55 protein-coding genes (1 of these 55 only partly in view) are annotated in these 56,571 nt (G+C 69.0%); 18 read left to right on the top strand and 37 right to left on the bottom strand.

The genetic code is table 11. The features are described 5' to 3' along the window. Positions 1 to 135, top strand: the 3' portion of a protein-coding gene (locus WU80_RS07475; protein WP_055405482.1) for a sensor domain-containing protein. Its footprint begins 870 nt before the window's first position; only the last 135 of its 1,005 coding nucleotides appear in the window; the start codon falls outside the window, past its left edge; the stop codon is at positions 133 to 135. A 10-nt stretch (positions 136 to 145) separates the two neighbouring features. Further along, the gene (locus WU80_RS07470) at positions 146 to 1,114 is read left to right on the top strand and encodes an aldo/keto reductase (protein ID WP_055405743.1); all 969 of its coding nucleotides are present in this window, start codon (positions 146 to 148) and stop codon (positions 1,112 to 1,114) included. 112 nt (positions 1,115 to 1,226) lie between these two features. Here the strand turns inward: WU80_RS07470 and WU80_RS07465 are convergent, their stop codons facing one another. From WU80_RS07465 to WU80_RS07445, 5 genes are all read right to left on the bottom strand, one after another. After that, complete coding sequence (locus tag WU80_RS07465; RefSeq protein ID WP_082460019.1) at positions 1,227 to 1,994, bottom strand: SDR family oxidoreductase; 768 nt, start codon at positions 1,992 to 1,994, stop codon at positions 1,227 to 1,229. A 91-nt stretch (positions 1,995 to 2,085) separates the two neighbouring features. Continuing rightward, positions 2,086 to 3,840, bottom strand: a complete 1,755-nt coding sequence (locus WU80_RS07460) for a sensor domain-containing diguanylate cyclase (protein ID WP_055405620.1) — start codon at positions 3,838 to 3,840, stop codon at positions 2,086 to 2,088. Between the two features lie 125 nt (positions 3,841 to 3,965). Further along, positions 3,966 to 6,116, bottom strand: coding sequence for a glycogen debranching protein GlgX (glgX, locus tag WU80_RS07455; RefSeq protein WP_055405742.1), 2,151 nt, complete (start codon positions 6,114 to 6,116; stop codon positions 3,966 to 3,968). Between the two features lie 69 nt (positions 6,117 to 6,185). Next, positions 6,186 to 7,367: a zinc-dependent alcohol dehydrogenase gene (locus tag WU80_RS07450; protein WP_055402118.1), complete on the bottom strand. Its 1,182-nt coding sequence runs from the start codon at positions 7,365 to 7,367 to the stop codon at positions 6,186 to 6,188. Positions 7,368 to 7,407: 40 nt separating this feature from the next. Beyond that, positions 7,408 to 8,145 (bottom strand): GAF and ANTAR domain-containing protein, encoded by a 738-nt coding sequence (locus WU80_RS07445; protein WP_369808501.1) that lies wholly within the window; start codon positions 8,143 to 8,145, stop codon positions 7,408 to 7,410. Positions 8,146 to 8,387: 242 nt separating this feature from the next. Here WU80_RS07445 and WU80_RS07440 point away from each other — a divergent pair, with 242 nt between their 5' ends. Next, on the top strand, positions 8,388 to 9,698 hold the full coding sequence (locus WU80_RS07440; RefSeq protein WP_055402113.1) for an NAD(P)/FAD-dependent oxidoreductase: 1,311 nt from the start codon (positions 8,388 to 8,390) through the stop codon (positions 9,696 to 9,698). 7 nt (positions 9,699 to 9,705) lie between these two features. Here the strand turns inward: WU80_RS07440 and WU80_RS07435 are convergent, their stop codons facing one another. Together WU80_RS07435 and WU80_RS07430 are read right to left on the bottom strand one after the other, a co-directional pair. Next, positions 9,706 to 10,242: a DUF1360 domain-containing protein gene (locus tag WU80_RS07435; RefSeq protein ID WP_055402111.1), complete on the bottom strand. Its 537-nt coding sequence runs from the start codon at positions 10,240 to 10,242 to the stop codon at positions 9,706 to 9,708. A 71-nt stretch (positions 10,243 to 10,313) separates the two neighbouring features. Beyond that, complete coding sequence (locus tag WU80_RS07430) at positions 10,314 to 10,685, bottom strand: helix-turn-helix transcriptional regulator (RefSeq protein WP_055402108.1); 372 nt, start codon at positions 10,683 to 10,685, stop codon at positions 10,314 to 10,316. Positions 10,686 to 10,832: 147 nt separating this feature from the next. Between WU80_RS07430 and WU80_RS07425 the strand changes: the two genes are divergently transcribed. Together WU80_RS07425 and WU80_RS07420 are read left to right on the top strand one after the other, a co-directional pair. Beyond that, entirely contained in the window at positions 10,833 to 11,282 is a 450-nt protein-coding gene (locus tag WU80_RS07425; RefSeq protein WP_055402137.1) for an Hsp20/alpha crystallin family protein, read from the top strand. Positions 11,283 to 11,345: 63 nt separating this feature from the next. Next, the gene (locus tag WU80_RS07420) at positions 11,346 to 12,020 is read left to right on the top strand and encodes a PAS and ANTAR domain-containing protein (RefSeq protein ID WP_055402107.1); all 675 of its coding nucleotides are present in this window, start codon (positions 11,346 to 11,348) and stop codon (positions 12,018 to 12,020) included. Here WU80_RS07420 and WU80_RS07415 read toward each other — a convergent pair. After that, on the bottom strand, positions 12,015 to 13,397 hold the full coding sequence (locus WU80_RS07415; protein WP_055402105.1) for a wax ester/triacylglycerol synthase family O-acyltransferase: 1,383 nt from the start codon (positions 13,395 to 13,397) through the stop codon (positions 12,015 to 12,017). The two genes, WU80_RS07420 and WU80_RS07415, sit on opposite strands and share 6 nt — an antisense overlap. Positions 13,398 to 13,642: 245 nt before the next feature. Here WU80_RS07415 and ppsA point away from each other — a divergent pair, with 245 nt between their 5' ends. Next, positions 13,643 to 16,048, top strand: a complete 2,406-nt coding sequence (ppsA, locus tag WU80_RS07410) for a phosphoenolpyruvate synthase (RefSeq protein ID WP_055402103.1) — start codon at positions 13,643 to 13,645, stop codon at positions 16,046 to 16,048. Positions 16,049 to 16,145: 97 nt separating this feature from the next. Here the strand turns inward: ppsA and WU80_RS07405 are convergent, their stop codons facing one another. The 5 genes from WU80_RS07405 to WU80_RS07385 form a co-directional block, all read right to left on the bottom strand. Continuing rightward, a complete protein-coding gene (locus WU80_RS07405) occupies positions 16,146 to 17,033 on the bottom strand; it encodes a 3-oxoacyl-ACP synthase (RefSeq protein ID WP_055402101.1) in 888 nt (295 codons plus the stop codon). Then, positions 17,017 to 18,120: a 3-oxoacyl-ACP synthase III family protein gene (locus WU80_RS07400; RefSeq protein WP_055402135.1), complete on the bottom strand. Its 1,104-nt coding sequence runs from the start codon at positions 18,118 to 18,120 to the stop codon at positions 17,017 to 17,019. Before WU80_RS07400 ends, WU80_RS07405 begins: the two co-directional genes overlap by 17 nt. A 25-nt stretch (positions 18,121 to 18,145) precedes the next feature. Further along, a complete protein-coding gene (locus tag WU80_RS07395; protein WP_055402133.1) occupies positions 18,146 to 19,135 on the bottom strand; it encodes a hypothetical protein in 990 nt (329 codons plus the stop codon). Positions 19,136 to 19,240: 105 nt separating this feature from the next. After that, a complete protein-coding gene (locus WU80_RS07390) occupies positions 19,241 to 20,701 on the bottom strand; it encodes a bifunctional aminoglycoside phosphotransferase/ATP-binding protein (protein WP_156349495.1) in 1,461 nt (486 codons plus the stop codon). Between the two features lie 14 nt (positions 20,702 to 20,715). Continuing rightward, positions 20,716 to 21,603 (bottom strand): universal stress protein, encoded by an 888-nt coding sequence (locus tag WU80_RS07385; RefSeq protein WP_055402099.1) that lies wholly within the window; start codon positions 21,601 to 21,603, stop codon positions 20,716 to 20,718. Positions 21,604 to 21,746: 143 nt separating this feature from the next. Here WU80_RS07385 and otsB point away from each other — a divergent pair, with 143 nt between their 5' ends. Beyond that, positions 21,747 to 25,421 (top strand): trehalose-phosphatase, encoded by a 3,675-nt coding sequence (gene otsB, locus WU80_RS07380; protein ID WP_055402096.1) that lies wholly within the window; start codon positions 21,747 to 21,749, stop codon positions 25,419 to 25,421. Positions 25,422 to 25,497: 76 nt separating this feature from the next. Beyond that, complete coding sequence (locus WU80_RS07375; protein WP_231633767.1) at positions 25,498 to 26,349, top strand: universal stress protein; 852 nt, start codon at positions 25,498 to 25,500, stop codon at positions 26,347 to 26,349. A 7-nt stretch (positions 26,350 to 26,356) separates the two neighbouring features. Here WU80_RS07375 and WU80_RS07370 read toward each other — a convergent pair whose 3' ends face one another. The 12 genes from WU80_RS07370 to WU80_RS07315 all read right to left on the bottom strand — a co-directional run bounded on the left by WU80_RS07370 (position 26,357) and on the right by WU80_RS07315 (position 37,206). After that, positions 26,357 to 26,725, bottom strand: coding sequence for an STAS/SEC14 domain-containing protein (locus WU80_RS07370; RefSeq protein WP_055402094.1), 369 nt, complete (start codon positions 26,723 to 26,725; stop codon positions 26,357 to 26,359). 16 nt (positions 26,726 to 26,741) lie between these two features. Continuing rightward, entirely contained in the window at positions 26,742 to 27,614 is an 873-nt protein-coding gene (locus WU80_RS07365; protein WP_055402092.1) for a universal stress protein, read from the bottom strand. An 11-nt stretch (positions 27,615 to 27,625) separates the two neighbouring features. After that, positions 27,626 to 28,159, bottom strand: coding sequence for a GNAT family N-acetyltransferase (locus WU80_RS07360; RefSeq protein ID WP_197281185.1), 534 nt, complete (start codon positions 28,157 to 28,159; stop codon positions 27,626 to 27,628). Between the two features lie 88 nt (positions 28,160 to 28,247). Then, positions 28,248 to 29,897 carry a GAF domain-containing sensor histidine kinase gene (locus WU80_RS07355; RefSeq protein ID WP_197281187.1) on the bottom strand — a complete coding sequence of 550 codons (1,650 nt, stop codon included), beginning with the start codon at positions 29,895 to 29,897 and terminating at the stop codon, positions 28,248 to 28,250. Positions 29,898 to 30,069: 172 nt separating this feature from the next. Next, entirely contained in the window at positions 30,070 to 30,741 is a 672-nt protein-coding gene (locus tag WU80_RS07350; RefSeq protein ID WP_055402088.1) for a response regulator transcription factor, read from the bottom strand. A 53-nt stretch (positions 30,742 to 30,794) separates the two neighbouring features. Next, on the bottom strand, positions 30,795 to 31,616 hold the full coding sequence (locus WU80_RS07345; protein WP_055402086.1) for a universal stress protein: 822 nt from the start codon (positions 31,614 to 31,616) through the stop codon (positions 30,795 to 30,797). 5 nt (positions 31,617 to 31,621) lie between these two features. Then, positions 31,622 to 32,392: a universal stress protein gene (locus WU80_RS07340; RefSeq protein ID WP_055402085.1), complete on the bottom strand. Its 771-nt coding sequence runs from the start codon at positions 32,390 to 32,392 to the stop codon at positions 31,622 to 31,624. 64 nt (positions 32,393 to 32,456) lie between these two features. Then, the gene (locus tag WU80_RS07335; RefSeq protein ID WP_055402083.1) at positions 32,457 to 33,449 is read right to left on the bottom strand and encodes a 1-phosphofructokinase family hexose kinase; all 993 of its coding nucleotides are present in this window, start codon (positions 33,447 to 33,449) and stop codon (positions 32,457 to 32,459) included. Positions 33,450 to 33,460: 11 nt separating this feature from the next. Continuing rightward, the gene (locus tag WU80_RS07330) at positions 33,461 to 35,500 is read right to left on the bottom strand and encodes an erythromycin esterase family protein (protein ID WP_156349494.1); all 2,040 of its coding nucleotides are present in this window, start codon (positions 35,498 to 35,500) and stop codon (positions 33,461 to 33,463) included. 158 nt (positions 35,501 to 35,658) lie between these two features. After that, positions 35,659 to 35,898: a hypothetical protein gene (locus WU80_RS07325; RefSeq protein WP_055402079.1), complete on the bottom strand. Its 240-nt coding sequence runs from the start codon at positions 35,896 to 35,898 to the stop codon at positions 35,659 to 35,661. A gap of 8 nt (positions 35,899 to 35,906) precedes the next feature. After that, on the bottom strand, positions 35,907 to 36,176 hold the full coding sequence (locus WU80_RS07320; protein WP_055402077.1) for a DUF1918 domain-containing protein: 270 nt from the start codon (positions 36,174 to 36,176) through the stop codon (positions 35,907 to 35,909). 43 nt (positions 36,177 to 36,219) lie between these two features. Beyond that, positions 36,220 to 37,206 carry a hypothetical protein gene (locus WU80_RS07315; protein ID WP_055402075.1) on the bottom strand — a complete coding sequence of 329 codons (987 nt, stop codon included), beginning with the start codon at positions 37,204 to 37,206 and terminating at the stop codon, positions 36,220 to 36,222. A gap of 177 nt (positions 37,207 to 37,383) precedes the next feature. Here WU80_RS07315 and acsA point away from each other — a divergent pair, with 177 nt between their 5' ends. The 7 genes from acsA (at position 37,384) to WU80_RS07280 (ending at position 44,112) form a co-directional block, all read left to right on the top strand. Further along, entirely contained in the window at positions 37,384 to 39,183 is a 1,800-nt protein-coding gene (acsA, locus tag WU80_RS07310) for an acetate--CoA ligase (RefSeq protein WP_055402073.1), read from the top strand. Then, complete coding sequence (gene pdhA / locus WU80_RS07305; protein ID WP_055402071.1) at positions 39,180 to 40,151, top strand: pyruvate dehydrogenase (acetyl-transferring) E1 component subunit alpha; 972 nt, start codon at positions 39,180 to 39,182, stop codon at positions 40,149 to 40,151. Before acsA ends, pdhA begins: the two co-directional genes overlap by 4 nt. After that, positions 40,148 to 41,125 carry an alpha-ketoacid dehydrogenase subunit beta gene (locus WU80_RS07300; protein WP_055402069.1) on the top strand — a complete coding sequence of 326 codons (978 nt, stop codon included), beginning with the start codon at positions 40,148 to 40,150 and terminating at the stop codon, positions 41,123 to 41,125. The genes pdhA and WU80_RS07300 overlap by 4 nt, the downstream gene beginning before the upstream one ends. After that, entirely contained in the window at positions 41,122 to 42,330 is a 1,209-nt protein-coding gene (locus WU80_RS07295; protein WP_055402067.1) for a dihydrolipoamide acetyltransferase family protein, read from the top strand. Before WU80_RS07300 ends, WU80_RS07295 begins: the two co-directional genes overlap by 4 nt. A 6-nt stretch (positions 42,331 to 42,336) precedes the next feature. Further along, positions 42,337 to 42,588, top strand: coding sequence for an acyl carrier protein (locus WU80_RS07290; RefSeq protein WP_055402065.1), 252 nt, complete (start codon positions 42,337 to 42,339; stop codon positions 42,586 to 42,588). A 25-nt stretch (positions 42,589 to 42,613) separates the two neighbouring features. Beyond that, complete coding sequence (locus WU80_RS07285) at positions 42,614 to 43,594, top strand: NAD(P)H nitroreductase (protein ID WP_082459808.1); 981 nt, start codon at positions 42,614 to 42,616, stop codon at positions 43,592 to 43,594. Between the two features lie 101 nt (positions 43,595 to 43,695). Further along, a complete protein-coding gene (locus WU80_RS07280; RefSeq protein ID WP_055402063.1) occupies positions 43,696 to 44,112 on the top strand; it encodes a pyridoxamine 5'-phosphate oxidase family protein in 417 nt (138 codons plus the stop codon). Positions 44,113 to 44,119: 7 nt separating this feature from the next. Here the strand turns inward: WU80_RS07280 and WU80_RS07275 are convergent, their stop codons facing one another. The 3 genes from WU80_RS07275 to WU80_RS07265 form a co-directional block, all read right to left on the bottom strand. Further along, positions 44,120 to 44,911 carry a universal stress protein gene (locus WU80_RS07275; protein WP_055402124.1) on the bottom strand — a complete coding sequence of 264 codons (792 nt, stop codon included), beginning with the start codon at positions 44,909 to 44,911 and terminating at the stop codon, positions 44,120 to 44,122. 67 nt (positions 44,912 to 44,978) lie between these two features. Continuing rightward, positions 44,979 to 45,623, bottom strand: coding sequence for a hypothetical protein (locus WU80_RS07270; RefSeq protein ID WP_055402061.1), 645 nt, complete (start codon positions 45,621 to 45,623; stop codon positions 44,979 to 44,981). Between the two features lie 77 nt (positions 45,624 to 45,700). Continuing rightward, positions 45,701 to 46,504 (bottom strand): HPF/RaiA family ribosome-associated protein, encoded by an 804-nt coding sequence (locus tag WU80_RS07265; RefSeq protein ID WP_055402059.1) that lies wholly within the window; start codon positions 46,502 to 46,504, stop codon positions 45,701 to 45,703. Between the two features lie 157 nt (positions 46,505 to 46,661). Here WU80_RS07265 and WU80_RS25785 point away from each other — a divergent pair, with 157 nt between their 5' ends. The 3 genes from WU80_RS25785 to WU80_RS07255 are packed head-to-tail and all read left to right on the top strand — an operon-like array spanning position 46,662 to position 48,641. After that, entirely contained in the window at positions 46,662 to 46,826 is a 165-nt protein-coding gene (locus WU80_RS25785; RefSeq protein ID WP_156349493.1) for a hypothetical protein, read from the top strand. Then, positions 46,823 to 48,220 (top strand): trypsin-like peptidase domain-containing protein, encoded by a 1,398-nt coding sequence (locus WU80_RS07260; RefSeq protein ID WP_055402056.1) that lies wholly within the window; start codon positions 46,823 to 46,825, stop codon positions 48,218 to 48,220. Before WU80_RS25785 ends, WU80_RS07260 begins: the two co-directional genes overlap by 4 nt. A 16-nt stretch (positions 48,221 to 48,236) precedes the next feature. Then, on the top strand, positions 48,237 to 48,641 hold the full coding sequence (locus WU80_RS07255; RefSeq protein ID WP_055402054.1) for a DUF302 domain-containing protein: 405 nt from the start codon (positions 48,237 to 48,239) through the stop codon (positions 48,639 to 48,641). On the opposite strand, the gene WU80_RS07250 is transcribed toward WU80_RS07255, so the two are convergent. From WU80_RS07250 to WU80_RS07210, 9 genes are all read right to left on the bottom strand, one after another. After that, positions 48,592 to 49,092: a hydrogenase maturation protease gene (locus WU80_RS07250; RefSeq protein WP_055402052.1), complete on the bottom strand. Its 501-nt coding sequence runs from the start codon at positions 49,090 to 49,092 to the stop codon at positions 48,592 to 48,594. The genes WU80_RS07255 and WU80_RS07250 overlap by 50 nt on opposite strands. After that, the gene (locus WU80_RS07245) at positions 49,089 to 50,381 is read right to left on the bottom strand and encodes a Ni/Fe hydrogenase subunit alpha (RefSeq protein WP_055402050.1); all 1,293 of its coding nucleotides are present in this window, start codon (positions 50,379 to 50,381) and stop codon (positions 49,089 to 49,091) included. The genes WU80_RS07250 and WU80_RS07245 overlap by 4 nt, the downstream gene beginning before the upstream one ends. Beyond that, positions 50,378 to 51,136, bottom strand: a complete 759-nt coding sequence (locus tag WU80_RS07240; protein WP_055402122.1) for an oxidoreductase — start codon at positions 51,134 to 51,136, stop codon at positions 50,378 to 50,380. The genes WU80_RS07245 and WU80_RS07240 overlap by 4 nt, the downstream gene beginning before the upstream one ends. After that, positions 51,136 to 51,951, bottom strand: a complete 816-nt coding sequence (locus WU80_RS07235) for an FAD/NAD(P)-binding protein (protein ID WP_082459810.1) — start codon at positions 51,949 to 51,951, stop codon at positions 51,136 to 51,138. Before WU80_RS07235 ends, WU80_RS07240 begins: the two co-directional genes overlap by 1 nt. 19 nt (positions 51,952 to 51,970) lie before the next feature. Further along, positions 51,971 to 53,095 (bottom strand): 4Fe-4S dicluster domain-containing protein, encoded by a 1,125-nt coding sequence (locus tag WU80_RS07230; protein WP_055402046.1) that lies wholly within the window; start codon positions 53,093 to 53,095, stop codon positions 51,971 to 51,973. 3 nt (positions 53,096 to 53,098) lie between these two features. Then, a complete protein-coding gene (locus tag WU80_RS07225) occupies positions 53,099 to 53,674 on the bottom strand; it encodes a hypothetical protein (protein ID WP_055402044.1) in 576 nt (191 codons plus the stop codon). Between the two features lie 29 nt (positions 53,675 to 53,703). Continuing rightward, on the bottom strand, positions 53,704 to 54,702 hold the full coding sequence (locus WU80_RS07220) for an NAD(P)H nitroreductase (RefSeq protein WP_055402120.1): 999 nt from the start codon (positions 54,700 to 54,702) through the stop codon (positions 53,704 to 53,706). A gap of 117 nt (positions 54,703 to 54,819) precedes the next feature. Then, on the bottom strand, positions 54,820 to 56,004 hold the full coding sequence (locus WU80_RS07215; protein ID WP_231633765.1) for a cation:proton antiporter: 1,185 nt from the start codon (positions 56,002 to 56,004) through the stop codon (positions 54,820 to 54,822). Between the two features lie 56 nt (positions 56,005 to 56,060). Beyond that, positions 56,061 to 56,571, bottom strand: a 511-nt coding sequence (locus tag WU80_RS07210; RefSeq protein ID WP_197285985.1) for an MCE family protein, incomplete at its 5' end; no start/stop codon positions are given.

Genomic DNA, 56,571 nt, shown 5'->3' with positions numbered 1-56,571 from the left:
GCGCGGGCGGTCGCGGCCAAGGCCAACGTCATCGTCGACGTGCTGGTCTCCTGCAGCGGCACCACCGACGGCGACCAACCGCGGGTGGCGGGCGTGGGCATCGCCAGCTACGTGCTGGGCAAGCTTCCTGGTTAGGGTTGGGCGCATGAAGTATCTCGACGTCGACGGCGTGGGACGTGTCAGCCGGATCGGCCTGGGCACCTGGCAATTCGGGTCTCGTGAGTGGGGCTACGGGGAGGGGTACGCGTCGGGCGCCGCCGGTGACATCGTGCGCCGCGCCCTCGCCATGGGGGTCACGCTGTTCGACACCGCCGAGGTGTACGGGCTGGGCAAGAGCGAGCGGATTCTGGGCGAGGCGCTGGGCGACGAGCGCGCCAACGTCGCGGTGGCCAGCAAGATCATGCCGGTCGCGCCCTTCCCGGCTGTGATCAAGCAGCACGAACGGGCCAGCGCGCGGCGGTTGGGCCTGGACCGCATCCCGCTCTACCAGATCCATCAGTCCAACCCGGTGGTTCCCGACACGGTGATCATGCCGGGCATGCGCGACCTGCTCGAGAGCGGCAAGATCGGCGCGGCCGGCGTCTCCAACTACTCGCTGGCGCGCTGGCAGAAGGCCGACGCCGCGCTCGGGCGGCCCGTCGTCAGCAACCAGGTCCACTTTTCGCTGGCCCATGCCCGGGCGCTGGAGGATTTGGTGCTCTTCGCCGAACGGGAGAACCGCATCGTGATCGCCTACAGCCCGCTCGAGCAGGGGCTGCTGGGCGGCAAGTACGGCCTGGATAACCGCCCCGGCGGCATCAGGGCGCTGAACTCGCTGTTCGGCACCGAGAACCTGCGCCGCGTCGAACCGCTCCTGCAGACGCTGCGCGACGTCGCGACCACCGTCGGCGCCAAGCCCGCCCAGGTCGCGCTGGCCTGGCTGATCAGCCATCCGGGCGTGGTCGCCATTCCCGGCGCCTCCAGCGTCGAACAGCTGGAGTTCAACGTCGCCGCCGCCGACATCGACCTGCCCCCGGACGCCCGCGAGGCGCTCACCGGCGCGGCCCGTGCGTTCCGGCCGGTCTCGGCCGGGCGTTTCCTGACCGACCTGGTCCGCGAGAAGCTCGGGCGCTGAGGCTACGGCGGCGACCCGCAGCGCCCGGCTTCGCCGCGCTCGCGATCGCCGCTGAGGCTACGGCGGCGACCCGCAGCGCCCGGCTTCGCTGCGCTCGCGATCGCCGCTGAGGCTAGGACTGCGCGGAATCTGCGAACGCGGCCGGACTGGCCGGCGCGCCCCGCGCCACGACCACCGGCATCGAGGTCGCGGCGTTCGTCCGCAGGATCGTGTGCACCACGTCGATGAGGTCCTCGACCGGCATCAGCTTGCCGGGCATGCAGCCGCGCGATGCCCACAGCGGCACGGCCTTCATCGCGAGGTCCATGTCCCAGTCGACGTTCATTCCGGTCTGCCCGTCGCCCTCGCCTCCCGCGCATTCCCCGACGATCAGGGTGGTGAAGCCGATGTCGGGGTGCTCGGCGCGCCACGCGTCGACCATTCGCTCGAGCGCCGCCTTGCTGACGCCGTACGCCCCGAGGCCCGGCCATGGCGGCCCGAACGTGCCCGCATCGGAGGACAGATAGACCGACTTGCCCGCGGAGGCCGTCAGGTGCGGCACCGCGGCAGCCGTCACCAGCGCCGCGCCGATGACGTTGGTGTCGAAGATGCGCCGCCAGGTGGCGGCGTCGGTCTCGACCATGCGCACCAAGGGCCCGACGGCGGGCGTGTAGACGACGTTGTCGATGCCGCCCAGCGCGTTCGCGGCGTTCTCGATCGCCGACCGGCACGAGGCCTCGTCGGTGACGTCGCATTCGACGGCGACCGCGCCCGGGCCCGCCTCCTGCGCGGCGGCCTCGATGCGCTCGCGGCGCCGCGCCAACAGCGCTACCTGATCGCCGCGCTGCGCCAGGCCGACACCGATGCAACGACCGAGCCCGCTCGAGGCGCCCACTACCACTGTCCTTGACATATTTGCCCTCTCTTGTAACGAGCTGCCGTCGGCAAGAACCTACCGGATATCACCCGGCGCATGTCGATGGCTGGGCTGGCTAATTCCGGACGACGGTGTTCCGGTCCCCCAGTTTTGCCCGGTACATGGCCTCATCCGCCCGGGCCGTGATCGTGTCAACCGAATCCCCGGGTAGGGCAAGGGTGGCGCCAATGCTCAGGGTGGCCGAGACCGTCGTGCCGGCGGCGTGGATGGGTTCGGCGGCCTGCCTGCGGATCTCTTCGGCGATCTGCGCGAGCTCGTCGGCGCTGCGGACACCGGGCAGCAGGACGAGGATTTCGTCGCCTCCGGTTCGTCCGACGGTGTCGCCGCGCCGAACGCTTCCTTCGATCCGCGCCGCCAGGGTCGCGAGCACCGAGTCGCCGACGCCGTGCCCCCAGGTGTCGTTGATCTCCTTGAAATGGTCGACGTCGCAAAACAACACGCCGACATAGGCCCCTACCGGTTGCGGTTCCTCGAGCGCGGCGGCGAGCCGGCCGAGGGCCTCGGCCCGGTTGGCCAGCCCGGTCAGGGTGTCGAACCGGGCGAGCCGCTCCAGGCGCTGCTCCGCCTTCACCTGATCGTCGACGACGCGCACCGCCGCGATCATGCCGTCGATGTTGCCGTCGGCGTCGACGTACGGTTTGCCGTGGCTCTCGACCCAGTGGTATTCACCGTCGGCAGAGCGGATCCGGAACCGTTGCACGACCGATTCGCCGGCGGCGACCCTGCCCACAGCGGCGGCGACCGTCTCGATGTCCTGCGGGTGGATGTGGCGGTTGAAACCTGGGCCGATCCACTCGTCCGGCGGCCGGCCCAGCGCGGCCTCCACGGACGGCGACACCCATACGACCTCGTCACCGCGGAGGAGCACGACGATGTCCACCGCGTTGTCGGCCAGGATGCGGTATCGCGCCTCGGCCTCGGCACGCTCGGTGCTGACCAACTCCTTCTCGATCAGCAGTTTCTGCTCGTTCTGAATGAACAAGAAAGTGATCACCCCGACGACGAGGGTGCCCAGCAGAATCGAGAAGGTCCACTCGGCGTGCGGTCCGACCCCGAGCCCCGAAAAGATCGGCCGCGATATCGCGACGACGACCGGAAGCGCGGCGAGCAGGCCGGCTAACCGAAGCAGCGACTTCCGGTCGGGGCGGGCGAGCAGCCAGGCGACCGGGAACCGATCCGGGCGCGCCAGCGCCGTCGCCGCGGCGACCAGCAACAGCGCCGACGCCGTCATCAGTGCCTGGCCGGTCGAAGACGAAGTGCCCACCAGCGCCAGCGCGTCGAAGAGGTAGGCACCGACGGTGACGAACGGAATGGCCCCGCCGGCGGCGGTGCACGCGGGCCGGACCACGCGGGTCCCACGATCCACTCGTATCAGGCCGGTGGCCGCCGCCAGGAACAGCGCCGACACGCCTGTCTGCGGGCTCGGCCGCCCCGGCCAGCTCCATCGTGACGCACGGACCGCGTCACCGAACCACACCTCGTCGAATCCGGACGATGGCCTGCCGGTGGCGTACTCCGCAAGCACGATCGCGGCGAGGACGCCCACGACCAGTGCCAGTCCTCGCCCGGCCCACACGCGCCCCCGCGAGGGGCGCCCCGACTGGAGCAGAATCGCCGCGTCCAGCGCGACCAGCCACGCCCCGGTCCACGGCATCATCTCCGGCCAGGTCGGATGGATGCGGGTCAGTCGGTCAATACCCGTCGCCCAGCCCACCCAGGTCAGTGTCGCGATGGCGAACACCACCAGCAGGGCGATCCGCCGGCACCAGGCCACGTCGTTGAGGCACGCGTCGGGGCTCGGCCTCTCCATCGGCGGCCCCTTCCTCCCCCACCGCGCGCGCCCGTCAGTGTGCGCGGATCGACGACCGCGCCGGAGGGCAAAAGGTAATCAATCCGTGGGCGAAAGGTCCTCGATGGCGGGCGATCCCGGGATGGTCAGCCGCCGTCGGCGGCTTGCAACACCACGGCGGTGTGCGCGTCCACGGTGAGCATGCCCCCGCCGGGCACCTCCTCCGCGGGCGTCTCCTCGTCGGGACCGGTGAAGACAACGAGTTGCCAGGCCGCGCCGAATTCCTTTGGCGGCAAGGTGAATTCGATCGGCTCGTAGTGGGCATTGAAGCACAGCAGGAACGAGTCATCGAGGACCCGCTGGCCCCGGGCGTCCCGGTCGGGGATGCCGTGCCCGTTGAGGAACACCGCGAGGGATTTCGCGAAACCCGCGCCCCAGTCCTCCTCGGTCATCTCCGCGCCCTCAGGGGTGAACCAGGCGATGTCCGGTAGCCCGTCCTGACCGCGGCGGCCCAACGGCTTGCCGGAGAAGAACCGGCGCCTGCGGAATACCGGGTGGTTGGCGCGCAGCGCCGACACGGCCCGGGTGAACTCCAGCAGGCCGTTGTCAACTTTCGACCAGTCGATCCAGGTGAGTTCGTTGTCCTGGCAGTAGCCGTTGTTGTTGCCGTTCTGGGTGCGACCCAGCTCGTCGCCGTGGCAGATCATCGGCACGCCCTGTGACAGCAGCAGTGTGGTGAGGAAGTTGCGCTGCTGTCGGGCCCGCAGCGCGTTGACGTTCGGGTCCTCGGTCGGCCCCTCCGCACCGCAGTTCCACGACCGGTTGTGGCTCTCGCCGTCGTTGTTGTCCTCGCCGTTGGCCTCGTTGTGTTTCTCGTTGTAGGACACCAGGTCCCGCAGCGTGAACCCGTCGTGCGCGATGACGAAGTTGATCGAGGCCACCGGCCGGCGCGCGGTGTGCTCGTAGAGGTCGGCCGACCCGGACAGGCGGTAGGCGAACTCGTCGAGGGTCGAGGGCTCGCCGCGCCAGAAGTCGCGCACCGCGTCGCGGTACTTGCCGTTCCACTCCGTCCACTGGGGCGGGAAGTTGCCGACCTGGTAACCGCCCGGCCCGACGTCCCACGGCTCGGCGATGAGCTTCACCTGGCTGACCGTCGGGTCCTGTTGCACGAGTTCGAAAAACGCGGCCAGCCGGTCCACGTCGTAGAACTCACGCGCCAGCGTCGCGGCCAGGTCGAAACGGAAGCCGTCGACGTGCATCTCGGTGACCCAGTAGCGCAGCGAGTCCATGATCAGCTGCAGCGCGTGCGGATGCCCGACGTTGAGGCTGTTGCCGGTGCCGGTGTAGTCCATGTAGTAGCGCTTGTCGTCGTCGACCAGCCGGTAGTAGGCGGCGTTGTCGATGCCCCGCATCGACAACGTCGGGCCCATGTGATTGCCCTCGGCCGTGTGGTTGTAGACAACGTCGAGGATGACCTCGATACCGGCCTCGTGCAGCGCGCGCACCATCGCCTTGAACTCCTGCACCTGCCCGCCCGGCGAGGTGGCGCTGGAGTACTTGAAGTCGGGTGCGAAGAAGCCGATCGTGTTGTAGCCCCAGTAATTAGAGAGGCCCTTGTCCACCAGCGTGGAGTCGTTGGCGAAGTGGTGCACCGGCATCAGCTCGATGGCGGTGACGCCGAGGTCCTTGAGGTGCTCGATGATCACCGGGTGCGCCACCGCCGCATAGGTGCCGCGCAGTTGCTCGGGGATGTCCGGGTGGGTCTGCGTCAGCCCCTTGACGTGCGCCTCGTAGATGACCGTGTCGGCGTACTGGTGGTCCGGCGGACGGTCGTTGCCCCAGTCGAAGTACGGGTTGATCACCACCGACTTGGGCATGAAGGCGGCGGAGTCGTCGTCGTTGCGGCTGTCGGGGTCGCCGAAGTTGTAGCTGAAGAGGGCCTGGTTCCACTCGAAGGAGCCGTCGATGGCCTTCGAATAGGGGTCCACCAGCAGCTTGTTCGGGTTGCACCGCAGCCCCTGCTGGGGGTCGTAGGGCCCGTAGACGCGGTAGCCGTAACGCTGACCGGGCTCGATGTTGGGGATGTAGGCGTGCCAGACGAATCCGTCGATCTCCGGCAGTGTGACGCGGCTCTCGGTGCCGTCGGCGTCGAACAGGCACAACTCCACCCGCTCGGCCACTTCGCTGAAGACGGCGAAATTGGTCCCCGCCCCGTCGTAGGTGGCGCCCAGCGGGTAGGCGCGGCCCGGCCACACCTCTCCGGTGGGCGTGGGGGCGGAGGCTGCTGCGGATGTCATGGCGCAATCAATACCCTACCGGGGCCTCACCCAAACGGTGGTTCGGAAGCCCTTGCAGCAAAACGGTTTTCAAGGTCGTAACATGACCTTCACCGCGCCGTCCTGCTTCTTCTGGAAGATGTCGTAGCCGTGCGGGGCCTGGTCCAGCGGCAGCACGTGAGAGGCGAAATCGTCGACGCCGAGCGGGTCGTCGTCGGTCAGCAGCGGCATGATGTCGCCCACCCACCTCTTCACGTTCGCCTGACCCATCCGCAGGGTCACCTGCTTGTCGAAGAGCGTGAGCATCGGCAGCGGGTCGGCCATCCCGCCGTACACACCGATCAGCGATATCGTTCCGCCGCGGCGCACGATGTCGATGGCCGAGTACAGCGCGTGCAGCCGGTCCACGCCGGCGGTCTGCATGAACCGCTTGGCAACGAAATCCGGCAACATGCCGGTGGCCTGCTGGGCGAGCTTGGCCGCGGGCGAGCCGTGGGCTTCCATGCCCACCGCGTCGATGACGGAGTCGGAGCCCCGCCCGTCGGTCAGGTCCCGGATGGTGTCCCCCAGCGGGGCGTCGAGCCGTGACAGGTCGATGGTGTGGATGCCGCGCTGCGCCGCGCGCCCGAGGCGCTCGGCCACCAGGTCGACTGCGATCACGCGGTAGCCGAGGTGATCCGCGATGCGCGCGGCCATGTCGCCGATCGGGCCCAGCCCGAGCACGGTGACGGTGCCGCCGTCGGGGATGTCGGCGTAGGCCACCGCCTGCCACGCCGTCGGCAGCACGTCGGACAGATAGACGAACCGCGAATCCGGCGGCCCCACAGGAACTTTGATGTGCGTGAACTGAGCCTGGGGCACCCGCAACAGTTCGGCTTGGCCGCCGGGGACTTCGCCGTACAGTTCCGAGTATCCGAACAGCGCGGCCCCCATGCCCTGCTCACGCACCTGGGTGGTCTCGCATTGGGTATAGAGCTGCTGGCCGCACATGTAGCAACTGCCACAGGAGATTTGGAAGGGGATGACGACCCGGTCGCCTATCCGCAGGTCGCCCGTCTCACCGCCGACCTCGCGCACGATCCCCATGGGTTCGTGCCCGAGGATGTCGCCGGGGTTCATGAACGCCCCGAGAATCTCGTAGAGATGCAAATCGGAGCCGCAGATGTTGGTCGACGTGACTTCGACGATGGCGTCGGTGGGCTTCTCGATCTTCGGGTCCGGCACCGACTCCACCCGGACGTCGCGCTTGCCGTGCCAGGTGACAGCCTTCATGTGCAAAGCACATACCCCGCCGGGGCGCACCGAAACGCAGTCAGCGCCGGCGGCGCTTGATCGGGTGCTCGCTTTCGACCAGCCCATGAGCGATGTCGATGAGCCTGGTGTTGGATTGTTGCGAGAGCCGGGTGAGCAATTCGAACGCTTCGACGGCGTCAAGATTGAAGCGTTCCATAATGATTCCCTTTGCCTGACCGATGATGTCCCGCGACGCCAGGGCGCTGCGGAACTGGTCCTGTCGCTGCATCACCGACCACGCCAAAGCGACGTGCGTGGCGAAGACGGCGCCGAGTTCCACCGCCTCGTAGCGGAACGCGTGCGGCCGATCGGCGTAGAAGTTGAGTGCGGCCAGGCTGTCGTGGTTGACGAACAACTCGTAGGACAGGATGGACCGGATCGGGGTCTGTTCGAGCGCGTGCCGGCGATAGCGCGGCCAACGCTCCTCGACGGTGAGGTCGTCGACGTGCATCACGTGGTGCCGCCAGGCCGCCTCCACACACGGCCCCTCCCCGTACCGGTCCTGTATCGCGTCCAAGACGACGGGGTACCGGTGGGTGGCGGCGACGTTCGTGACCGCCCTGCTCTTCTCGGCCAGCGTGATCCCCGCGTACTGGGAGCCCGCCACGTGCTGGACGCCGTTGTGGATCAGTTCGCGCAAGCCGACATCGGTATCGGTTTCGTCGTGCTCCAAGCTGGCGACCAGTTTCGCCAGCTGGGCGACGATTACCTCGCTGTCCTGTTGCACGGCCTTACCCCTCCGGGCCAATTCGGGCATGCGCAATTTCGAGGTCTCGACCTCGCTTGTCCCATCTTTCCGGCGACACGCTTACCTGTCTACCCCGGAAACGAAGTCTATGGGCCATAGAACGAAGCTCTAGGCCGGCCCAGGCGGCCCGGCACTACGTTCCGCCGACGACGCGCGTAAGTCGTTGATAACCAAGACTTTTTGCCGCAGTGGCCGTCGCCCGACGAAGCGGGACGGCGCTTGGTCCCCCGATTCCTCCTACACTCGGCTTGGTGACCTCAATCGTGATCGTTGGCAGCGGCTTCACCGGATTCACCTGCGCGCACCGCCTGGCCCGCATTCTGCGCCGGCGGCGCGCGCAGGCCGACATCACGATCGTCTCTCCCGTGGACTACATGCTGTACACCCCGTTGCTGCCCGACGTCGCCGGCGGGGTCGCCGATGCCCGCTTCGTGGCGATCCCGCTGGCCAACACCCTCAAGGGGGTGCGCGCCGTGCGCGGCCGCGTGGACGGGGTGGACTTCGCCCAGCGCACGCTGAATTACTGCGATCCCGAAGAACGCAGCCACACCATGTCCTGGGACCGGCTGGTGCTCACGCCGGGCTCGGTGACCAAATTATTCGACGTGCCCGGTCTGGCGACCTGCGCGCGCGGCTTGAAGACCACCGCCGAGGCGCTCTACCTTCGCGACCATTTCGTGGAGCAGCTGGAGTTGGCCAACATCGAGGACGACCCGGCGGTGGCCGCGGCCCGGCGCACCGTCGTCGTGGTCGGGGCCTCCTATTCGGGCACCGAACTGGTGACCCAGCTGCGCGCGCTGGCCGACGCGGCAGCCAAACAGATGCGCTTCGATCCCGCCACGGTCCGGTTCGTGCTGCTCGATCTGGCGGAGCAGGTGATGCCCGAGGTCGGCAAGAAACTGGGCGATGCCGCGCAGAAGGTGCTCCGCCGGCGCGGCATCGACGTCCGCCTCGGCATCACGCTGAAGGAAGCGCACGCCGATCACGTTGTGCTCAGCGATGATTCGCGCATCGACACCCGCACGGTCGCGTGGGTCACCGGCGTCACGGGCGCGCCGCTGATCCAGGATCTGGGACTACCGACCGAGCGGGGCCGGCTCAAGGTGCAGGCCGACTTGCAGGTGCCGGACCACCCGGACGTGTTCGCCGCCGGCGACGCGGCCGCGGTTCCCGACCTGACCCAACCGGGGAAGATCACCCCGCCGACCGCCCAGCACGCCACCCGGCAGGGCAAGGTGCTGGCCCGCAACGTGGCGGCCAGCCTGGGTCACGGCACTCCCAAGCAGTACAAGCACCGCAACCTGGGCCTGGTGGTCGACCTGGGACCGTGGCATGCGGTGGCCAACCCGCTGAACATCCACCTGTCGGGGCTGCCGGCGAAATTCGTGACCCGGGCCTACCACCTGTACGCGATCCCGCGGGGCGTCAACCGGTGGGCGGTGTCGCTGGCCTACCTGACCGACCTGCTGTTCAACCGGTCGGTGGTTTCCATCGGCCTGGCCTCCGAGGAGGACTCGCAGTTCGCGGCCAGCGAGGGCATCCCGATGCCGAAGACGGGCTGAGGGCGGCTCAGCCCTCGGCCGACTTCTGGGCCATCGCGTAGCCGAGCTGCAGAAAGTCGGCACCGGCCAGTGCGGTGAAGACGCCGGCGATCAAGCGGGTCAACCGCGGGGCGAAGACCAGGCCTATGGCGAAGCCGGTCGCCACCCACATGTCCAGGCAGAACGGGCAGGTCAACAGCTCCCCCAGGCTGTGCCGCAGCTGGCTCTCGTCCCTGACCTCCTCCTTGACCTCCGCCGGGCCGCCCGTCCCCGCGTAGCGGGTGAACGGCGCCCGCAAGGGGCTGGTCACCGCGTCCTTGGTCACGGTCCGCGAGAGCTTGTGGGTGCCCAGCGTCACCAAGACGAGGTCCTGGATGCGCCAGCGGGGCGGCAGCGTGCGCCCGGTGAGCAGCGCGGCAGCGGTCGCGGCGGCCACCACGACGCCGTAGATCATCAGCACCGCCAGGTAGCCGCCGAGCGGCTGGGGCGCCTCTCCGCGGTACGCGTCGGCCTCGCGCCGCGCTCCGTCGACCACCTGGGCCTTGGCCTCCGCCACCTCTGCCATCGCATCTCCTTCAACTCAAAGGCACAGCAGGGGGTGTACCCGATGTCGGTCGGCGCAATCCGAGGCCGCCGTCAGGGGTCGTTGGCGCCGGCCTCGGCGAGCTTCGCGGTTTTGGCGGCCTTGCGCAGCGTGCGGTTGGTGGACCGCAGGTCGGTGTTGGCGGCCGAGAGCGTCGCGTTGTGGTCCTCGAGATCGAGGATGCGGGCCACGCCGGCCAGGTTGACGCCGGCGTCGACCAGCTCGCTGATGCGCTTGAGCCGGGCCAGGTCGTCGTTGCTGTAACGCCGGGTTCCGCCGTTGCTGCGCGCCGGCGTGAGCAGTCCATAACGCTCGTACAGGCGCAGCGACTGCACCGGGATGCCCGAAAGCTCGGCGGCCACCGAGATGCCGTACACGCCGTGATCGGGCGCCGGGGCGCCGGAATCGCCGCGTTGGTCGGTCATCACCCGCTCCCCCTCGAAACGAACTGCCTTAGAAAATCTGTTTATCACACTTGCAGGCATAGTGTCGACGGTGCTATATAAAATCTATGTCATTGGACATAGGTAAGAACCGGACCACAGCCTAGATTGGAGTGAGAGGTGACCACCATGCTGATGCGTAGCGACCCCTTCCGCGACCTCGACCGCTTTGCCCACCAGGTGTTCGGTACGGCCGCCCGGCCGGCGGTGATGCCGATGGACGCTTGGCGCCAGGGCGAGGAATTCGTCGTCGAGTTCGACCTGCCCGGCATCGATGCCGAATCGCTCGACATCGACATCGAGCGCAACGTGGTGACCGTGCGTGCGGAGCGCCCGGCCCTTGACCCGAACCGCGAGATGCTGGCCACCGAGCGTCCGCGCGGGGTGTTCAGCCGGCAACTGGTGCTCGGCGACAACCTCGATACCGACAAGATCGAGGCATCCTACCGCGAAGGCGTTCTGCGCCTGCGCATTCCGGTGGCCGAACGGGCGAAGCCGCGCAAGATCACCGTCGGCCGCGGCGACGCGCACTCGGCCATCGACGAGAAAGCCTCGCAGCGCGAGGTCATCAACGCCTGATCGGCCGCGGGGGGCGGCGGCCCGTGTTGAAACGGCCGCCGCCCCCCGGGAACGGGATGCGCAATGAAATGGGAACTGGACGGTCAAACGGTCGACGTCGAACGGGCGTTGGCCGGCGGTTCCGCGCAACCGGCCGGCTGGTTCCGCTTCTACTTCACCGATCAGCGCTGGGAGTGGTCGGAGCAGGTGCAGCGGATGCACGGGTACGAGCCGGGCACCGTGACGCCCACCACCGAACTGGTGCTCTCGCACAAGCATCCGGACGATCGCGGGCAGGTCGCGGCCACCATCAACCAGATCGTGAACACCCGCCAGGCGTTCAGCACGCGACACCGGATCGTCGACACCGGCGGCAACGTGCGGCACGTCGTGGTGGTGGGTGACCGGTTATTCGACGACGATGGCGACGTGGTCGGCACCCACGGGTTCTACATCGACGTCACCCCCGCGCCGGGGCATACCAACGAGGAACTCGTCAGCGCCAGGCTGGCCGAGATCAACTCGAACCGGGCCGGCATCGAGCAAGCCAAGGGCATGCTGATGCTGGTCTACGGCATCAGCGCCGACGCGGCCTTCGAGTTGCTCAAATGGCTTTCGCAGGAAGCGAATATCAAGCTTCGGCCGCTCGCCGAACAGATCGCCGACGACTTCCGCGGCGTCGGCGCGCGCCTGGACGCCCAATCGGAGTTCGACCACCTATTGCTGACCGCGCACGAGCGCGTCAACCATCAGTCATGACGACTTGCGGCGCCGGGTACCGGCGGCCGCCACCAGTTGCGCCATGCCCTTCTCGATGCCGTCGGCGAGCGCGTCGATGTCGGGCGCGGTGTCGTAGTCGGCGGTGATGCCGAAGACGAATGTGTCTGCGTAGCTGAGCATCGCGACGCCGGTGCGCACCTGCAGGGCGATCGGCGGGATCGGCAGCAGCTCCAGCACCGGACGGCCCATCAGCCGCTGCCGGCTCCGTGGGCCCGGAACGTTGGTGGCCAGCGCGACCACCGCCCGCTGAGGCAACCGCGAGAGCAAGCGAATCGCCCACGCGGACAGGGCAAACGGGGTGCGTTTGGCCGCCACTACCATCGCGCTGCCGCCCTCGCTCTGACCGCTGGACTTGGCGTGGGAGAGCCGGTCGTGCACCAGCTTCAGCTGACGCACCGGGTCCGCCTCGTCGACGGGCAACAGCGGCAGCATCGCCGAGACGCGGTTGCCTGCGACGTTGAAGTGGTCCACCGCGCGAACGGAGACGGGAACCAGCGTGCGCAGCGATTCGTGGCCGGGACGTTCCCCGCGCGCGAGCAAGATCTCGCGATAGCTGCTGGTGATCGCCGCCAGCGCAACGTCATTCAGCGTGACCCCGAACGCGCGGGCGACCTTGTGCATGTCGGCCAATCGGGCCCGGGCCGCGCTGTACCGGCGCATGGTGGTGACCGGTCCGTTCAACGACGATTCCGGGGCGGGGTGCAGCAAGCCGGCCGCCAGCTCCGCGGCTCCGATCGCCGCGTGTTCGGCCGCGGTCATCGCACCGAGGGCGCCCCGGCCGATTCCGCTCACCCAACTCAACGGGTTGAGGCTTACCTTGAACACGCCCGTCTGCGCCGGGACCGGCTTCTTGCCGGCGCCGACGTCGGAGGCGAAGGTGTCGCGGTCGCCGTCGTCGCTGAACTTCGCCAACAGCTGCGTCGTCGCGATGCCGTCGGCGATGCAGTGGTGGATCTTGGTCAGCACCGCCCACCGGCCCTCGCTGAGACCCTCGATGATCCAGCACTCCCACAGCGGGCGCTCGCGGTCGAGCCGGCGCTCCATCAGCGACGCGATCACCTCGAAAAGCTCGGCGTCGCCGCCGGGTTGCGGCACCGCGATGCGGTGCAGGTGACGCGCGAGGTCGAAGTGCGGGTCGTCCACCCAGTCCGGTGGCCGCAGGTCCAGCGGATGGGTCCGCAGGACCTGTCGGCAGCGCGGAATCGTCGCGACCCGTTCGGCGAACGAGGCGGCAAATTCCTGGTATGTGGGCGCGGGCCCCGCCACGATCGAGACGCCGCCCACCGCCAGGCTGACATGCGGGTCGGAGTCCTCGACCTCGAGGAAGCCGGCGTCCAGGGCGGTCAATTGCTCCACGATGCCACTTTCCGCGCCGCAATGCGCTGGTGGCAGGGCCGTAAGTCCCCAACTACTGAGGCCAAACGGCGGCTGTGGCCGCGTGCCCCCGGGCATATCGTCTGGGGGGTGAGGAGGAGATCAATTGAGCAGCGAGGCAGGTGCTTTCGCCGCCGCCTCCCGCACACTCCGCGAACGCCGCCCGGTCTACGTCCGCTGCCGCATCGACGAAGCGTGTTGACGCAACCCCCCGAAGGAAGAACACCATGAGCGATTTCACCTACGTCCGCTTCTTCGAGGAGATCGGCATCTCCGACGTCCCGCTGGTCGGCGGGAAGAACGCCTCGCTGGGCGAGATGTTCCAGAAGCTGACCGGACAGGGCGTTCGGGTTCCGCATGGGTTCGCGATCACCGCCGAGGCCTACCGGCACGTACTGGACAGCGCCGGCGCCTGGGACGCGTTGCACGCCGCGCTCGACGACCTCGACCCCGACGACGTCACCGCGTTGGCGCGCAAGGGCAAGCGGGCCCGCGAAATCGTTTACGGCGCAGGGCTTCCCCCGGAGCTGGCCGCCGAGATCACGGCCGCCTACCGGCAGCTTCAGGAGGAATACGGCGAGGACGTCAGCCTGGCCGTGCGCAGCTCGGCGACCGCGGAAGACCTGCCGACCGCCAGCTTCGCCGGCCAGCAGGAGACCTTCCTCAACATCAAGGGCACCGAGAGCCTGCTGGACGCCTGCCGCCGTTGTTTCGCGAGCCTGTTCACCGACCGGGCCATCCACTACCGGATCGACCAGGACTTCGACCACTTCAAGGTGGCGCTTTCCATCGGCGTGATGAAGATGGTGCGCTCCGACCTCGCCTCGTCGGGGGTGATGTTCACCCTGGACACCGAATCCGGCTTCCACGACGTCGTATTCATCACCGGTGCCTATGGGCTCGGCGAGAACGTGGTGCAGGGCGCCGTCGACCCCGACGAGTTCTACGTCCACAAGCCGACGTATCAGGCCGGCCACCGGGCCGTGCTGCGCCGGCTGATCGGGGACAAAGCGGTCAAGATGATCTACGTCGAGGGCGAGACCAAGAACACCGTCCGCAACATCCCCACCCCGAAGGCCGACCGCGCCCGGTTCTGCGTCACCGACGACGACGTGCTCGAGCTGGCCGGGTACGCCTGCACCATCGAGGCCCACTACGGGCGGCCGATGGACATCGAATGGGCCAAGGACGGTCTCGACGGGCGGCTCTACATCGTCCAGGCGCGCCCCGAAACCGCGGCCTCGCAGCGCAGCCAGACGACGATCGAAAGCTACGTGCTCGAGGGCAAGGGCGCCGAACGCAAGGAGGTGCTCGCCGAGGGCCGCTCGGTCGGCGAGAAGGTCGCCACGGGCGTCGCCCGGCGGATGGACAACCTCGGGAAGCTGTCGGAGTTCCAGCCCGGCGACGTGCTGGTCGCCGACATCACCACGCCCGACTGGGAACCCATCATGAAAATCGCCGCGGCCATCGTGACCAACCGCGGCGGGCGCACCTGCCACGCGGCGATCATCGCCCGCGAGCTCGGCATCCCCGCGGTCGTCGGCGCGGGTGACGCCACCACGAGCGTGCCCGACGGCGAGCTCGTCACGGTGTCGTGCGTGGAGGGCGACACGGGGCGGGTCTACCGCGGCGAGTTGGGCTTTCGCGTCGAGCACACCGAGGTGTCCGACCAGGAGCGCCCGCAGACCGAGATCATGCTCAACCTCGGCAACCCGGATCTGGCGTTCAAGACGTCGTTCCTGCCGAACGACGGCGTGGGGCTGGCCCGGATGGAGTTCATCATCAACGAGTACATCCGGGTGCACCCGCTGGCCCTGCTCCACCCCGACCGGGTGGACGACGCCGAGGCCCGGCGGACGATCGAAACGCTGACGTACGCCTATTCCGACGGCGCCGATTTCTTCGTGGAGCGCCTATCGGAAGGGATCGGCACCATCGCCGCCGCCTTCTGGCCCAAGCCCGTCGTCGTGCGGATGTCGGACTTCAAGACCAACGAATACGCCAGCCTGGTCGGCGGCAGCGGCTTCGAGGCGGCCGAGAGCAACCCGATGATCGGCTTCCGCGGCGCCTCGCGCTACGCGCACCCGGCCTACGCCGAAGGTTTCGCGCTGGAGTGCCGGGCGATGAAGCGGGTGCGCGAACAGATGGGCCTGACCAACGTCGTGCTGATGGTGCCGTTCGTGCGCCGGGTGGCCGAGGCGGACCTGGTCCTGGCGGAGATGGCCAAACACGGTCTGCGCCGCGGGGATAACGGGCTCAAGGTCTACGCGATGTGCGAGATCCCCAACAACGTCATCCTCATCGACGAGTTCGCCAAGCGCTTCGACGGGTTCTCCATCGGGTCCAACGACCTCACCCAGCTGACCCTCGGGGTCGACCGGGACAGCGAGATCGTGGCCTTCGACTACGACGAGCGCGACGAGGGAGTCAAGGAGATGATCCGTCTGGCCGTTGAGGGCTGCCGCCGCAACGGGATTCACTCCGGGTTGTGCGGTCAGGCGCCGTCGGACTACCCCGACATGGCCGAGTTCCTGGTTCGCTGCGGCATCGACTCGATCAGCCTGAACCCCGACGTGGTGGTCAAGACCACCCGGCAGGTCCTGGACCTCGAGCGAGCCGTGCAATTGCAGTAAGGCTCCGCGCGCCGTCCCGCCGAGATTGCCGTCACGGCTGTGGTTGGGGGCGCATCCACGACCCTGAGCGCAATCTCGCGGAAGGTCGCGGGGAACCTCAGGGCCGCGGCGGCTGGCGATAGAGGGCGGCGCCGGCGACGACGTCGGCCCCGGCCGCGACGAACAGCACCCGCGCGCCCGCCGGCAACCGCTGCGCCCGCTGCCCGAACGCGGCGGCCAGGGCGGTGGTATGCATGCGTTCGCCGTCGGCGACGCCGATCTGCTCGACCGGCACGCCCAGCCGGGCGGCCAGCGCGGTGCGGTATCCGGGCCGGGCGGGGGCGGCGACGATCGCGTCGACGTCGGACAGCAGCACCGCCTGCTCGGAAAGGCACGCGGTCACCGCCCGCCCGGCCGCCGCGGCCATCCGCTCGTCCAGCGCCGCCGACTCCGAAAAGCGCAGGACGTTGCGGGAGTCGGCGAAACCGACCGTGGCGCTGAAGGTTTCATCGCCGATTTCACTCGGGTCGGTCACCCAGGAGACGCGGCTGAGACCGTCGTCGTCGTCGGACCAGCCGCACAGCATCGCGGCGCCGGCGGCCGAGAACGGGAAGTGCTCGCTCATGCCGTGCCCGGGGTCGGCGTCGCTGGCGACCACCAGCGCGCGCCGGATGGCGCGGCTGCGCATGAACCCGTCGACGATTTGCAGCGCGGTCAGCAGCCCGCACGTGCCGTTGGCGATGTCGAAGGAGAACGTGCCATGGCCGCCGGCGTGCGGGTCCTCCGGGTTGGCGCCGATGTCGTCCTGGATCAGTGCGGCGAGCGCCGGCTCACCGAGGTTGCGGTCGCGGTAAATGCCGGCGTTGACCACGAGGTCGAGGTCCTTGGCCTCGCATCCGGCCCGCTTCAGGCAGTCCTTGGCGGCGACGACGGCCAGGTGCAACGCACTGTGGCGGCCCCGCAGCCGCGGATGCGAGACGTCGATCCGATCAATCACCGTGCCCATAGCGGCTCACCACATCCTCGTCCAGGGTCAACAAGACCACGCCGATTTCCAGCCCGGAGGCCAACGCCAGCAACGCGATTCGCTCCCCTGGCCTGATCCGCCCGGCCTCGAGTTCCTCGACGAGCGCCACCGTGTGGGTCGTGGAGGCGGTGTTGCCGTAGCGGTCGACGGTGATCACCGCGTCGTGGCGCGGGCTGTCGCCGAACACCTCCGACATCCGGACCATTCCCTTGCGGATGGCGCGCGCGGACGTCTGGTGGGTGATGACGTGGTCGATGTCGTGAATCGAAAGACCCACGGTGTCAAGCACTTCGGTCAACAGCACCGGGGTGTCGGCGATTGCGGCCTTTTGGATGGCGCGGGAGTTGGTGAACATCCGCGCGCCCGGATCGTCCCCCTGCGGATACGCCAGGCACAGCCGGCTGTAGTCGGCGACGGTGGTGAAGCCGGCCAGGGCGATGCCGGCCGAACCGGCCGGCGCCCGCTCCAGCAGCAGCGCCGCGCCGGCATCACCCAGGGTCAGGCAGGCCAGCTCCTTGCTCATGATGTTGCGGATGTGCCGTGCCGCGTTGTTGCTGAGCTGCGAGATGTACTCGCCGCTGACGACGAGCCCGCGCTCGACGACGCCCTGGCGGATCCAGTTATTCAGAATCGTTACGCCCGTGAGCATTCCGGCGCACGCGTTGGACACGTCGAACGTCATCGCGTTCACCGCCCCGATCCCTCGCGCCACGGCGCTGCTCATGGTCGGCTCGAGCCACTGGGTCAGCCCGTCGCGGAACTTGGTGATGCTGCAACTGATCACCACGTCCAGCGCCGCCGGATCCTGCTGGGCGCTGGCCAGGCAGTTCAGCGCCGCCGAGCTGGCCAGGGTGTAGGAATCCTCGTCGCCCACCGACACCCGGCGTTCGCGGATCCCGGTCAGCCGTTCCAGGTCGATGTGGGTGCGGTGGCGGGTGGACGCCATCAGCTCGTCGGTGCTCAGGTGAGTCCCGGGCAGATGCCGGCCCGCGGCCGCGACTCGCGCGACGAAGGGGGCCGCACCGCCCTCCCCGGTTGCTTCCATCACGAGCCAGTGCCGAGTCATCGATGGCACCTCCTTGGCATGTGGGTCACCCACGCATCTCGAGGACTTCGGTCACCGGACGCCGGGCGGTGGGTTGCGGGTGTGGGTCCTTGGCCGGTGACCGGCCGACCCGGATCAGCAGCTGCGGCTGGCCGGAGCCGCCGGTGACTTGCCTGATGATGTCGCGGCTCAGCGATATTTCCGTCATGTGCGTCAGCGTGCAGGTCGCCATGCCGGCCAGGGTGCATTCGAGCAGCACCGCCGACAGCGCCTCACCGCAGCGCAGCACTTCGACCGGCGCATCGTCGTGACGGGTGGACAGGACCACGATCTTGGAGTGGTCCACCTCGATCGCGGCGCGGCGGCGGCCCCCGCCCGCCGGCGGGAAGGCGCGGGCGATGTCGACGCGCGCGGCCTCGGAGCTCGACAGCAGGGCGCTTTCCGGCACGCGGTCGGCGTTCGCTTCGAAGGGCGAAGTCCACCAACGCAATTCGCTCAGGTAGGAGGTATCGGTTCGGCGCAGCTGCTCGGTGAGCCGCGACGCCTCGGCCAGTCTCGGCCGCTCGTCGTCGTCGACCACGTCCAGCGACACTTCGTAGGGGGTCACCGCGGCGCTCAGGGCCGAATGCAGCGTGGGCCACGCGTTCGGTGCGGCCAGGGGAAGCCGGTCGGTGCGGCGGCGGAGGATCGCATCGGCCCGCAGCCGGCATTGCGCCGTCACGTTCGCCACGGGCAGAAAGCCCACACTCGCAAGGTGATCCGGTCTGCCCTCGGTGGGAAATCGTTCGGTGACGCTTTCCCACCCCGCGGCGGCCATGGCGACCCGCAGGTGGTCGAGGACGGCGCCACAGCTCAGGATCAGCTCCCGACCGGTGTGGTCGGTGGCGTGCATCGCGTGGTGCGGGTCGGCCCACAGGTGCAGCCTGCCGCCGTCGGCCACCCACCGCCAGGGCTGGCTGTTGTGCAGCGACGGCGCGCGGCACGCGAGCGTCACCGTGTCCCGGATGACCTGCTCGGTCGGCACTTTCGCATCCATCGTCACCACTTCGTCGATTCCGGTGAGGCAAACTGTATGCCCCATGCGGCGGGTGCGGGCAGGGCCGTTGGTCCCCGACGGCCGGGACGTTGGGACCTGCGGCTGTTACGTCGCACGCGTCCAGAGGTCGCGCGCCTCGCGAGCGACGAGGTCGGGTCTGCGGGAGGTGTCGATCCGGTGCGCACCGTTCCAGTCGGCATGCCCGGCGGCCAGGGCGGCGGCGATCTCCGGTGTCACCTCCGAATTGCCCGCGGGCCTGGTCTTGATCCGCTCGGCGGCAAGGTCGGCCGTCGCCGCGCACACGAATTCCACCAGCGCCGAATGCGTCTCGGTGGCCAGCCGGCGGGCCGACTCGCGCGTGCGCGGGTCGCGCCAGGTGCCGTCGAGGATCACCGAGTGCCCCTCGCCCAACAACTGCCGCGCGCGTCGGAGGGCGGTCTCGTAGACGACCGCTACCTGGTCGGGGCTGTAGAGCCCAGCGTTCAGCACACCGGGCGCACCGGCGATGGCCCCCGAGTCTCGAAGCTCCCGGCGCACGTCATCGGTGGAAATAAGCTGCGCGTCAAACGATTCGGCCAGCCCGCGCGCCACGGTGGACTTCCCGGTGCCCGGGTTGCCGCCCACGAGGGCCAGGCGAACCGTGCCGGTTCGCAGGTGGGCCGTTGCGATGGCCAGGTGGCGGGCGGCGTCCTCGGCCGCCGCGGTCTTTCCCTGTGACTGTCGAACGCAATCCACCTTCGCCCTGACCACGGCGCGATACGCGATGTAGAACTCGCGCAACGACGGCGGCGCCGTGTCGCCGGAATGGTGCGCGTAGCGCTCGAGGAAATGCACCGCGAGGTCGTTGCGGCCCAGGAACTCGAGATCCATTGCCAGGAAGGCTGCGTCGTCGATGCCGTCTACGTAGCGCAGTTGGTCGTCGAACTCCAGGCAGTCGAGCAGCGCCGGTTTCGCGTCCACCCAGAAGATGTCGTCGGCGAGCAGGTCGCCGTGGCCGTCCACGATGCGCCCGTCCTCGACGCGGTTCTTGAACAGCGCCGCTCGACCGGTGATGAATTCGGTGGCCAGGTGCTCGATCCGCGGCACGGCTTCGGCGGAGACGCCCGGTGTCGAGGCGTCGGCATAGCGCCGGAGTTCGGAAAGGTTGTCGCACCAGCGGCGTTCGATCGCTTCCGCCTCGCCCTGGGCGCTGATCATCGGGCCCCGCTGGGCGCGGCGGTGAAACCGGGCCAACACGCCGGCGATCGCGTCCAGCGCGTCCCGAACGGACTGGCCCGAATCGCGAAATGCCATGGCCGCCAGGCGCTCTTCGTCGCGGTAACGGCGCATGACGATGACCGGCTCGGGCGGCCCGCCGGCCGGATCGGACAGATGCGCCACCCCGAGGTAACTGTCCGGCGACAGCCGGCTGTTGAGTTCGACCTCCCGGCGGCAGGCGTGCTCGCGCTGCTGCGGCGCGCGGAAGTCGAGAAAGTCGGTCAGCACCGGCTTCTTGGCTTTGTATGCGCGGTCGCCGGCGAGAATGACGACGCCAGTGTGGGTTTCGTGCAGATCGAGGAACGGCACGGCGGCGGCGTGGCCTACGACGGCCGGGCCACGATGACGGGCATGCGGACCGAGTGGACGACGGCGTTGCTGACCGAACCCAGCAGCACACCCGACAGGCCGCCCCGGCCGTGGCTGCCCACGACGACGAGTTGGGCGGATTCCGACTGCTCGACGAGCTGGCGCGCCGGCCGGTCGGCGACGACGACCCGGTTCACGGTGACGTCGGGATAGCGTTCCTGCCAGCCGGCCAGTTGTTCGGCCAGGCTCCGCTCGGCTTCACCCTTCACCGCCGACCAGTCAACGCCGGGGAGTTCGAAGACGTCGACGTCGCTCCACGCGTGCAGCGCGGTCAATTCGACGCCGCGGCGCGACGCTTCGTCGAACGCGACGCCCACCGCCACCTCCGAGGCCGGGGACCCGTCGATGCCGACGAGCACCGGGGCTTGCTGGGGATGCTCCATGAGCGGGTCCTCGTCGCGGATGATGGCGACCGGGCAGCGCGCGCCGCGCACCACGCTGCTGCTCACCGAACCGAGCAGCAGCCTGCCCAGCGCCCCGCGCCCGTTGCTGCCGACGACGACCATCTCGGCCTCTTTGGACATCTCGACCAGGGTCGGCACCGGGGGTGCACATCGGAGCTCGCTGCGGACGTCGACCTTGCGGTCCGTCGTGACCGCCTCTTCGGCGATCTTGACCGCCTGTTCGAGGACCTGCCGGCCCTGCTCTTCCTGCCACACCGCCACGCCCGTCGACAGCGGAAGGGCCGGATACATCGGCACGGCCGCGTTCACCACGTGGACCACGGTCAGCGGTACGTGTCGCATCGCCGCGTCACGCGCCGCCCAACATACGGCGGCGTTCGAGGCCGGCGATCCGTCGATTCCGACGACGATGCCGTGCCGGTTGGCTAGTGCGGACATGGCGTTCTCCCTCTCCTCCCCCAAAACGCTATGGCGCGAACGCGCGTCGATCATGAGGCTTTAGTCCCCAACCGCATGGCCATGAGGCCTCCGTGGGGCGGTGGGCCTTGACGGGTGCCGGGCACTGGAACATCGTCAGAGAAATGACCGAATGGCCGGTGAGCGTCGACAGGCGCTACCACGACGCGGTGATCCTGGGACTCGACTGTTTGGTGGCGCAGCCGGCGACCGGCCCCGTCGAGGCGCGCGACTCTTCCGCCGCCTTTCTGCGGCGGCTGCGCGAGGTCGGCGTCGCCACCGCCGTCTATTCCGCGAGCGGAGACTGCGCGCACCTGTTGCGCGAGGCGGGAATTGACTACCTCGTCGACGTCGCCGTCGGCTCGCCGGACGGCGCCGAGCGGCCCGATGTGGTGACGTCGGCGGCACGCCTGGGCGTGCGCCCGGTGCGGTGCGTCCTCATCGATTGCGGCGAGGCGGGGCTGACCGCCGGGCGGGACGGCGGCTTCGGCCTCGTCATCGGCCTGGAGCGCAACGGCGGGGCCGACGGGATGCTGTCCTACGGCGCGGACAGAATCGTCGCCGACCTTCCGGAGATCTCGGTGCGGCGCGGGGGCGCGCCGCTGTCGACCATCGCCGACGCGATGGGTGTCTACGGCCAGCTCAAGGAGCTGGTGGCGAGTCGACGGCCGGCGGTGTTCCTGGACTTCGACGGCACGCTGTCCGAGATCGTCGCCCAGCCGGAATCCGCCACCCTGGTGGACGGCGCGCTCGAAGCGCTGCGCGCGCTGGCCGCGGAATGCCCCGTCGCGGTGATTAGCGGCCGCGATCTGGCCGATCTTCGCGACCGCGTACGGCTCGACGGGCTGTGGTACGCGGGCAGCCACGGCTTCGAACTCATCGCACCCGACGGGACCCACCACGACAACGCCGCCGCCATCGGCGCCACCGACGCCCTGACGCGGGCGGCCGGTGGGCTGGCCGAGCTGCTCGCCGATGTGCCCGGGGTTCATGTGGAGCACAAGCGGTTTGCCGTCGCGGTCCACTATCGCAACGCGGATCCAGGACACGTCGACCGGGTCGTCGCGACGGCACGCAAAGTCGGGCGGTCCCAATGCCTGCGGGTCACGACGGGACGCAGAGTCATCGAGCTTCGACCGAGCATCGAGTGGGATAAGGGCAGGACGCTTAACTGGATCCTGGAGAAGATCGAGCAAACGGGTGGCGACTCCGTGTTGCCGATCTACGTCGGCGACGACCTCACCGACGAAGACGCGTTCGACGCTGTTCAATTCGACGGCGTGGGAATTGCGCTGCGGCACACCGAGGACGGCGATCGTCCCTCCGCCGCGCTGCTCAGCCTGGCTGATCCGTCCGCGGTGTGCGATTTCGTCCGGCGGCTGGCCGACGATCTGCACGAGGCGGCGTCCGCACCCAACGATCCGTGGGAACTGGTGTACGAGGGCTACGACCCGAAGTATGAGCGGCTGCGTGAAACGCTGTGCACCGTGGGCAATGGCTACGCCGCCACCCGTGGCTGCGCCCCCGAGACGACGGCGGGCGAGGCGCACTACCCCGGCACCTACGCGGCCGGCATCTACAACACGCTAACCGATCGGATCGCGGGGCGGACCGTGCAGAACGAAAGCCTGGTCAACCTGCCCAACTGGCTGTCGCTGACCTTCCGGATCAACGGCGGCGCCTGGTTCGACATCGACGACGTCGAATTGCTGTTCTACCGGCAGACTTTCGACCTGCGACACGCGACCTTGACCCGCACCCTGCGATTCGCCGACGCCGCGGGCCAGATCACGACGCTGACTCAGCAACGGTTCGCGTCGATGCGCCAGCCGCACGTGTTCGCGATGCAAACGACGATCGGCGCCCAGAACTGGTCGGGCACGGTCGAATTCCGTTCGCTGCTGGACGGCGGCGTGCGCAACACCATGGTCGAGCGCTACCAGTCGCTGTCCAGCACCCACCTCGCGGCGCCGGGGATCGACGAGTACGGGTCCGAATCGGTGATCCTGCGCACCGAGACGTCACAGTCGCGCATCGCCATCGCGGTGGCCGCCCGCAGCACCGTGTGGTGCGACGACGAACGGGCCGCCGCGCGTTATGAATTCGTGCGAGAGCCCGACCGTGGTGGCCACGACATCGAGGTGGCGCTGGCCGCGGGGCAATCGGTCACCTGCGAGAAGGTCGCCACGATCTTCACCGGGAGGGACAGCGCGATCTCGGAGCCGGCCAGCGCCGCCCAGCAGCACCTCGACGCCGCCGGCCGGTACGCCGAGCTGCACCGCCAGCACGCCCGGGCCTGGGACCTGTTGTGGGAGCAATGCGCCATCGGCCTGACCGACGGCCCGGACGCGCTGCGCATCCTGCGGTTGCACTTGGTGCACCTGCTGCAGACGCTCTCCCCGCACACCGCCGAACTCGACGCCGGCGTCCCCGCCCGGGGCCTGCACGGCGAGGCCTACCGCGGACACGTCTTCTGGGATTCGCTGTTCGTCTCACCGGTGCTGTCCGTACGGATGCCCAATGTGGCACGCTCGCTGCTGATTTACCGTTATCGGCGGCTGCCCGAGGCCCGCCGCGCGGCACGCAGGGCCGGCTATCTGGGCGCCATGTATCCCTGGCAGTCGGGCAGCGACGGAACCGAGGTGAGCCAGGAACTGCACCTCAATCCGAAGTCCGGCCGGTGGAATCCCGACGCCAGCGCCCGCGCCCATCACGTCGGCCTGGCCATCGCCTACAACGCGTGGCAGCACTACCAGGTCACCGGCGACAGGCAGTTCCTGGTCGACTACGGCGCCGAGATGCTCGTCGAGATCGCGCGATTCTGGGTGGGGCTGGCGAGCTTTGACGAAGCCCGGGGCCGCTACACGATCACGGGCATCATCGGCCCGGACGAGTTCCATTCGGGCTACCCCGGCAAGGAATACGACGGGATTGACAACAACGCATACACCAATGTCATGGCGGTCTGGACCATCCTGCGGGCGATGGATGCGTTGGACCTGCTTCCGCTGCGCGACCGCCTCGACCTCGTCGGAAAGATCGACCTGAAGAGCGAGGAGCTGCGCCGGTGGGATCACGTGACGCGGCGCATGTTCGTGCCCTTCCACGACAACGTGATCAGCCAGTTCGAGGGCTATGCGCAACTGGCGGAGTTGGATTGGGACGATTACCGGCGGCGGTACGGGAACATTCAGCGCCTCGACCGGATCCTGGAGGCCGAGAACGACAGCGTGAACAATTACCGAGCGTCCAAGCAGGCCGACGTGCTGATGCTGTTCTACTTGCTGTCCTCGGACGAGTTGCTGGCCGTGTTCGGCCGGCTCGGCTACCGCTTCGCGCCCGAGCGCATCCCGGAGACCGTGGACTATTACCTGGCGCGCACTTCGGAGGGCTCGACGCTGAGCGCGCTCGTCCACTCCTGGGTGCTCACCCGCGCCAACCGGCATCACGCCATGAAGTACTTCGTGCAGGTCCTCGCCTCCGACATCGTCGACATCCAGGGCGGCACCACCGCTGAAGGCATCCACCTGGCCGCGATGGCCGGCAGCATCGACCTGCTGCAGCGGTGTTTCACCGGACTGGAAACCCGTGACGATCGGCTGATCCTGAGCCCGCAATGGCCAAAAGGTTTGGATCCCATCGAGTTCCCGTTCGTGTATCGCGGCCAGCGCCTACACCTTCGGGTCAGCGGCCGGGCGGCCGAGCTGACCTCCGAGGCGGGAAACAGCGCGTCGATCGTGGTGGAGTGCCGCGGCCGGGTGCAGGACCTGCTGCCCGGGCACGCCGTCGAGGTCGCCTGAGCTTTGGTGACCAACGCCCGCCAACCGGGGTCCAACGGCCCTGCTTCCGCCGGCCGTGTCTCCATAGCGTTGACCGGTGAGGGGCCGCGGTGGCCCGGTGGGCGGTAAGCAGGAGGACGCGATGGACAATCCGCGGGCGTCGCAGCGGATCGTGGTGGGTATCGACGGCTCGGAAGCCGCGATCAACGCGGCCAAGTGGGCCGCCGCCGAAGCCGTCAGCCGCAACATCCCGCTGCGGCTCATCCATGCCATCCCCCAACGGGATGGCGACGATGACAGCCTGGACATCGAATACGCCCAGGAGTCTTTGCGCGCCGCCGATGCGGCGGTTCGCGCGACGGGCGAGCGGGTCGATGTCGAATCCGACATCGTGCGCGGCTCATCCGAGGCCGTATTGATCGACGAATCGCAAAACGCCGCAATGGTTTGCCTCGGGTCGGTGGGGATGGGCTGGGTGGCGCGCAAGGTGCTCGGCTCGACCGCCGACACCGTGGCGCACAAGGCGCACTGCCCGGTGGCGATCATTCGCAGCGGCCGCGCCGCCGCGCACCCGGATGGCGGATACGTCGCCGTCGCGGTCGAGGAATCGCCAGCCAACGACGCGGTGCTCGAGCACGGCTTCCGCGAGGCGCGCCTTCGTGGCGCGTCCATCCTGGCGATGGGGGTCTGGCGATGGGGACTCGGCGAGATCCCGTACAGCCAGCTGAACCATCGACTCGGCCCATGGGCATCGCGGCATGGCGAGGTCCACGTTCAGCCCGTCTCGGCGCGGCGCGGGGCCGCCGAATTTCTCTCGCGCACACTGGAACCCGTGCAACTGGCGGTGGTCGGTACCGAGGACGCGGACAAGGTCGCCCGCATGGTCGGGCCGGTCACCACGCACTCGGGCGGCCGCCCGGGGTGTTCCGTGCTCGTCGTGCGCGACTGACGGCGGACTACCCGGCCGCCCACTGGATGGCGCGGTCGAGGTCATCGAGTGAGAACACCGCGAACTCGCCGGGCACCATCCACGCCACGGCGTGCAGGACGTGGGCGACCCAGTCCTTGTCGGAGACCACGGCGATCCGCTTGAACGCCGCATGGTGCGGCAGGACGGTGCCGAGGCCCAGCTTGAGATCCTCGAGGAATCCGCCCGGCCCGAATCCCTCGTAATCGGGCGCGATCACCTCGACGATCCGGACCTCGCCCGTCTCTAGCACCTGCTCGATCTCGGACTTGAAGTCACGCAGCTCGTCCCCGCGCAGGCGCCCCGAGACGCGGATGCCGATCACCTTCTCCGGCATGTCAGTCAGCAATTCGATCAATTTACGAGCCTCCTTCTCAACGGACAACCACCACTGGAACGCGGGCCGACTGCGCCACCGCCGAACTCACCGAGCCGAGCAGCATCCCGGGGAATCCGCCGCGGCCGCGGCTGCCGACCACCACCAGCTGAGCGTGTTCGGATTCCTTCAGCAACCATTCGGAGGGCTTGTCGCAGAACAGTTTCCGTTCGACGTGCACCTCGGGATGGCGCTCCTGCCAGCCGGCGAGGCGTTCGGCGAGGATCTCTTGCGCCTCCTTCTCGCGGTCGTGCCAGTCCATGCCCAGGATGGGGAACACGCCCACATCGCTCCACACGTGCAGCGCCACCAACCCCACTCCCCGCCGCGACGCCTCGTCGAACGCCAGGGCGGTTGCCGCCTCGGACGCGGGGGATCCGTCGATGCCCAGCACCACGGGCGCGCCGGTGTCCGGGGTCACCTCGGAGTGGATCACCGCGACCGGGCAGTGCGCGTGGTGCACGATCCCCGTGGCCACCGAGCCCAGCAGCAGTCGGCCCACGGCGCCCAGCCCCTCGCTGCCGGTGACGAGCATCCACGCGTCCCTTGAGGCCTCGATCAACGCCGGGACGATGGCCGAATACACCGTCTCGGTGCGTATTTCGGGGGGGTTGGCGTCGCCGACGCTGGCGCTGAGCGTCTTTCGGGCCTGGTCCATGACGTGCTCGGCGCCCTCGCGCTGCCAGTCGGGCATGTCGGCATACAGCTGGCCCACCGGCCAGCCGACCACGACGGGCGGCACGGCGTGCATGAGGGTGATCGGCAGCTCGTGCATGATCGCCTCACGCGTTGCCCAGGCGACGGCGGCGTCGGATGCGGCCGAGCCGTCGACACACACCAGCACTCCGAACTTCTTTGCGCTTTCCGTCATTGTTCGCTCCTCTACGCTGACGCCTCGTCGGATCCGGGTAGCTCGATCTCGAGGTGGCGAATCGACCCGTAATCGATGGGCCTGCAACGCCACCCGAGGTCGAAGAAGACGCTGAGCATCAGGTGATTCTCGCCGAGCACGTCCGCGACGAAGCGTTCGACGCCGTGGGCTCGGGCGATGGGGGCCAGGTGCTTGAGCAGGGCGGTGCCCACGCCCACCGAATGGTCTTCGTGGGCAACCACGATCGCGACCTCGGCGGCGGTCGGGTCGTCGACCACCACGCAGTGGGCCACGCCGATCAGCCGGTCGGCGTCGAAGGCTCCGAGCGCGTACAGCCCGTCCGCGGGCTCGGTGAGCCTGGCAACCAGGTCGTGCAGCGGCGACAGCTGCATGGTGAAGAAGCGGAAGTACCGGTCATGGTCGGACAGGTGCTGATGAAGCGCCAGCACCGCGTCGGCGTCGGCGACCGTGAGCGGGCGCAACGACACCAGGCGCCCGTCGAGCAGCCGAACCGTACCGGCGACGTCCACCGCGCGATCACCCACGCTGCTCGACGTTATTGCGGGGCGACGCGATCGGGCCAGGGCCGTTAGACCCCTCGGCCGCCCCCATTGGTCCCGCTGCGTGGGGCCGCTACTGGTCGATGAGCGGGGCGACCCAGTGCACCCGGGTGCCGCCCTCGGGCGGACCGGTGATCTCGCACGCGCCGCCCAGTTGTTCGGCGCGGCGCGTCATGTTGCCCAGGCCGCTGCGGCGCGTGTTGTCCGCCGGTATGCCGGAGCCGTTGTCGACGATGTCGAGGACGAACATGTCCGCGACGCTGATCTCGACCGTCAGCCGCGACGCGCCGGAATGCCGCAGGGCGTTGCTGACGGCCTCCGTGGTCACCGCCTCGGCGTGGTCGGCTAGCTCGCCGCCGACGGCGGTCATCGGCCCGTGCATGCGGACCGTGGTCACGACGTCGCGGCTCTCGGTCAGATCGGCGACCACGTGCTGAATCCGGTACCGGAAGTCGGCGTTCTTTCCCGGCGGGGACTTCAGCTGGAAGATCGTCGTGCGAATCTCCTCGATGATGGTCTGCAGGTCGTCGAGCGTGCGGTTGAGCCGGTCGGCGACCTCCGGGGACCGCGCCCGCGCCAGCGTCCCCTGCAAATCCATGCCGGCGGCGAAGAGGCGCTGGATGACGTGGTCGTGCAGGTCGTGCGCGATCCGTTCGCGCTCGGCCAGGATGGTCACCTGGCGCGCGTCGTCGCGGGCCGACGCGAGCACCAGCGCCATCGCGGCGTGCGTCGCGAAGTCGCTGACCAGATCGAGGTAGCTCTCGTCGAAGGGCGGCTGGTCGGCGCCGCGGGCGATGGCGATCACGCCGACGACCTCGTCGCGGGCGCGCAGCGGCATCAGAATGGCCGGGCGCTGCCCGACGTCGGTGAACGCCTGTATCGGATATTGCAGGGTCTCGGTGATCAGCGGTTCGCCCGAGCGGAAGACGGTGCCGCTGGTGGAAGCGTCCACGGGCACCCGCTGTCCCACCACCTCGGTCGCGTGCACGCCGACCGCCGCCGAGACCACCAGCGTGTCGACCTCGTCATCGGGCAGGTCGGGGTCGGCCGGTACCAGCACGATGGCCTGCTCGGCGCCGGTCAGGACGCGGGCGCGGTCGGCGATCAGCTGCAGCGGCCGCCGGTGCGGCTCGGCGTCGGAGAGCAGCGCGGTGGTGATTTCGCGGCTCGCCTCCATCCACTTCACGGCGGTCCGCTCGCGTTCGAACATCTGGGCGTTGTCGATGGCGACCGCGGCGGCGAATGCCAGCGCGCGGGCGGCGACCTCGTCGGACTCGGAGAACAACCGCGCCGGGTCGACGTGGGTGAGATAGAGGTTGCCGAACACGGTGTCTCGGATGGTGATGGGCACCGCGAGAAAGGCCCGCATGGGCGGGTGGTGCTCGGGGAAACCGACGGCGGCCGGATGGGCGGTCAGATCGTCCATCCGCAGGGCCGGCGTGTCCAGCATCGACAAACTCAGCAGGCCCTTGCCCACCGGCAGGTGCCCGATGCGCGACACCGTCTCGGCGTCCATTCCCTCGTGGACGAACGACAGCAGGTTGCCGTCCGGGTCACGGATGGCCAGCGCGCCGTAGGGGGCGGAGGTCAATTGCCTGGCCGCCATGATGATCCGGTGCAGCGTCGCGTCCAGGTCGAGGCCCGCGCCGATCTCGACGATGACCCGCAGCAACTGCTCCATCTGGTCGCGGGCGGCCAGCATCTCGTCGAGCTGCTGATGCATCCTGCCGACCAACCCGCGCTGGCCCAGTCCGGCGAATGCCGAGCCGCTATCGTCGCTCGTCATCCCGAACACCTCCACGACACTTTTGCTCAATGTCAGATGGCAGGATCAGCCTAGTCACAAAATGTCAAGCGCCAAAGCGAATGACTGCCGACGCAGGCGTAACGCATAGCTAGTCGCGCGGCGGGGCGGTCGGCGCCTGCGGGTGGCCGGCCTGCTGATCCAGCTTCGACGCGAACACCGCCGCTTGGGTACGACGCTCCATACCGAGCTTGGCCAGCAGCCGCGACACGTAATTCTTGACCGTTTTCTCGGCGAGGAACATCCGGGCGGCGATCTGCCGATTGGTCAGGCCCTCGCTGAGCAGCCCGAGGAGCGTTCGCTCCTGCTCGGTGAGGCCGGACAGCGGGTCTTCGCGCTCCGCCGCGCCGCGCAGCTTCGCCATCAGCGCGGCCGCCGCACGGTTGTCCAGCAGGGACTTCCCGGCGCCCACCTCCTTGATGGCGTGGGCCAGCTCCATTCCCTTGATGTCCTTGACGACGTAGCCGCTGGCGCCGGCCAGGATCGCCTCGAGCATCGCCTCGTCGGAGGTGAACGACGTGAGCATCAGGCAGCGCAGGTCGGGATGATCGGAGACCAGGTCACGGCACAGCTCGATCCCGTTGCCGTCCGGAAGCCGCACGTCGAGGACCGCGACGTCCGGTTGCAGGGCCGGGATCCGGGCCTTCGCCTCGGACACGGAGCCCGCCTCGCCGACGATCTGAAGTTCGGGGTCGGATGCGAGCAGGTCGGCGAGGCCGCGCCGGACGACTTCATGGTCGTCGACGAGGAAAACCTTGACCATCTACGAAACCCTCCTGCCGGTCGCGCCTCGGCCCAATATCCCACACGTGGCAGTCACATATGTTGCCGATTCACGACCAACAGCGAACAGTTGGCGTCCTGCATCACCGAGCTGCCGGTCGGTCCGACCAACTCGGCCACGCGCTGGCGGTTGCCGGCGCCGACGATCACCAGGCCCACCGGCCCGCGCAGGCCGGCCAGGTACTCCAGCAGCCCGGCGTGCACCGCCACCGATTCCACCCGCAGCTCCGGATGGCGCCGCTTCCACCGGGCCAGCCGGCGATCGAGGTCGGCGAGAGCGCGGCGGTCGGCCTCGCTGACCCCCGCGCCGTGCTCGGTCGGGGGCGTTCGCCGCGCGATGACCGCATGCAACGGGGCGCCCCGGATCAGGGCTTCGTCGATGGCGGCGCCCAGCAGGGCGTCCGGGGCCCCGTCGATCTCCACGACAGCCTTTTCCCCGGGCCGCTGAGAGTGATCGTCGCGGCCGCGGACGATCGCCACCGGGCAGTGGGCCGAGATGGCCAGCGCCGCGGCGGTGGAGCCTACGCGTCCCGGCTGGAAGTGGCGCAGTCCGACGGCCCCCACGCATACCATGGCCGCCGACGCCGACGAGCGGATCAGCGACCCGATCGCGGGTCCCTGGACAATCCCGCTCTCGATGTGCACCGGCTTGCCGGCGGCGTGAATGGCCGTAACCGCCTGGCGGACCACCGTCTCCGCGGTGTGCCGGCTGTCGCCGGGGTCCGCCGCGTAGAGGAGGCGCAGCGGGACGTCACGGTTCACCGCCTCGTCGACCGCCCACAGTGCCGCGCGGATCGCCCCTTTGGAACCATCGATGCCGGCGATGATCGACTTGGTGCTGGCTGGCTCGGACATCGGTCTCAGTGGCGCACCACGAGCACCGAGCAGTCGGGGTAGCCCACGATCGGATGGCAATTCGGGGTGGCCAGCCCGAACATCTCGTCGGCGTCGGCGCTGCCCACAACCGCCAATTCGATTGCGCTAGAAGGTGTTCCGCTGGACTTCAGGCCCGTCCCCGCGGCGACGGTCTGGACGTGGACGTCGGGGTAACGGCGGACCCAGCTGTTCAAGCGCCGATCGATCTGCCGCACGGTGGCGTGGCGGCGCCGCCCTTCCTCCATGGCTTGGTGCACAACCTCGTCGTTGTCGGGCTCGTCGTTGAGCACGACGGCGATCACCCCGAGCTCCGTCGGCGACCCGTCGGGATTGGTGCGGATGACGGCGACCGGGCAGTGCGCGTGCGCCACCAGGCCGGCGGCGGTCGGGCCCAGCAACCCGTCGGAGGCCCATCCCCGCCTGGCCGTGCCGACGCAGACCAGGGCGGCGTCCTGCGATTGGCCGACCAGCACCTGCGCGGGATCCCCGGACAGGATCACCGCGTCGACCTCGACGGGCTTCTCGGCGCGCTGCAGGGCGCACTCGGCTTGCGACAGCGCCATTTCGGCGCGCTCCAGCTCCCATTCGGAACCGGGTGCCGTCCCGGCCGACGCCCCTCGGCCGGCGATGACGTAGACGAGGCGAAGGGGCAGCTGGCGGCTCACCGCCTCGTCGACAGCCCATTTGGCGGCGTTCACCGCGGCTTGCGAGCCGTTGATGCCCACGACCACCGACTTCGCGTCCAGCTCGTTCATGTCGGCTCCTGAGGGTTTCATTCGCTTTCAGGCTATTGCGCCGATGCGCATGCTGGAGGGGCCGTTAGGCCTCAGCTGCGAAGTCGTTCGGCCCCACCTCCGCCGGTTCGGCGACCAGCTCGAACAACCGCTCGATGTCGGCGCGTTCGAAGACCGCCGTACCGGGCGTCATCAGCATCGCCGCACCCGCCGCGATCCCGTACCGCACGGACTTGGCGAGCGACCAGCCGCGCGTGATGCCCACAGTGATCGCGGCGACCATCGCGTCACCGGCCCCGACGCCGCTGCCGCTTCGCATCGGGACCGCCGGAAAGCGTTGGCTCGCATGGCGTGTGGCGAGCAGCGCGCCGTAGGACCCCAGCGACACCACGACGACCTGTGCGTGGCCGCTGTCGATCAGCTGATGGGCGGCGGCCAATTGCTCGGACTCGGTGGCGAGTCGGCGGCCGACGCATTCCCTCAGCTCGCGCACGCTCGCTTTGAGCAGGTATACGCCCGAGGAGATGTGCTGCAAGCCGCCGCCGGAAGTGTCCAGAATCAGCTTCACGCCCAGCTCCCGGCAGATGTCGGCGACCCGCTGATAGTAGTCGGCCGGGACGCCCGGCGGCAGGCTGCCGCTTGCCACTACGACTTCGGCCGAGTGGGCGGCCGAGCGCAGTTCGTCGAGGCACTGCTCTTGCTCGAAGGCGTTCAGCTCCGGCCCCGGAAGAACGAACCGGTATTGCTGGCCGGTGCTGGTCTCGTTGACAGTGAAACTCTCGCGGGTCTGCGCGGCGATCGGGATCTGCAGAACCGGCACCTCCGCCTCATCGAGCAGGGTGGTGACGAGACCGCCATGCGACCCGCCCGCCGGGAACAGCGCCAGCACTGGGCTGCCGAGGACCTTCGCGATCCGCGCGACGTTGATCCCGCCGCCGCCCGGGTCGTAACGCGTAGCCGAGCAACGCAATTTGTCGGTAGGCCGCACGACGCCCACACTCGTGGTGATATCGAGCGCGGGATTCATGGTCAACGTGACAATTCTTCGGGTCGGCTCCCGATCCGCCGGCATCTCCATCTCCCTCGTGCCTAGAGCCCGCTCGGGTACGTTTCGGGCGTCTCGCCGGCGATCCACAGGCTGGTCACCTCGAGGGGTTCCAGCGCCCGTGTCCGGTCGATGTGGATCATCGCGTCAAACTGGTCGGCGGGCCGGACATGGAAGTAGTGGCTCTGCCGTTCGGTCTCGGGTCGGTAGATCACCCCGATGGCGCGCCCCAGGCGCACCGCGTCGAGTGGCTCCGCCGCCCCCGGGTTGATGTGCGGCGACACCAGGAACGCCTCCCTGCCCGTCTCGTGGAGGAGTTCTTCGACGCTCCCGTTGAGCGCCGGTCGGACGACCTTGCGTTCGGCGATGCCACCCCAGTCGCTGGCGGCGGTGACGGTGCCCGCGTACGTGCTGAAGCCGAGCAGGCGTGCTTCGTCGCCGTGCCGCTGCCGGACCAGTTGACCGAGCGTCAGTTGTCCATCGGCCCACACCTCGGTGGCGCGCGCGTCACCGACGTGGGAGTTGTGGGCCCACACCACAATCCGCGCGGACGGCACTTCATGGTGGCGGTCCAGGTGCTTCAGGAGAGCCTCGAGGGTCTGCGCCATGTGTTTGTCGCGCAAGTTCCACGAGGTGACCCGCCCGCTGAACATCGCCCGGTAGTACACCTCGGCGTTGTGCACCGTCTGGGCGTTCTGGTGGGCGTAGAAGAGTTCGTCCTCGGCGAGCAGTCCGTCCCTGCGCGCGTAGGCCAGCGCATTGCGCTGGATCTCGACGAGTTGATCGATCGCTTCCTTCTCGCATGACGGTCCGGCTCCGAAGGCCGCCGAGAAGCCGTACGCCTGACCGTCGTCCGCCGAGGCGTGGTCGAAGCAGGCGTACCGTTCCCGCGCCCGCGCCGCCGCGTCCGGGTCGATCTTGTCGAGGTAGCCGATCACCTCCCGTATCGACCGGTGCAGGCTGTAGAGGTCCAGGCCGTAGAAGCCGGTCTGCCGCTGGCCGTTGTTCTCCTGCAGCCGGTTTCGGGCGCGCAGCCATTCGACGAAGTCACGGACGACGGTGTTGCGCCACATCCAGGCGGGAAAGCGCTCGAAGCCGCTCAACGCCTCCTCGGCGCTGGCGTCGTTGCCGGTGCCGCGAACGTAGCGGTTCACCCGGTACGCGTCGGGCCAGTCCGCCTCCGCCGCGACGGCGCAGAAACCCTTCTCCTCGATCAGCCACTTGGTGATTTCGGCCCGAGCCTCGTAGAACTCGTGTGTGCCGTGCGAACTTTCACCGATCAGCACGATGCGCGCGTCGCCGACGAGCGCTTCCAGCGCCGCCCGCGGCGGCACTCCCGCCGGTGCGTCGATAGCGATCCCGCTAATCACTTCGGCCGGTGTCCGCGCCGCGGTGCGCCGCGACGCTTCGGTCGTCGGCGTGGCGAGCAGCCGGCGGACCTCGTCGTCGGTGACCTGACGGAAATCCCAAAACGATTCGCCGACCGCGAAGAACGGGGTGGGCATGCTCGCGCACACCACGTCGTCAACCTGCCCGGCGAATTCCCGGCACGTCGATTCGGGGGCCGCCGGCACGGCGATGACGATGTGCGCGGGCTCGGCTTCGCGTAACGCCTGCACCGCCGCGGACATGCTTGCGCCGGTGGCCAAGCCGTCGTCGACCAAGATGACCGTCTTGCCGGCCACCTCCACCGGCGGGCGCCCGTCGCGGTAGGCGGCCTCGCGCCGAATCAGTTCCCGACCCTCACGCTCGGCGACCGCGCGCAACTCCTGCGGGGTGATGCGTAGGCCCCGCACGACGTCGTCGTTGACTACGACGCGGCCCCCGCTCGCCAGTGCTCCCACCGCGAACTCCTCGTGGCCGGGCGCGCCGAGCTTTCGCACGATGAAGGCGTCCAGTGGCGCGTGCAGCGCCGCCGCCACCTCCCACGCGACGGGTATGCCACCCCGCGCGAGGCCCAGCACGATCACGTCGGACCGATCGCGGTAGGCCCCCAAGATGTTGGCCAGCACCCGGCCCGCCTCGCTGCGGTCGCGGAACACGCGGCGCGGCGAGTGTCGGGTCGCGTCAGCCGCTCTGGTCATCGCGCACCGCTTTCACTGCGACGGCGGCCGGCGGACGAAAAGGGCGGTCATGGGAAATCCCTCCTCGTATCTTCAGACCAATGACGAGATTCATCCGACCAGTCCGCCGGGGTGGGCGGTAGGGACCGAAGTCCCGGGCTTACGGGTCGTTCGTCGGGTCAGCGTTTCCGGCGCAGCTCGGCCATGTACGCCATGACCCGGTTGAGGATCAGGCCGTAGACGTCGCCGTCTTGGGTGAGCCGCACCAGCCCGCGGTGGCGGAGAAAGCCGTCGAGGCGCTGGTCCAGGCGCCAGTCGAGGTAGGTGTCGCCGGCGTAGGGCGAGTGCAGGAATTCGTACGCGAGCTCATCGACGTCGGCGTCGGTCAGCGACGGGCATCCGTCCGTGGTGGAAGGCATTTGTCCGCTTATTCGCCTCGGGCCTGATTCCGGATGGCGGCCTGCACCGCGGTAAAGCGTGACCGCGCCCGCTCGTCGGCGGCCTGCTGCTCGGCGGCCGTGACGACAATGGCGTCGGGGCCGGGGAACACGGTCGTCTCATCGCCGGTGGCCAGCCACCGAACCCGGTAGGGCGGTGCGCCATCCGGCGAGTGCACCGAGGTGATCAGCCCGCGCAGGTCGGGCCGCCCGATGGTGGCGCTCTTGATGACGAGCCAGTCGCCCGCGTCGGCGATCATCCTGGTCTCCCTTCGAGAATCCTGATTCGCAACCGAATTCGCATTAGCCGCGCATTTCCAAGACGTCGCTTATCGGGCGGCGCGGCGTCGGGTCCGGCTGGCCCTTGCCGGCGGGCGCGGTGCCCACCCGGATCAGCAGTTGGGGAACCGCCTCGGCGTCGGATACGAGCTCCCGGATCATCTCGCGACTGGCCGGCAGCTCCGTCACGTGTGTCACGGTGCAGGTCGCCAGGCCGGCCATGGTGCACTCCAGCAGAATCGCCGAAAGCGCCTGGCCGCAACGGAATGCATCGGCGCGGGCGTCCCCCGGCGTGGACAGGGCGAGGACCTTCGCGTGATCGGGCGGAACGGCGGAGCTCGTCCGGGCGCGCGGATCGCCGGGAAACCGGCGGTTGACCTCGATGGTGCGGGGCTGCCCCTCGTTCACCAGCGCGGCTTCGGGGATGCCGTCGTCGTGCCTGCCCGGTGCTGTCCACCAACGCAATTCGTGGTGGTAAACGTCGTCGTAGCGGCGCAACGCCTCGTTCAGGCGACCGGCTTCCACCAGGCGCGGCCGCGCGTCGTCGGCCAGCACGTCGAGGCTGACCCGGTCACCGTCGACGGCCGTGCGCAGCACCGGCTCGAACGACGCCCAGTCCGGCGGTGCGCCGAACGGTCGCCGGTCGGTCCTGCGGCGCAGGATCGCCGCCGCGCGGTCTCGCCGGCCCGCCGCGACGTAGTCGGCGGAAACGAAGTCGACCGACGCCAGGTGGTCGAGGTTGTTGGGGTTGGGGAACTCATCGGTGTGGGTGCTCCACCCCTCGGCGGCCATCGCCACCCGGAAGTGGTCGAGCACCGCGCCGCAGCTGATGATCGACTCGCGGCCCGAGTTGTCGGCCGAGGGGACCACCCGGCGCGGATCGCTGAAAAGGTCGACGGTCGGTCCGGCGGCGACCCATCGCCACGGCTGGCTGTTGTGCAGCGAGGGTGCCCGGCAAGCGAGCTCCACCGCCCGGGTGAGCACTTTCGAGTCGACCATCGTCGGCGTCATCGCTCGTCGCCTCTCCTCTCTTACCTGGACCCTCGGGCATCCGGGCGGCCCGCACCAGGGTCCTTGGTCCCCAGCGTCGGGTCATTGGGCCCGCGGGTCGACTGATGACCTTTGTCTCTATTGCGCCGTTGTGGCGAAGCAAACGATGAAGGCGACCACCCAAACCGAGGACCAGTTATGGATGTCATCCGCAAAACGGCCGCCGATTGTTCCGTTCCGCCGAACCTCACCGACTACGAGCGCGAGCGCGCCCGGTTCGACTGGTCCGATGTGCCGAATCTGTGCGAAGGCATGGGCCCGGGCCTGTGCAACATCGCCTACGCGGCCGTCGACCGCCACACGGCGGGGCCGGCCGCGACGCGCACGGCCCTGCGGTTCGTCACCGACCGGCCGTGGGACGGCGTGATCGCCACCCACGACCTCAGTTATGCCGAGCTCGGCCGGCTGTCCCGGCGGTTCTCCAGCGCGCTGCATTCGCTGGGCATCAACAAGGGCAATCGCGTGTTCACCCTGATGGGCCGCACCCCCGAGCTCTACATCGCGATGCTGGGCGCGCTGCGCAACGGCAGCGTGGTCTCGCCGTTGTTCTCGGCCTTCGGACCCGAGCCGATCGCCACCAGGATCAACATCGGGCAGGCCGACGTCCTGGTGACCACCCGCGCGATCTATCAGCGCAAGGTCGCCAAGATCCGCGATCGGCTGCCGTCGCTGCGGCACGTTTTCGTCGTCGACGACGGTCAGGGCGGCGGCGCGCCGCCGGGAACGCTCGACTTCTGGCACTGGGTCGACGCGGCCGACGAGAACTCGCCGATCGAGCCCACCACCGCCGACGACCCGTCGCTGCTGCACTTCACCAGCGGGACCACGGGCACGCCCAAGGGCGCCATCCACGTGCACGGCGCCGTCGCGATGCACTACGTCACCGGCTTGTACGCGCTCGATCTGCACCCCGACGACACCTATTGGTGCACAGCGGATCCCGGTTGGGTGACAGGAACGTCCTACGGCATCATCAGCCCCCTGCTGCACGGGGTCACCTCCATCGTCGACGAGGCGGACTTCGACGCCGAACGGTGGTATCGCATCCTGCAGGACCAGGCCGTGTCCGTGTGGTACACCGCGCCGACCGCCATTCGGATGCTCATCAAGGCAGGACCGGAACTGCCCGCGAAATACCGCTTTCCGTGGCTTCGCTTCGTCGCCAGCGTGGGCGAACCCCTCAACCCGGAAGCGGTCTGGTGGGGAAAGCGGGTGCTGGGCTTGCCGATTCACGACAACTGGTGGCAGACCGAGACGGGCGGGATCATGATCGCCAACACGCCGGCGTTCGACATCAAGCCAGGCTCGATGGGCCGCCCGCTGCCAGGGGTGGAGGCCTTCGTCGTGCGCCGCGGCGACGACGGGTCCGTCGAGGTGATCGACGAGCCCGACGTAGAGGGCGAGCTCGCGCTCAAGCCCGGCTGGCCGTCGATGTTCCGCGGTTACCTGAACGCCGAAGAGCGATACCGCAACTCGTTCGCGAACGGCCTGTACCTGAGCGGAGATCTGGCCAAGAAGGACGCCGACGGCTACTTCTGGTTCGTCGGGCGCGCCGACGACGTGATCAAGTCCGCGGGACACCTGATCGGGCCGTTCGAAGTGGAGAGCGCGCTGACCGATCACCCCGCGGTGGCCGAGGCCGCCGTCATCGGCATCCCGGATCCGACCGTCGGTGAGATGGTCAAGGCCTTCGTCACGCTGAAGAACGGTGTGATGGCCGACGAAGACCTCCGACTCGAATTGCTGGGCCACGCCCGCAAGCGGCTCGGGGCGACGGTGGCGCCCAAGGAGATCGAGTTCGCGGATTCGTTGCCGCACACCAGCAGCGGCAAGATCATGCGGCGCCTGCTGAAGGCGCGGGAACTCGGCCTGCCCGAGGGCGACACCTCCACCATCGAACAACATCCGGTCCGCCAGGCCGAAGGAGTGCCGTCATGACTGATACGAAACTGGCCCATGAGCTGTTGTCGGACATGGTGCGGGTGCGGCGCATGGAGGAAAAGTGCGCGGAACTGTACAGCGCGGCCAAGATTCGCGGGTTCCTGCATCTCTACGTCGGGGAGGAAGCGGTGGCCGCCGGGTCGCTGCGTGCGCTGGCCGACGATGACGCGGTGGTGGCGACCTATCGCGAGCACGCGCACGCGCTGCTGCGCGGCATTCCGATGACCTCGATCATGGCCGAGATGTTCGGCAAGCAGGAGGGCTGCTCGCGCGGCCGCGGCGGATCGATGCACCTGTTCGACGCGTCCAAGCGGTTCTACGGCGGAAACGCGATCGTCGCGGGCGGCCTGCCGCTGGCGGTGGGCATCGCCCTGGCCGACGCCATGCTGCAGCAGAAGCGGGTGACCGCCTGCTACTTCGGCGACGGCGCGGTGGCCGAGGGCGCGTTCCACGAGTCACTGAACATGGCGGCGTTGTGGAACCTGCCGGTGCTGTTCTGTTGCGAGAACAACCTTTACGCGATGGGAACCGCGTTGGATCGCGCGCAGTCGCAGACCGATCTCACGGTCAAGGCGGCCGCCTATCGGGTGCCCACGCTGGCCGTCGACGGGATGGACGTCGAGGCGTGCCACACCGCTGCGCAGGAGGGCGTCGATCACGTCCGGGACACCGGAGGCCCGTTCTTCATCGAATTCCGCACCTACCGGTTCCGCGCACACTCGATGTTCGACCCCGAACTGTACCGGGACAAGGGCGAAGTCGAACGGTGGCGCGAGCGCGACCCGATCCAGGCGTTCACCGAGAAGTGCGTGGGCGACGGCACGCTTTCCGACGCCGACGTGCAAGACATCGAGGATGCGGCCGCCGCCGAGATCGAGGCCGCCGTCGCGTTCGCCGAGGCCGGAACGTGGGAGGACGTGGCGGATCTCGAACGCGACGTGCTGACGCCGGGGACGGCGCGATGAAGACCAGCTACCGCACCGCGGTGCACGACGCCATGCGCGACGCGCTGCGTGACGACGAGCGCGTGGTGGTGATGGGGGAAGACGTCGGACGCTACGGCGGAACGTATGCGGCCTCCAAGGGCCTGCTGGACGAATTCGGTCCCGACCGCGTGCGGGACACCCCGCTGTCGGAGTTGGGGTTCGTCGGCATCGGGATCGGCGCGGCGCTCAACGGGTTACGTCCGATCGTCGAAGTCATGACGGTGAACTTCAGCCTGCTGGCGCTCGACCAGATCGTCAACACCGCTGCGGCCCTGCGCCATATGTCCGGTGGGCAGTTCTCCGTGCCGATCGTGGTGCGCATGGCGACGGGCGCCGGGCGCCAACTCGGCGCGCAGCATTCGCACAGCCTCGAACCGTGGTATGCCCACATCCCGGGCATCAAGGTGTTGGCGCCGGCCACCGTCGAGGACGCGTACGGCATGCTGGCGCCCGCCCTGGCCGACCCCGACCCGGTGGTGATCTTCGAGCACGTCCAGCTCTATAACACCTCGACCGACGTCGACACTCTGACCCCGACCGACATCTCGCGGGCGGCGGTCCGCCGCGCGGGCGGCGACGTCACCCTGATCACCTACGGCGGCAGCCTGCCGAAGACGCTGGACGCCGCCAACGAGCTGTCGCTGGCCGGAATCGACTGCGAGGTAATCGATCTGCGCGTGCTCCGACCGCTCGACGAGGACACCATCCTGGACTCCGTCCGCAAGACCCATCGGGCGGTCGTGGTCGACGAGGCCTGGCATACCGGCAGCCTGGCCGCGGAGATCACCGCGCGCGTGATGGAGGGCGCCTTCTACGATCTGGACGCGCCGGTGGCGCGGGTGTGCAGCGCCGAAGTGCCCATGCCCTACGCCAAGCACCTGGAAGAGGCCGCGCTCCCCCAAACCCCGAAGATCGTTGCCGCCGTGCAGAGTCTGTTCGGAGACGGGTCGTGATCGAATTCAAGATGCCCTCGCTCGGCTCCGACATGGACGAAGGCACCCTCAACGAGTGGCTGGTCAAGCCCGGCGACAAGGTGACCCGCGGCCAGGTCGTCGCGATCGTCGAGACCACCAAGGCCGCGGTCGAAGTCGAATGCTGGCAGGAGGGCATCGTCGACGAGCTCGTGGTGCCGGTGGGCGAAACCGTCCAGGTGGGAACCACATTGGCAACCCTGACGGCGCCCGGCGAGCAGGCCGAGAAGCGACCCACGCCCCGGCCGGCGCCGAAGGCGGCCGCCAAGCCGGCGACCGCCCCGCCGTCGGCGCCGTCGACGCCCCGGACCCCCCCGACCGCCCCCGGGCGGCGCCGCTGGGTGTCCCCGGCGGCGCGGCGGCTGGCCCAGTCGCTGGCCGTCGACATCGACGCGGTGACCGGCACCGGCCCGCAGGGCGCGGTCACCATCAACGACGTGGAGCACGCGGCAGCGGCCAAGCCGGCCGCGCCCAAGCCCGTCGCGCAGCCAGGAACCAAACCCACGGCGGCCGACCGCGCCACGCAGATGCGCAAGTCGATCGCCGCGGCGATGAGCCGGTCGAAGCGCGAGATCCCGCACTACTACCTCGCCGAGGAAATCCGGCTGGAAAAGTCGTTGTCCTGGTTGACAACCCGTAACGCGCAGCGATCCATCGACGAGCGGGTGCTGCCGGCCGTGCTGCTGCTGAAGGCCGTCGGAGTCGCCGCGCAGCGGTTCGGTGAGTTCAACGGCTTCTGGCGTGAAGACGGATTCGAACCCGCCAACGGTGTGCACGTCGGTGTCGGGATATCCCTGCGGGGCGGCGGGCTGGTCGCGCCGGCGATCCACGACGTGCCGGAGAAGAAGCTGGACGAATTGATGGACGACCTCACCGATTTGGTGGCGCGGGCGCGGTCCTTCTCGTTGCGGAGTTCGGAGATGTCGGACCCGACCATCACCGTCACCAACCTCGGTGACCAGGGCGTCGATGCGGTCTTCGGCGTCATCTACCCGCCGCAGGTCGCGATCGTCGGCTTCGGCCAGCCGGCCGAGCGCGTCTGCGTCATCGACGGCGGGATCCGCGTCGTCACCACCGTGCAGGCCACCCTGGCCGCCGACCACCGGGCCAGCGACGGGCACCGGGGTGCGCTCTTCCTCGCCGCAATCAACGAGCTGCTCCAGCAGCCCGACCTCCTAGAAAAGTGATGCGCAATGACCAATGAAGACACCCGCGCGGTGGTGCTGTCCGTGCTGACCTCCATCGCCCCCGAAATCGATCCCGACGACATCGCCGACGACGTCCTGCTGCGCGACCAGGTCGACCTGGATTCCATGGACTGGCTGAGCTTTCTGCGTGGGATCCACCGGAAACTGCATGTCGACATCCCGGAATCGGACTACGCGTCGCTGCGGACGCTGGCCGATGTGGTCGGCTACGTGGAAGCCAACGCGTCCAAGGTTTGAGCCGAAAATCGCACAGGGGGTTGACATGAGGGGCAGGACGCCCGACATCGGCGTGCTCGAAAACGCGGTGCTGCTGGCCTGCCGTGCCCCGTCGGTGCACAACAGCCAGCCGTGGCGCTGGGTGGCCGAGGACGGCGTGCTCCGCCTGTTCGCGGAGCGGCACCGCGCGATATCCGCCACCGACGACTCCGGGCGAGAGGTGATCCTGTCCTGCGGCGCCGTCCTGGACCACCTGTGCGTCGCCATGACCGCCGCCGGCTGGGCGCCGAAGGTCGAGCGGTTTGCGGACCCGGACGACCCCGACCAGCTGGCCACGGTCACCTTCAGCCCGCTGGAGGACATCACCGAGGCGCAGCGCCGCCGCGCCGAGGCCATCCTGCAGCGCCGCAGCGACCGGCTCCCGTTGGGACGCCCGACGTATTGGGAGCTGTTGGAGCCCACGCTGCGCGCCGCCTTCGACGGCGGCCTGGTCACCCTGGATGTGCTCGCCGACGACGTGCGCCCGTTGTTGGTGGAGGCGTCGCGGCTCACCGAGGAGCTTCGCCGCGAGGATGTCTATTACCACGCCGAACTCGACTGGTGGACTTCGTCTTTCGCACTGGCGGAGGGGATACCGCCGACCGCCCTGGCGTCCGACAAGGAGAGCTGGCGGGTAGACGTGGCGCGCAGCTTCCCGATCAGGAGCCACGCCGACCGGCGCGGCGACATCAACGTCGATTGGGCGAAAATCCTTGTGCTGTCGACCCCCGACGACACCAGGCTGGACGTGTTGCGGTGTGGCGAAGTGCTGTCGACGGTGTTGCTGGAATGCACGGCGGCCGGAATGGCGACGTGCCCGCTCACGCACCTGATCGAGCTCGACGAAAGCCGCGACATCGTGCGCGAACTCATCGGCCGGCGCGGCGAGCCGCAAGTGCTGATCCGTGCGGGGATCGCCCCGCCGGCGGAACTACTGCCGGCGGCGACTCCCCGGCGCCCGCTGGCGGATGTGCTGCAGATCCGCTAGCCAAAGCCTTTGGTCCCCGGGCCGCGGGACCTTCGGCCGACGCTGTCGGCCGGCCGCCGCAATACCATCGACGGGAGCGCTGCCGATGAAGGGGATGACTGATGTCGCTGATCGATGATGGGGTTTCCATCCTGCCGGTGAACGAATGCTGGGACCTGATGGCGGGCGTGACGCTGGGCCGCCTGGTCACCAGTGTGGCCGGGCAGCCCGAGATCTTTCCGGTCAACTACGCCGTCCAGCGCCACACCGTGCTGTTTCGCACCGCGGAGGGCACCAAGCTGGTCAGCACCGCGATCAACAACCGGGTGCTGTTCGAGGTCGACGACCACAATGTCGCCGAAGGCTGGAGCGTGATCATCAAGGGCGTCGCGCGCTCCCTGCGCACCAACGAGGACATCGAGGAAGCCGAACGCGCGCAGGTGCTGCCCTGGACGCCGTCGGAGAAATCGCACTACGTGCGGATCATTCCCGAGATAGTCACGGGGCGCCGGTTCCGGTTCGGCGCGCCGGAGGACTGACCCACCGCTAACGCACGACGAGCACGGAGCATTCGGGGTGCCGAAACAACGGATGCCCCTGTGGCCCGACCAACCGCGCGAGTTGGCCGGCCTCGTCGCCGCCGATGACGGCGAGCTGGACTCGCTCGTTGTTGGAGTTCAGGTAGCTGGCGATGGCGTGCTTCGTGGCGATCGGGTAGACGCGCACCTCCGGATAGGGCTGTCGCCACTGCGCTATCCGGCGCTCGAACTTCCCGTCGGCATATTCGGTCAGTTCCTCGGGCCGACCGCCGAGGATCAGCATGGGAGCCCTGCGCAACTTCGCCTCCGCCGCAGCGCAATTCACGACGTCGTCGTTTCCGGGGGTGTCGGTCATCCGGACGATGACCCAATTGATGTCCGGCGGCGGCAGCTCGGAGCCGGTCCGCAACACCACCACCGGACAATGGGCCTTCTCCGCGAGCTCGGTGGCCGTCGAACCGACGATGGAGCGCGCGTAGCGTCCGATGCCCACGCAGCCCACGCAGATCATTGCGGCCTGAGAGGACGCCTCGATCAGCACGGAGGCGGCGGGACCCCTTGGCACGTCGGTTTCCACCTCGACACACTTGCCGGTGGCCGCCACCGCCGCCGCGACTTCCCGCAGCGACTTCTCGGCGTGCGCGAGATCGCGTTCGTAGTCTTCGGGAGACTCGTGCGTCGGCTTGACAACGGAGATGAGACGCAGGGGTGCGCCGCGGGTGATCGCCTCGTCGACGGCCCATAGCGCGGCCGCGATCGCCGCCGACGAACCGTCGATCCCCACCACGATTGGTTTCACCGTCCGGGCCTCCCTTCGTTCCTTGTCGCGCGGGCCGGCGGCCCACACGCGCCAAAGACCAGAACTGTCAACTTGTTTCGACCGAGGAGCGGACCGGCTCCAGCAGGGTGAGTCGCTCCGCCCGCCGCTTGATCGCGAGCAACAGCGCGCGCGTCCCGAGCGCGATCAGCGGCCTGGCCAGTTCGAGGACGAACACCTCGCCCGGGTAGCGCAACGCGATCCGGGCACGCGCCAGCAGTCGGACGCGGTCCTCCCAGTGCGGCTGCACATGCAATGACAGGACCACATTCCAGTGCGGATCGGACCGCATGGCATGGAGCACGACGTACTTTTGGGGCACTATTTCCGCGACCCGCAACGTCAGCCCCTCGGGGAGCCCCAGCCAGCCCTCGGGGGCCAGGCGGACGGCATCCCCCACCCGCAGGGTCTCGCTATCACTATGCTCGACAGGGCTTTTCATCCCGTCGTTGCCGTGCCGCTCACCCCGATCCAGGCCCAACCGCAGTAACCAGGACCAGACGACGGGCGTGGTCGCGTCGATGTCGACCGCTTCGGTGGTCTGCACCGCCGGATCTCCCACCAGGGTGTCGCCCGGAAAGCGCAGCTGCGACTCGGCCTTGGTGGCGCCCCAGTTGCGGTAATACCTGCGCGCGCCGTAGAGAACGGCGAGCAGCGCGGTGGTCCGGGCGATCCGCTTCGTCGTGTTGGCCATGGCGCCAGTGTGCGCGGGCCGCCCGACCCCTGCGAGGGTCCTTGGTCCCCGGTGCGCGCGCCGATGTGCCCTGCGCGCTAGCCGGCCGGGGTGATCAGGCCGTAATGCCCGTCGTAGCGGTGGTATAGCACGCTGGCGCAACCGTGGTCGGCATCGATGAAGAACAGGAACGGCAGGCCGAGCAGGGCAAGCCGGTCGGCGGCCCCGTCCTCGGTGAGGCACGGCAGCGGTTGTGCGCTGACGGTCACGGGCAGCGCGTGCTCGCTCACCCGGTCGGCGAGCTCCGGGGCCGCCAACGCAAGGCGGTAGCCCGTCGTCCCGGCGCGATACAGCACGCCGGCGATGCCCGTCCCTTTCTCGGTGAACAGGTGAAAGTCGTAGTCGAGCGAGTTCATTTCGTGGGCGGCGTCGTCGAGGGTGCACGCCGCCATCGTGAACGACTTACGGCGGATGACGCGGCGCTGGTCTGCCGGCCGGGGGAAGTAATTCGGCCGGTGCGCCGACTCGGAATCGTGCCGCCATTCGTCGTGGCCGGGCGCCGGCCGCTCGCCGCGGCGGGCCTCCCAGTGTGCGGCCGTGCGTTCCAGCCGGCGCCGCAACCGCGCCGCGAGAAGGTCGACCGCTTCGTGCGCCGTGCCGGCCTGGACCTGGGCGCGGACCAGCCGTCCGTCGACATCGAGATTGGCCTGCGCGACGACGGGCCGTTGCACCGCCGGATCGCGATGCCTGGTCAGCCGGACGCGGGCGTGCAGCACCGGTCGGCTCGCGAACCGCGCGAGCTCACCGATCTTGCCGCGCGCGTATTCCGCGACCGAGGGCGGCTCGTCACGCAGGGTGACCTGGACGTCGACATGCTGTGCCGATTCAGTCGTTTCAGACATGCCTAAAGTGCTACTCACCGAACCGGTTGCGAGACAGGGCCGAAGGTCACCGGACCGGGATGTCGTCGGCGGTCGTGCAGCCAGAACGAACGGAGGTCCTCACCGGTCGTGACTTCGGTCCCTATCGAGCCGCCCGGCGAGCTACTGAAATAGGGTTGTGACTGCGACAATGCCCGCAACCCAGCGACGCGGAAATGCATCCATCGTCGGCGCGGAAGTGATCGTGCTCGAGTCGCATCCGGCGTGGATTTCGGTGCGGCGATACGAAGCCGAGCTGCTCGAGTCGATGAGCCGGCATCCGTCGTCGATGGCCCGGCCGTGACTCGTCCGACGGCCGCCCGGCGGTTGCTGGCGCTGGCGGCGACCGCCCTCACGCTGTGGGCCGGCGCGCCGGGTATGGCGGCCGCCGACAGCGGGCGCCCGCAAGCCAAGCCCGAGGAACGCGCGGCGGCGCTGATCCGGCCGTCCATCATGTATCTCGCCGGCGAGGGCTACGGCTTGGTCCGGTTGCCCAGCGGTGAGGTCCTGTCCCAATTCGGGCGGGGCTCCAGCATGCCGTTCCTGGCCACCTGGAACTGCACGGCCTTCGTCGTGAACCCCGACGGGTGGGTGGCCACGGCGGGTCACTGCGTCGACCCGGCGAGCGCCACGGAACTGATCCTCAAGCGGGCCGCCACCGAATACCGAAGCGAGTTTCCGGACGCACCCGAGTCGAGCGATCCGGCAACCACTTTGGATTGGCTGGGCAAGAACGCGCGGGTCGAGGGCGATTCGCCCGGCCAGGGTCCCCACGTCAGCGTCGCGCTGATGTCCGGCACGGGAACGAAACTCGCGGACAAGATGGTCGCCAACATCGTCGATTTCCGGCCCCTCGGAAAGGGCGACGCCGCGCTGCTCAAGGTCGCCAAGCGCAACCTGCCGTCGTCCGAACTGGCCACCGACGCCGAGGTCACCATCGGGACGCCCGTTCTCACCGTCGGCTACCCGGAGAGCACCCAAAACGTCACCGGCCCGTCGCTGGATCCCACCTACAAGAGCGGCAAGGTCAGCAAGAAGTCCATCGCCGGGTCGAACCCCGCCTACGAGATCGACGCCGCGATGACCGAGGGCATGAGCGGGGGGCCGGCGATCGGGCTGAACGGAAAGGTGGTCGGCCTGAACAGCTTCGCCCCCGCCGGCGAATCCCAGCCCTTCAACTTCATCGCGCCGGCCGACGGCGTGGCGGCGATATTGGCCGCCAAGGGCGTCAAGCCGATGCTGGGACCCGCCGACCGGTTTTATCGCAAGGGGCTCGCCGACTTCTATGCGGGTCACTACACCGATGCGATCGGCGAGTTCGACCAGACGCTGGCGATGTCGCCCGGCTATCCCGGGCTGGACGATCTGAAGACGACCGCGGTCAATCTGCGCCAGCAGTACGGGGACGCCTCGTCGCTGAGCGGGAAGAATCTGTTGGCCTACATCGTGATCAGCGTGGCCTCGGTGATCGCCCTGGGCGCCGGACTGACCTTCTTGGGGCTTCGGCTGCGGCGGACGCGCGGTCCGGCACCCGAGGTAGCGCCGCTTCGCCTGATGCCCCGTGAATCGGGCGCCGACGAGCCGCACTTCTGCGCGCATTGCGGGGCCGAACATCATCCGAGCGAACGGTTCTGCCCGAATTGCGGCAAGCGCATCGAGGTTCCGGCGGCGGCGCGGGGCACGGGGTTGATCTCTTGACCGATGACGCGCCGCGATGAGCGGGGAACTCTCCACGAGATTGGCGACCCCGTTCGACGACGCGGTGGCCCGGACCCGAGAGGCGCTCTCGCGCAGCGGCTTTGGCGTGGTCACCGAGATCGACGTCAGGGCGAAGCTGCGAGCCCTGCTCGGCGTGGAGATGGAGGACTACCTCATTCTGGGGGCATGCGATCCGGCGCTGGCGTATCGGGCGATCAGCGTGGATCGCGAGATCGGACTGCTGCTGCCGTGCAACATGCTGGTGCGCACCGACCCGGGCGACCCGGGCACGGTGATCGTCGAGGCGATGGATCCCGGACTGCTGGTCGAGGTGACCGGCGAGCCGGCGCTCATCAGCATCGCGGCCGAGGTCACCGAGAACCTGCGTGCCGCGATTGCGTCGCTGACCGAAAGCGATTGATCTCGGCGGCCACCATGTCGATCACCAGCGGCACGGCGCGCGCGACCGTCGGAGTGAGCCCGTCGCCGTCGCCGGTGTCCGCCGCCTCGACGGCGAAGACCACCACCGCGCCGGGTACCCGCCCGAGCGCCCGAGCCAGCGCGTGGGTGCCGCCGATGTCGACGCTGTGCGAGCTCAGCCCCTCGGGCTGATCGGGCACCTCGTCCAACTGATACCGATGGATGCGACCCGGGTTGGCGGGCGTGGCGATCGCCGCGTCGACGATCACGGCCAGCCCCGCCCCGGTCCAGGCCTCGAGAAGGGCCGTGGGTTCCGCAACATCGCTTGTCACAACGACATTCGGCCACACGAGGTCGCCCAAAGCGGTGGCAACGGCGACACCGACGCCGTCGTCGCGGCGGTAACGGTTGCCGAGCCCGACGACGGCGACCCGTCCAGCGTCGCCGGTCATCCCCGCTCCACCGTCAGCGTCAGGAAGTGCGCCGAACACGAAATGCACGGGTCGTAGCTGCGGATCAGCTGTTCGCACAACCCGGTGAGCGCGGCGTCGTCGAGCGTGAGGTTGCCGGAGACCAGCCGGGCCAGGTCCGCCTCGATGGCCCCCTGATTCTGCGACGTCGGCGGAATCATCGTCGCGGCCGACACCAGCCCGTCCTCGTCGATCCGGTATCGGTGGTACAGCAGGCCGCGGGGGGCCTCGCTGACCCCGTGGCCGACGCCGGCGCGAGCGGGGACGGGAACGAACGGGCGCGACGGGCGCTGGTATTCATCGATGATGCGCAGCGCCTCTTCGAGCGCGTAGACGACTTCGACGGCGCGCACGACGATGCTGCGGAACGGGTTTCGGCATTCGCCCGCCAGCCCGGCGCCGGCCGCCGCCTGAGCGGCGATCGGAGACAGCGCCCGCGCGTTCAGCGAGTACCGCGCCAGCGGACCGGTCAGGTAGCGACCGCCGTCGAGCGTGGCGTGCAGGGCGGTGGAGTGCGGCAGCTGTGATTCCGCGACGTGGTCGGTGAACTCGGCCACGCCGAACGCCGGACCGGCGCTGCGCGCGATGACACCGTTCTCGATCGGATACCGGCCCGCCGCCGCGAGCGCCAGGAACTCGTGGTCGAGCTCGAGATCGGGGAATTCGAATCCGGACACCCACTCGACCGTCGCCACGGCGTCGTCCAGCGCGCGACGCAACAGCTCTTGGAGCGGGGCGAATTCGGAGCGCATTGGGACGGAATAGAATCCACCCAGGCGCACGTTGACGGGGTGGATCGCCCGGCCGCCGACGAATTCCATCAGCCGGTTGCCCGCCTTCTTCAGCGCCAGCCCCCGCTCGACGACCTCCCGGTGGTCGCGCGCCATGCCGACGATGTCGTCGTAGCCGAGAAAGTCCGGCGCGTGCAGCAGGTAGATGTGCAGGGCGTGACTGTTGATCCACTCGCCACAGTAGAGCAACCGCCGCAGCGCGACGAGCTCCTCGTCCACCTGAACCCCGCAGGCGTCCTCGATGGCATTGCAGGAGCTGACCTGATAGGCGACCGGGCAGATGCCGCAGACGCGCGCCGTCAGGTCGGGCGGTTCGGTGTGGGCGCGCCCGCGCAGGAACGCTTCGAAAAACCGTGGTGGCTCATAGATGTTGAGCTGCACGCTGCGCAGTTCCCCGTCCCGCAGGGTGACGTGGAGCGCGCCCTCCCCCTCGACGCGGGTCAACGCGCCCACGCTCAGGGTGCGCTCTGAGGAGTTCACTGCTCGCTCCGTTCGGCGGCGAAGGTGGCGACGTTGAAGGTCGAGAACACTCGGTCGACGTCTCCGTCGGACATGCCGTCGCGGCGCAGCAACGGAATCAACGTCGCGGTCCGCGGGGCCGCCGACGGGCCGAAGCAGCCGTAACAACCCCGGTGATGGCTGGGGCACAGCGCCCCGCAACCGGCGTGGGTTACCGGGCCCAGGCACGGAATCCCCTCGGCGACAACGACACACGACACGCCACGGAGCTTGCACTCGGTGCATACCGTCTTGGCCGGCACCCGCGGTTTGCGCCCGATCAGCAGGGCCGCCAGCGTGTCGAGCAGCTGACCCCGGTCGATCGGGCAGCCCGGCAATTGGTAGTCCACCTTGACGTGCGCGGACGCGGGCGTCGACGTCGCAAGCGTGTCAACGTATTCCGGCTTGGCGTAGACCACGGAGGCGAACTCGGCGATGTCGGCGAAGTTGCGCAGCGCCTGCACTCCGCCGGCCGTCGCGCACGCCCCGATGGTGACCAGCACCTTCGATTGCTGCCGAATTTCCTGGATGCGTTGCTCGTCGTGCCGAGTGGTGACCGAGCCCTCGACCAGCGACACATCGTAGGGCCCGGCGACGACCGCGCTGGAGGCCTCGGCGAAGTTGGCGATCTGCACCTGGTCGGCGAGGGTGAGCAGCTCGTCCTCGCAGTCCAGCAGGGTCAGCTGGCAACCGTCGCACGAGGCGAACTTCCACACGGCCAGGGTCGGTCGGCTCATCAAAGCTCCTTCACCCGTAGCAGGGGACCGGCCACGTCGAAGCCGACCACCGGGCCGTCGCGGCACACCAGCAGCGGTCCCAGCTGGCAGTGACCGCATATCCCCACCCCGCACTGCATATTACGCTCCAATGACACCCGGATATCCTGCGGCGCAATGCCTTTCGCGAGCAGAGTTTCCGCGCCGAACCGCAACATCGGCTCCGGGCCGCAGAGGAACGCGGTGGTGCGATCGGGTTCCAGGGCGAGCCGCCCCAGCGGCTCGGTGACCATGCCGACCTCGCCGTGCCAGCCCGGCGTCTTGGCGTCGACGATCAGGTGCAAATCGATCTGCGGGTCGTGCGCCCACTTTTCGAGCTGAGCGGCGAAGACGAGGTCGGCCTGCGACCGAGCGCCCACCACCAGCGTCAGCTTGCCGTAGCGGGAGCGCTCGGCCAGCGCTCCGAGTATCGCCGGACGCAGCGGGCACAGGCCCACGCCCCCCGCGACCATCACCAAATCCCGTCCCTCGGCCTCGGCGAGCCCCCAGGTGGTGCCGAAGGGGCCGCGGACGCCGATGATGCTTCCCGGCTGGGCGTCGTGCAGCGCCCGGCTCACCGCGCCGACCGCACGGATCGTGTGGGTGATCGATCCGTCGGTGACGGTGGGATCGCCGCTGATGGAGATCGCCGCCTCGCCGACACCGAATGCGTAGAGCATCATGAACTCTCCGGGTTGCGGAGCGCGCAGCACCTGGCCGAGCGGTTCCAGGCACAGGGTCGCGGAGTCGGGGCTTTCGACGATTCGGCTGCGCACCCGGTACGGGTTCGGCGCCATCACCGCCGTGTCCGCCACGTCAATCATCGCGGGCCATCTTGTTCATTTCCTCGGTGATGTCGATCCCGGTGGGACACCAGGCGATACAGCGCCCACAGCCGACGCACCCGGACATGTCGAACTGGTCGTGCCAGGTGCCCAGTTTGTGGGTGATCCAATGCCGATACCGCGAGGCGCCGGACTGGCGGACGCTGCCGCCGCCGTGGATGTAGGTGAAGTCGGGCTCGAAGCAGGACGACCAGTGCTGCCAGCGCTCGGCATGCTCACCGGTGAGATCGCTGACGTCTTCGGTGCTGGTGCAGAAGCAGGTTGGGCACACCATGGTGCAGTTGCCACAGGTCAGGCAGCGGCTGGCGACCTCGTCCCACTGCGGTGACTCCCGCGAACGGACCAGCAAGTCGCGCAGATTCACCTCGGGCATCTGGCGGCCCATGCGCTGCGACGCCGCCTGCACCGCGGCACGCGCGGCGCCGATCTCCGCGTCGTCAGCTGCCCGGTGCGCGACGGCGGCGACCACGTCGGCGCCGTCTTCGGTGCCCACCTCGACCAGGTAGGTCACGCCGCCGTTCTCGACCCGCTCGGTCAGCGCCAAGTCGTATCCCGGTCCGGCCGCGGGGCCGGTACCCATCGAGGCGCAGAAGCACAGCCCGCCGGGTTCGGTGCAGTTGACCGCGATCACGAAAATCTGCCGATGCCGGCGGACGAAGGAGTTGTCGGGGTACTGGCCGCGGCCAAGGACCCGGTCGAGCGTCGCGATCGCCGCCAAGTCGCACCCACGCACCCCGAGGAACGCGTACCGCGGCACCTCCTCGTCCGATTCGGATTCGGTGAAGCCGTCGCGGCTGCCGGACCACAGCCGCCGCCGTGGCGGGTGCAGGAACTGCTTCCACGACTGGGGTCCGGACGAGTGCCCGAACGCCGCGTCGTCGTCGCGCGCGCGCACCCGATAGTGCCCGGGAGCCACGTCGACGCCCCACCCGCGCGGCAGGTCGTCGGCCGACTGCAGTTGATCGAGCACGATCGCGTTGTCCCGCAACGTCGGGCCGATGACGCGGTACCCGCGCTCGATCAGGACCTCGACCAAACGCTGCAGCCCGGCGATGCCGAAGGTTGCGGCACCGGACTGCCCGCCGTTTCCGCTCATGGTTTACGAAGCCTCGGCGAGGAGTTCGATGTCGCGCTCCCACAGGGCATCACGCGCGCGATCCAGCCGGGACCGGACGACCGCCACCAGTGCCGCCATCGCCATCGTCACGCCCAGCGCGGCCACCACCGCCACGCCGACCGCCTCGGCGGCGGCGAGCCACGTCGGGGGCGGCGGCACCACCGGATTGCCGTCGCCGTCCACCCAGATGTCGACGGTTCCGCCGGCCTGGACGCGCTCGGACAGTTCCAGCGTCCCGCCGCGCTCCCCGTTGGGGCCCGGCCACTTCGCCTGTGCGACAGTCACACCGAAGTCCTCGGCGCGCGCCTCGTCGACGGTCGCCACGACGCGGTGCCGTTCGCGCGCCTCTTGGGTGTACACCTTGTCCCGCGCGCCATAGGTCGTCGCGCCGATCACACCGGCGACGGGGACGCCGAGCAGCGACACGACGATCGCGACCAGCACGACCATCGCCTCGATGCGGTCGGAGCGGCGCAGCAACGGGTTACGGCCGAAGACGCGGGCCACCCGCCAGCACCGAGGGTCCAGTGTGAACGCCTCCATCACGTATCCCTCCACGCCGCAATCGTTTCGGTGAGTTCGCCGGGTCAGTGCGCGGCCTGGTGTTCGTATTCGGTCATCCACTCGACGAACTCGGAGAGCTCGCGCCGCGGCGTCGCGGGCAACGGGTCCGCGTTGATCGGCGCCCAGCCCACCCGTAGCAGCATCTGCGGGTAGTTGCTGTCGCCGAAGATGTCGGATTGGACCGCCGCGCGCGTGTCGGGAACTTCCAGCGGTTCGGTGACCGGGCAGCTGGCCAGCCCCAGGGACGTCGCGGTGAGCAGCACGACGCTGGTCGCCTCGCCGGCGCGCAGCTGGGCCAGGCGGTCGTCGTTGCGGGTGCCCAGGGCGACGACGACGGCGTTGTCCTCGGCCGCCGAGGATTCCGCCGGCATGGGCAGCACCGGCCCGGCGAAGAACCGGCCGGGAATCTTCGCCGTCGGGTCGGGTGCGGGTGTGTTGCGCGCGGGAACGCCGGCCACCGACGCGTAGCGTCCGCTCCAGGCCGTGAGCTCGGCAAGATAGTCCTGGTTCAGGTGATCCTGGACGGATTGAGCGACGATCTTGCGGAGGTTGTCGAGGTCCTCGACCTGGCACAGCGTTACCCCGCTGCGGGCCGCGCGCGCGGCCATCAGGGCCACATCGCCGACCGGCACCGGCCAGGAGCTGTAGTAGCGCCGGTCGGTTCGGCGCCGCGGTATCGCCGCGGCCAGCGCGATGTCCACGGAGTCGGCGCGGTGTGGCGAAAGTTCGATCGCCGCAAGGTGACTGGGGTCGGCGGGGTTTGGGAACCGGGTCACCTTGGACAGCCACCCGACCGCCGCGAGCGCGACGACGCAGTGATGTAGGGCCGCACCGCAACTCAGCATGAGGTCCCGGCCATCGGGGTCGATGTTGGGCAGCTGCCGGCTCTCGTCGGAATACAGGTGCAGGCTCGACGCGTCCACCCGCCACCGCCAGGGTTGCGTGTTGTGCACCGAAGGTGCCCGCGCGGCCAGACTCAGGACGGTCCGGACCGTGCCGGCATCCGGAAAGCGGGTGTTCATGGCGGTCGTTCCCTTCGGTATTGCGTCGTCCATCCACGATGGCCGATTGCCGCCGCCCCCGACGAGGGCACGACGGCACTAGCGCAAAGGACTTTGGGCCAATCGCGCAGCTAGACGTCAGTCGTGCCGCTGGGCATGCGGCGGCTTGGCGTTGGAAGGGCCGTTGGTCACCTGCTTGCGCGACGCCAACGCGCCCGCGATCGACGCGGCCGCGATGGTCAGCAAGGCGCCGAACATCAACGCGGACGCCTCGCCGGCGACGAGGAGGTGTTCCTCGGTGCCAATGGTTGCAGCGGCGACGGGCACACCCAGCTGGGCGGCCGAGAGCACCGCGAGGGTCAGCGGTTGGCCGAGCAGTCGGCCGGCGGCGTGCGCCAGCACGGCCCCCAGGCCCAGGCCCGCGCCGAGCAGGATCAGTTTCGGGTGCGCGCCCAGCTCGCGCACCTGCAGCGAGGCGCCGAGCCAGACGAAGAACAGCGGGCTGAAGAACCCTTCGGTGATGCCGAACAGCTGACGCGCCAACCGTCGTGGTTCGCCGACCATGCCGACCACCAGGCCCACCGCGAACCCCGCCAACATCACGGACACCCGTGTGCTGACGGCGAGCGCGGCCAGCGCGAACAGCACCATGAGGTTGGTCCGCAACTCCAGCGCGAACCGGTGGCTTTCGGAGTAGGCGTGCATGCGCCGGCGCCAGCCCCTGGCGTCGGCTTGGCGCATCACCACGAACAGCACCGCCGCGCAGCCCGCCACCGCGAGCGCGCCCAGCGCGGCGGTGGGCGCGTGATGCAGGTCGATCACCAACGGCAGCAAGACAATACAGGCGGTGTCCGCGACGGCGATCTGGGCGGTGACCGCGACCACCTGCGGCCCCCGCAGCCGCAGGGAATCGATCACCGGCAGCGCCAGCGCCGCCGACGACGACGCCATCAGGACCGCGTACATCGCCGCGTGGCCGGTCCCGAACGCCACCGCCAGCCCGACACCGAGTGCCGCCGCGGCGCCACCGGCCAGCGCCACCCGCCCGAGCGCCCGTGGTAGCGACGAGCGCAGCCCGCCGGCGCGGACCGGGACGTGGGTGCCCACGACGAACATCACCAGCGCGAAGCCCACGTTGGCGAGCAGCTGGAACGTCGGGTTGGTGACGTCGACAAGGTTCAAACCGGTGCGGCCGACGACGAGGCCGGCGAGCAGCTCGCCGATGATCACCGGAATCCGCAACCGCGGCAGCGCGGCCAGCAAGGGGCCGGCCAACCCGATCGCGGTCAGCAGCGCCAGGGTGTGGAAGCCAAACCCCGGCACGTCAGCGGTCCCTGCGCGCCAGCACGAGGACATTCTGCATTCTTCGCGCCGCGGTTCTAGGGATTGATCGTGTTATCCCCGACCTGTCGGCCCCACACGTACTCGATCGCATACGGCGATCCGGTATCGAGGTGGTTGTAGGGCGCGATGCTGTTGCCGGTGTCCATCACCAACTCCGGTGCGGGCCAAAGGTGCCGGGTGATGGGCTGCCAGCAACCCGGGGCACCGCCCGGCCCGCCGCGCGCGTTCACCCGCGGCAGGTTCTCCGGGTAGGTGTACGGGTTCGGCGCTCCGCCGACGACGCCGGCGAGCCCGCCGACCAGGCTGGCGATGGTGGCCACCGCCGACACCGGGTTGGCCAGCAAGCCCAGCCCGGACAGCGCCTCGGTGTTCATGTTCAGCGAGTAGCCGTTGAAACCGCCTTCGGAGGCGCCGGTCAACGGCACCACGTCGTGATAGTTCTTCAGGGTGCAGAAGATCGCCGGGCTGTAGGTGTCCAGCAGCTGCGCGGTGGGCACCAGGTCTTGGGCCCCGCGCGCCAGGTACGGCCCGCCCCGGTTGAAGATG

Source organism: Mycobacterium sp. UM_11, assembly GCF_001414075.1.
Lineage (GTDB): Bacteria > Actinomycetota > Actinomycetes > Mycobacteriales > Mycobacteriaceae > Mycobacterium.
Note: the sequence above shows the minus strand (reverse complement) of the source record. Positions and strands in the feature narration are given on the sequence as shown.

What these genes read in the sequence shown, in the direction of transcription:
- WU80_RS07400 (WP_055402135.1), bottom strand. Translation starts at nt 18,120, where the DNA reads ATGACTCGGCACTGGCTCGTGATGGAAGCAACCGGGGAGGGCGGTGCG.
- acsA (WP_055402073.1), top strand. Translation starts at nt 37,384, where the DNA reads ATGGATGTCATCCGCAAAACGGCCGCCGATTGTTCCGTTCCGCCGAAC.
- otsB (WP_055402096.1), top strand. Translation starts at nt 21,747, where the DNA reads ATGACCGAATGGCCGGTGAGCGTCGACAGGCGCTACCACGACGCGGTG.
- WU80_RS07255 (WP_055402054.1), top strand. Translation starts at nt 48,237, where the DNA reads ATGAGCGGGGAACTCTCCACGAGATTGGCGACCCCGTTCGACGACGCG.
- WU80_RS07365 (WP_055402092.1), bottom strand. Translation starts at nt 27,614, where the DNA reads ATGACGGAAAGCGCAAAGAAGTTCGGAGTGCTGGTGTGTGTCGACGGC.
- WU80_RS07345 (WP_055402086.1), bottom strand. Translation starts at nt 31,616, where the DNA reads ATGTCCGAGCCAGCCAGCACCAAGTCGATCATCGCCGGCATCGATGGT.
- WU80_RS07280 (WP_055402063.1), top strand. Translation starts at nt 43,696, where the DNA reads ATGTCGCTGATCGATGATGGGGTTTCCATCCTGCCGGTGAACGAATGC.
- WU80_RS07270 (WP_055402061.1), bottom strand. Translation starts at nt 45,623, where the DNA reads ATGGCCAACACGACGAAGCGGATCGCCCGGACCACCGCGCTGCTCGCC.
- WU80_RS07230 (WP_055402046.1), bottom strand. Translation starts at nt 53,095, where the DNA reads ATGAGCGGAAACGGCGGGCAGTCCGGTGCCGCAACCTTCGGCATCGCC.
- WU80_RS07330 (WP_156349494.1), bottom strand. Translation starts at nt 35,500, where the DNA reads ATGACCAGAGCGGCTGACGCGACCCGACACTCGCCGCGCCGCGTGTTC.
- ppsA (WP_055402103.1), top strand. Translation starts at nt 13,643, where the DNA reads ATGAGCGATTTCACCTACGTCCGCTTCTTCGAGGAGATCGGCATCTCC.
- glgX (WP_055405742.1), bottom strand. Translation starts at nt 6,116, where the DNA reads ATGACATCCGCAGCAGCCTCCGCCCCCACGCCCACCGGAGAGGTGTGG.
- WU80_RS07350 (WP_055402088.1), bottom strand. Translation starts at nt 30,741, where the DNA reads ATGGTCAAGGTTTTCCTCGTCGACGACCATGAAGTCGTCCGGCGCGGC.
- WU80_RS07385 (WP_055402099.1), bottom strand. Translation starts at nt 21,603, where the DNA reads ATGTCCGCACTAGCCAACCGGCACGGCATCGTCGTCGGAATCGACGGA.
- WU80_RS07265 (WP_055402059.1), bottom strand. Translation starts at nt 46,504, where the DNA reads ATGTCTGAAACGACTGAATCGGCACAGCATGTCGACGTCCAGGTCACC.
- WU80_RS07335 (WP_055402083.1), bottom strand. Translation starts at nt 33,449, where the DNA reads ATGGAGATGCCGGCGGATCGGGAGCCGACCCGAAGAATTGTCACGTTG.
- WU80_RS07250 (WP_055402052.1), bottom strand. Translation starts at nt 49,092, where the DNA reads ATGACCGGCGACGCTGGACGGGTCGCCGTCGTCGGGCTCGGCAACCGT.
- WU80_RS07320 (WP_055402077.1), bottom strand. Translation starts at nt 36,176, where the DNA reads ATGATCGCCGACGCGGGCGACTGGCTCGTCATCAAGAGCGCCACCATC.
- WU80_RS07405 (WP_055402101.1), bottom strand. Translation starts at nt 17,033, where the DNA reads ATGGGCACGGTGATTGATCGGATCGACGTCTCGCATCCGCGGCTGCGG.
- WU80_RS07235 (WP_082459810.1), bottom strand. Translation starts at nt 51,951, where the DNA reads ATGGCGCCGAACCCGTACCGGGTGCGCAGCCGAATCGTCGAAAGCCCC.
- WU80_RS07315 (WP_055402075.1), bottom strand. Translation starts at nt 37,206, where the DNA reads ATGACGCCGACGATGGTCGACTCGAAAGTGCTCACCCGGGCGGTGGAG.
- WU80_RS07420 (WP_055402107.1), top strand. Translation starts at nt 11,346, where the DNA reads ATGAAATGGGAACTGGACGGTCAAACGGTCGACGTCGAACGGGCGTTG.
- WU80_RS07325 (WP_055402079.1), bottom strand. Translation starts at nt 35,898, where the DNA reads ATGCCTTCCACCACGGACGGATGCCCGTCGCTGACCGACGCCGACGTC.
- WU80_RS07450 (WP_055402118.1), bottom strand. Translation starts at nt 7,367, where the DNA reads ATGAAGGCTGTCACCTGGCACGGCAAGCGCGACGTCCGGGTGGAGTCG.
- WU80_RS07445 (WP_369808501.1), bottom strand. Translation starts at nt 8,145, where the DNA reads ATGCCCGAATTGGCCCGGAGGGGTAAGGCCGTGCAACAGGACAGCGAG.
- WU80_RS07430 (WP_055402108.1), bottom strand. Translation starts at nt 10,685, where the DNA reads ATGACCGACCAACGCGGCGATTCCGGCGCCCCGGCGCCCGATCACGGC.
- WU80_RS07240 (WP_055402122.1), bottom strand. Translation starts at nt 51,136, where the DNA reads ATGAGCCGACCGACCCTGGCCGTGTGGAAGTTCGCCTCGTGCGACGGT.
- WU80_RS07425 (WP_055402137.1), top strand. Translation starts at nt 10,833, where the DNA reads ATGCTGATGCGTAGCGACCCCTTCCGCGACCTCGACCGCTTTGCCCAC.
- WU80_RS07285 (WP_082459808.1), top strand. Translation starts at nt 42,614, where the DNA reads ATGAGGGGCAGGACGCCCGACATCGGCGTGCTCGAAAACGCGGTGCTG.
- WU80_RS07300 (WP_055402069.1), top strand. Translation starts at nt 40,148, where the DNA reads ATGAAGACCAGCTACCGCACCGCGGTGCACGACGCCATGCGCGACGCG.
- WU80_RS07435 (WP_055402111.1), bottom strand. Translation starts at nt 10,242, where the DNA reads ATGGCAGAGGTGGCGGAGGCCAAGGCCCAGGTGGTCGACGGAGCGCGG.
- WU80_RS07355 (WP_197281187.1), bottom strand. Translation starts at nt 29,897, where the DNA reads ATGCATCAGCAGCTCGACGAGATGCTGGCCGCCCGCGACCAGATGGAG.
- WU80_RS07395 (WP_055402133.1), bottom strand. Translation starts at nt 19,135, where the DNA reads ATGGATGCGAAAGTGCCGACCGAGCAGGTCATCCGGGACACGGTGACG.
- WU80_RS07220 (WP_055402120.1), bottom strand. Translation starts at nt 54,702, where the DNA reads ATGAACACCCGCTTTCCGGATGCCGGCACGGTCCGGACCGTCCTGAGT.
- WU80_RS07340 (WP_055402085.1), bottom strand. Translation starts at nt 32,392, where the DNA reads ATGAACGAGCTGGACGCGAAGTCGGTGGTCGTGGGCATCAACGGCTCG.
- WU80_RS07290 (WP_055402065.1), top strand. Translation starts at nt 42,337, where the DNA reads ATGACCAATGAAGACACCCGCGCGGTGGTGCTGTCCGTGCTGACCTCC.
- pdhA (WP_055402071.1), top strand. Translation starts at nt 39,180, where the DNA reads ATGACTGATACGAAACTGGCCCATGAGCTGTTGTCGGACATGGTGCGG.
- WU80_RS07460 (WP_055405620.1), bottom strand. Translation starts at nt 3,840, where the DNA reads ATGGAGAGGCCGAGCCCCGACGCGTGCCTCAACGACGTGGCCTGGTGC.
- WU80_RS07470 (WP_055405743.1), top strand. Translation starts at nt 146, where the DNA reads ATGAAGTATCTCGACGTCGACGGCGTGGGACGTGTCAGCCGGATCGGC.